The sequence below is a fragment of the Hyphomonas sp. genome (assembly GCF_018402285.1).
Taxonomy (GTDB): Bacteria; Pseudomonadota; Alphaproteobacteria; order Caulobacterales; family Hyphomonadaceae; genus Hyphomonas.
Window position 1 is genome coordinate 55,505 of sequence record NZ_JAGYJH010000006.1, and the last position, 56,072, is coordinate 111,576.

Annotated in this window: 54 protein-coding genes and 1 pseudogene (2 of these 55 running past the window's edge); 33 read left to right on the forward strand and 22 right to left on the reverse strand. The window is 63.9% G+C overall.

Annotation, left to right across the window (positions count from 1 at the left end; translation table 11 throughout):
* Positions 1-562 carry the start of an NADP-dependent malic enzyme gene (locus KG722_RS12015; RefSeq protein ID WP_213272024.1) on the reverse strand. 1,706 nt of this gene lie to the left of the window's left edge, so only the first 562 of its 2,268 coding nucleotides appear in the window; the start codon lies at positions 560-562; its stop codon lies beyond the left edge, outside the window.
* A gap of 147 nt (positions 563-709) precedes the next feature.
* Here KG722_RS12015 and mutS point away from each other — a divergent pair, with 147 nt between their 5' ends.
* A complete protein-coding gene (gene mutS / locus KG722_RS12020; RefSeq protein WP_213272025.1) occupies positions 710-3,382 on the forward strand; it encodes a DNA mismatch repair protein MutS in 2,673 nt (890 codons plus the stop codon).
* Here the strand turns inward: mutS and KG722_RS12025 are convergent.
* Positions 3,379-4,065, reverse strand: coding sequence for a VOC family protein (locus KG722_RS12025; protein ID WP_213272026.1), 687 nt, complete (start codon positions 4,063-4,065; stop codon positions 3,379-3,381). The two genes, mutS and KG722_RS12025, sit on opposite strands and share 4 nt — an antisense overlap.
* Before the next feature lie 107 nt (positions 4,066-4,172).
* On the opposite strand from KG722_RS12025, the gene KG722_RS12030 reads away from it, so the two are divergent.
* The gene (locus tag KG722_RS12030; protein ID WP_213272027.1) at positions 4,173-5,342 is read left to right on the forward strand and encodes an alpha/beta hydrolase; all 1,170 of its coding nucleotides are present in this window, start codon (positions 4,173-4,175) and stop codon (positions 5,340-5,342) included.
* 5 nt (positions 5,343-5,347) lie between these two features.
* Here the strand turns inward: KG722_RS12030 and KG722_RS12035 are convergent, their stop codons facing one another.
* From KG722_RS12035 to KG722_RS12045, 3 genes are all read right to left on the reverse strand, one after another.
* Positions 5,348-5,755, reverse strand: coding sequence for a hypothetical protein (locus KG722_RS12035; protein ID WP_213272028.1), 408 nt, complete (start codon positions 5,753-5,755; stop codon positions 5,348-5,350).
* Between the two features lie 27 nt (positions 5,756-5,782).
* Positions 5,783-6,733: a glutathione synthase gene (gshB, locus tag KG722_RS12040; RefSeq protein WP_213272029.1), complete on the reverse strand. Its 951-nt coding sequence runs from the start codon at positions 6,731-6,733 to the stop codon at positions 5,783-5,785.
* 68 nt (positions 6,734-6,801) lie between these two features.
* Positions 6,802-7,497, reverse strand: a complete 696-nt coding sequence (locus tag KG722_RS12045; protein WP_213272030.1) for a BON domain-containing protein — start codon at positions 7,495-7,497, stop codon at positions 6,802-6,804.
* Positions 7,498-7,778: 281 nt separating this feature from the next.
* Between KG722_RS12045 and rsfS the strand changes: the two genes are divergently transcribed.
* The 3 genes from rsfS to KG722_RS12060 all read left to right on the forward strand — a co-directional run bounded on the left by rsfS (position 7,779) and on the right by KG722_RS12060 (position 9,989).
* Positions 7,779-8,132 (forward strand): ribosome silencing factor, encoded by a 354-nt coding sequence (rsfS, locus tag KG722_RS12050; RefSeq protein WP_366910249.1) that lies wholly within the window; start codon positions 7,779-7,781, stop codon positions 8,130-8,132.
* A 3-nt stretch (positions 8,133-8,135) separates the two neighbouring features.
* Positions 8,136-8,600, forward strand: a complete 465-nt coding sequence (rlmH, locus tag KG722_RS12055) for a 23S rRNA (pseudouridine(1915)-N(3))-methyltransferase RlmH (RefSeq protein ID WP_213272031.1) — start codon at positions 8,136-8,138, stop codon at positions 8,598-8,600.
* Positions 8,601-8,693: 93 nt separating this feature from the next.
* On the forward strand, positions 8,694-9,989 hold the full coding sequence (locus tag KG722_RS12060; protein WP_213272032.1) for a TAXI family TRAP transporter solute-binding subunit: 1,296 nt from the start codon (positions 8,694-8,696) through the stop codon (positions 9,987-9,989).
* Positions 9,990-9,991: 2 nt separating this feature from the next.
* On the opposite strand, the gene KG722_RS12065 is transcribed toward KG722_RS12060, so the two are convergent.
* A complete protein-coding gene (locus tag KG722_RS12065; protein WP_213272033.1) occupies positions 9,992-10,747 on the reverse strand; it encodes a LytTR family DNA-binding domain-containing protein in 756 nt (251 codons plus the stop codon).
* Positions 10,748-10,900: 153 nt separating this feature from the next.
* Between KG722_RS12065 and KG722_RS12070 the strand changes: the two genes are divergently transcribed.
* The 7 genes from KG722_RS12070 (at position 10,901) to odhB (ending at position 20,994) form a co-directional block, all read left to right on the forward strand.
* Positions 10,901-11,464 (forward strand): DUF2306 domain-containing protein, encoded by a 564-nt coding sequence (locus KG722_RS12070; RefSeq protein ID WP_300998482.1) that lies wholly within the window; start codon positions 10,901-10,903, stop codon positions 11,462-11,464.
* Between the two features lie 69 nt (positions 11,465-11,533).
* Positions 11,534-12,748: an alkaline phosphatase D family protein gene (locus KG722_RS12075; RefSeq protein WP_213272034.1), complete on the forward strand. Its 1,215-nt coding sequence runs from the start codon at positions 11,534-11,536 to the stop codon at positions 12,746-12,748.
* Between the two features lie 36 nt (positions 12,749-12,784).
* Positions 12,785-14,035, forward strand: coding sequence for an MFS transporter (locus KG722_RS12080; protein ID WP_213272035.1), 1,251 nt, complete (start codon positions 12,785-12,787; stop codon positions 14,033-14,035).
* A 131-nt stretch (positions 14,036-14,166) separates the two neighbouring features.
* On the forward strand, positions 14,167-15,360 hold the full coding sequence (gene sucC, locus KG722_RS12085; protein ID WP_213272036.1) for an ADP-forming succinate--CoA ligase subunit beta: 1,194 nt from the start codon (positions 14,167-14,169) through the stop codon (positions 15,358-15,360).
* Between the two features lie 5 nt (positions 15,361-15,365).
* On the forward strand, positions 15,366-16,268 hold the full coding sequence (sucD, locus tag KG722_RS12090) for a succinate--CoA ligase subunit alpha (RefSeq protein ID WP_213272037.1): 903 nt from the start codon (positions 15,366-15,368) through the stop codon (positions 16,266-16,268).
* Between the two features lie 149 nt (positions 16,269-16,417).
* Positions 16,418-19,426 carry a 2-oxoglutarate dehydrogenase E1 component gene (locus tag KG722_RS12095; protein WP_300998483.1) on the forward strand — a complete coding sequence of 1,003 codons (3,009 nt, stop codon included), beginning with the start codon at positions 16,418-16,420 and terminating at the stop codon, positions 19,424-19,426.
* Positions 19,427-19,455: 29 nt separating this feature from the next.
* A complete protein-coding gene (gene odhB / locus KG722_RS12100) occupies positions 19,456-20,994 on the forward strand; it encodes a 2-oxoglutarate dehydrogenase complex dihydrolipoyllysine-residue succinyltransferase (protein WP_213272038.1) in 1,539 nt (512 codons plus the stop codon).
* Here the strand turns inward: odhB and KG722_RS12105 are convergent.
* On the reverse strand, positions 20,991-21,380 hold the full coding sequence (locus tag KG722_RS12105; RefSeq protein WP_213272039.1) for a hypothetical protein: 390 nt from the start codon (positions 21,378-21,380) through the stop codon (positions 20,991-20,993). The genes odhB and KG722_RS12105 overlap by 4 nt on opposite strands.
* A 269-nt stretch (positions 21,381-21,649) precedes the next feature.
* Here KG722_RS12105 and yghU point away from each other — a divergent pair, with 269 nt between their 5' ends.
* From yghU to KG722_RS12120, 3 genes are all read left to right on the forward strand, one after another.
* On the forward strand, positions 21,650-22,522 hold the full coding sequence (gene yghU, locus KG722_RS12110; protein ID WP_213272040.1) for a glutathione-dependent disulfide-bond oxidoreductase: 873 nt from the start codon (positions 21,650-21,652) through the stop codon (positions 22,520-22,522).
* A 3-nt stretch (positions 22,523-22,525) separates the two neighbouring features.
* Entirely contained in the window at positions 22,526-23,503 is a 978-nt protein-coding gene (locus tag KG722_RS12115; protein ID WP_213272041.1) for a hypothetical protein, read from the forward strand.
* 89 nt (positions 23,504-23,592) lie between these two features.
* Entirely contained in the window at positions 23,593-23,937 is a 345-nt protein-coding gene (locus KG722_RS12120; protein WP_213272042.1) for a chorismate mutase, read from the forward strand.
* Here the strand turns inward: KG722_RS12120 and KG722_RS12125 are convergent.
* Complete coding sequence (locus tag KG722_RS12125; RefSeq protein ID WP_213272043.1) at positions 23,898-24,284, reverse strand: Hpt domain-containing protein; 387 nt, start codon at positions 24,282-24,284, stop codon at positions 23,898-23,900. The two genes, KG722_RS12120 and KG722_RS12125, sit on opposite strands and share 40 nt — an antisense overlap.
* Positions 24,285-24,454: 170 nt before the next feature.
* Here KG722_RS12125 and KG722_RS12130 point away from each other — a divergent pair, with 170 nt between their 5' ends.
* The 3 genes from KG722_RS12130 to KG722_RS12140 all read left to right on the forward strand — a co-directional run bounded on the left by KG722_RS12130 (position 24,455) and on the right by KG722_RS12140 (position 27,027).
* Positions 24,455-24,598 (forward strand): hypothetical protein, encoded by a 144-nt coding sequence (locus KG722_RS12130; protein WP_213272044.1) that lies wholly within the window; start codon positions 24,455-24,457, stop codon positions 24,596-24,598.
* Positions 24,599-24,679: 81 nt separating this feature from the next.
* Positions 24,680-26,644 carry a hypothetical protein gene (locus tag KG722_RS12135; protein WP_213272045.1) on the forward strand — a complete coding sequence of 655 codons (1,965 nt, stop codon included), beginning with the start codon at positions 24,680-24,682 and terminating at the stop codon, positions 26,642-26,644.
* Positions 26,645-26,652: 8 nt separating this feature from the next.
* On the forward strand, positions 26,653-27,027 hold the full coding sequence (locus KG722_RS12140; protein ID WP_213272046.1) for a bleomycin resistance protein: 375 nt from the start codon (positions 26,653-26,655) through the stop codon (positions 27,025-27,027).
* On the opposite strand, the gene gcvA is transcribed toward KG722_RS12140, so the two are convergent.
* Positions 27,024-27,956, reverse strand: a complete 933-nt coding sequence (gene gcvA / locus KG722_RS12145; protein WP_213272047.1) for a transcriptional regulator GcvA — start codon at positions 27,954-27,956, stop codon at positions 27,024-27,026. The genes KG722_RS12140 and gcvA overlap by 4 nt on opposite strands.
* Before the next feature lie 108 nt (positions 27,957-28,064).
* On the opposite strand from gcvA, the gene cysG reads away from it, so the two are divergent.
* From cysG to KG722_RS12175, 6 genes are read left to right on the forward strand one after another with little or no spacing between them, the layout of a single operon-like run.
* Positions 28,065-29,516, forward strand: a complete 1,452-nt coding sequence (cysG, locus tag KG722_RS12150) for a siroheme synthase CysG (protein WP_213272048.1) — start codon at positions 28,065-28,067, stop codon at positions 29,514-29,516.
* Positions 29,513-29,836 (forward strand): DUF2849 domain-containing protein, encoded by a 324-nt coding sequence (locus tag KG722_RS12155; protein WP_213272049.1) that lies wholly within the window; start codon positions 29,513-29,515, stop codon positions 29,834-29,836. The genes cysG and KG722_RS12155 overlap by 4 nt, the downstream gene beginning before the upstream one ends.
* On the forward strand, positions 29,836-30,471 hold the full coding sequence (locus tag KG722_RS12160) for a glutathione S-transferase family protein (protein WP_213272050.1): 636 nt from the start codon (positions 29,836-29,838) through the stop codon (positions 30,469-30,471). Before KG722_RS12155 ends, KG722_RS12160 begins: the two co-directional genes overlap by 1 nt.
* Positions 30,471-32,129 (forward strand): nitrite/sulfite reductase, encoded by a 1,659-nt coding sequence (locus tag KG722_RS12165; protein ID WP_213272051.1) that lies wholly within the window; start codon positions 30,471-30,473, stop codon positions 32,127-32,129. Before KG722_RS12160 ends, KG722_RS12165 begins: the two co-directional genes overlap by 1 nt.
* Positions 32,116-32,610, forward strand: coding sequence for a DUF934 domain-containing protein (locus KG722_RS12170; protein ID WP_213272052.1), 495 nt, complete (start codon positions 32,116-32,118; stop codon positions 32,608-32,610). The genes KG722_RS12165 and KG722_RS12170 overlap by 14 nt, the downstream gene beginning before the upstream one ends.
* Positions 32,611-32,631: 21 nt before the next feature.
* On the forward strand, positions 32,632-33,366 hold the full coding sequence (locus tag KG722_RS12175; RefSeq protein WP_213272053.1) for a phosphoadenylyl-sulfate reductase: 735 nt from the start codon (positions 32,632-32,634) through the stop codon (positions 33,364-33,366).
* A gap of 122 nt (positions 33,367-33,488) precedes the next feature.
* Here KG722_RS12175 and KG722_RS12180 read toward each other — a convergent pair whose 3' ends face one another.
* From KG722_RS12180 to KG722_RS12205, 6 genes are all read right to left on the reverse strand, one after another.
* A complete protein-coding gene (locus KG722_RS12180) occupies positions 33,489-34,298 on the reverse strand; it encodes an RNA methyltransferase (RefSeq protein ID WP_213272054.1) in 810 nt (269 codons plus the stop codon).
* A gap of 30 nt (positions 34,299-34,328) precedes the next feature.
* On the reverse strand, positions 34,329-34,661 hold the full coding sequence (locus KG722_RS12185) for an RcnB family protein (protein WP_213272055.1): 333 nt from the start codon (positions 34,659-34,661) through the stop codon (positions 34,329-34,331).
* 59 nt (positions 34,662-34,720) lie between these two features.
* Positions 34,721-35,617 (reverse strand): RNA polymerase sigma factor RpoH, encoded by an 897-nt coding sequence (gene rpoH / locus KG722_RS12190; RefSeq protein ID WP_213272056.1) that lies wholly within the window; start codon positions 35,615-35,617, stop codon positions 34,721-34,723.
* A 295-nt stretch (positions 35,618-35,912) separates the two neighbouring features.
* Positions 35,913-37,055, reverse strand: coding sequence for a cell division protein ZapE (gene zapE, locus KG722_RS12195; RefSeq protein ID WP_213272057.1), 1,143 nt, complete (start codon positions 37,053-37,055; stop codon positions 35,913-35,915).
* A gap of 14 nt (positions 37,056-37,069) precedes the next feature.
* Positions 37,070-37,684 carry a rhomboid family intramembrane serine protease gene (locus tag KG722_RS12200; RefSeq protein ID WP_213272058.1) on the reverse strand — a complete coding sequence of 205 codons (615 nt, stop codon included), beginning with the start codon at positions 37,682-37,684 and terminating at the stop codon, positions 37,070-37,072.
* 97 nt (positions 37,685-37,781) lie between these two features.
* Positions 37,782-38,222 carry a response regulator gene (locus tag KG722_RS12205; RefSeq protein WP_300998487.1) on the reverse strand — a complete coding sequence of 147 codons (441 nt, stop codon included), beginning with the start codon at positions 38,220-38,222 and terminating at the stop codon, positions 37,782-37,784.
* A gap of 241 nt (positions 38,223-38,463) precedes the next feature.
* Here KG722_RS12205 and KG722_RS12210 point away from each other — a divergent pair, with 241 nt between their 5' ends.
* From KG722_RS12210 to KG722_RS12220, 3 genes are all read left to right on the forward strand, one after another.
* Positions 38,464-39,369 (forward strand): 1-acyl-sn-glycerol-3-phosphate acyltransferase, encoded by a 906-nt coding sequence (locus tag KG722_RS12210; protein ID WP_213272060.1) that lies wholly within the window; start codon positions 38,464-38,466, stop codon positions 39,367-39,369.
* A gap of 69 nt (positions 39,370-39,438) precedes the next feature.
* Complete coding sequence (locus KG722_RS12215) at positions 39,439-39,930, forward strand: N-acetyltransferase (protein WP_213272061.1); 492 nt, start codon at positions 39,439-39,441, stop codon at positions 39,928-39,930.
* 117 nt (positions 39,931-40,047) lie between these two features.
* Positions 40,048-41,394: an MFS transporter gene (locus KG722_RS12220; RefSeq protein ID WP_213272062.1), complete on the forward strand. Its 1,347-nt coding sequence runs from the start codon at positions 40,048-40,050 to the stop codon at positions 41,392-41,394.
* A 24-nt stretch (positions 41,395-41,418) separates the two neighbouring features.
* Here KG722_RS12220 and KG722_RS12225 read toward each other — a convergent pair whose 3' ends face one another.
* The 6 genes from KG722_RS12225 to KG722_RS12250 form a co-directional block, all read right to left on the reverse strand.
* Positions 41,419-42,993 (reverse strand): alkaline phosphatase D family protein, encoded by a 1,575-nt coding sequence (locus KG722_RS12225; RefSeq protein ID WP_213272063.1) that lies wholly within the window; start codon positions 42,991-42,993, stop codon positions 41,419-41,421.
* Between the two features lie 100 nt (positions 42,994-43,093).
* On the reverse strand, positions 43,094-45,133 hold the full coding sequence (locus tag KG722_RS12230) for a hypothetical protein (RefSeq protein ID WP_213272064.1): 2,040 nt from the start codon (positions 45,131-45,133) through the stop codon (positions 43,094-43,096).
* Positions 45,130-47,976 carry a DUF4159 domain-containing protein gene (locus KG722_RS12235; RefSeq protein ID WP_213272065.1) on the reverse strand — a complete coding sequence of 949 codons (2,847 nt, stop codon included), beginning with the start codon at positions 47,974-47,976 and terminating at the stop codon, positions 45,130-45,132. Before KG722_RS12235 ends, KG722_RS12230 begins: the two co-directional genes overlap by 4 nt.
* Positions 47,973-48,839, reverse strand: a complete 867-nt coding sequence (locus tag KG722_RS12240) for a DUF58 domain-containing protein (RefSeq protein ID WP_213272066.1) — start codon at positions 48,837-48,839, stop codon at positions 47,973-47,975. The genes KG722_RS12235 and KG722_RS12240 overlap by 4 nt, the downstream gene beginning before the upstream one ends.
* On the reverse strand, positions 48,836-49,240 hold the full coding sequence (locus KG722_RS12245) for a hypothetical protein (RefSeq protein ID WP_213272067.1): 405 nt from the start codon (positions 49,238-49,240) through the stop codon (positions 48,836-48,838). Before KG722_RS12245 ends, KG722_RS12240 begins: the two co-directional genes overlap by 4 nt.
* Positions 49,237-50,235 carry a MoxR family ATPase gene (locus KG722_RS12250; protein ID WP_213272068.1) on the reverse strand — a complete coding sequence of 333 codons (999 nt, stop codon included), beginning with the start codon at positions 50,233-50,235 and terminating at the stop codon, positions 49,237-49,239. The genes KG722_RS12245 and KG722_RS12250 overlap by 4 nt, the downstream gene beginning before the upstream one ends.
* Before the next feature lie 75 nt (positions 50,236-50,310).
* On the opposite strand from KG722_RS12250, the gene KG722_RS12255 reads away from it, so the two are divergent.
* The 4 genes from KG722_RS12255 (at position 50,311) to KG722_RS12270 (ending at position 53,156) form a co-directional block, all read left to right on the forward strand.
* The gene (locus KG722_RS12255) at positions 50,311-50,898 is read left to right on the forward strand and encodes a DUF1285 domain-containing protein (protein WP_213272069.1); all 588 of its coding nucleotides are present in this window, start codon (positions 50,311-50,313) and stop codon (positions 50,896-50,898) included.
* Positions 50,899-50,905: 7 nt separating this feature from the next.
* Positions 50,906-51,529 (forward strand): CoA pyrophosphatase, encoded by a 624-nt coding sequence (locus tag KG722_RS12260; protein WP_213272070.1) that lies wholly within the window; start codon positions 50,906-50,908, stop codon positions 51,527-51,529.
* Between the two features lie 84 nt (positions 51,530-51,613).
* Positions 51,614-51,964: a DUF6111 family protein gene (locus tag KG722_RS12265; RefSeq protein WP_213272071.1), complete on the forward strand. Its 351-nt coding sequence runs from the start codon at positions 51,614-51,616 to the stop codon at positions 51,962-51,964.
* Entirely contained in the window at positions 51,951-53,156 is a 1,206-nt protein-coding gene (locus KG722_RS12270; protein WP_300998489.1) for a CCA tRNA nucleotidyltransferase, read from the forward strand. Before KG722_RS12265 ends, KG722_RS12270 begins: the two co-directional genes overlap by 14 nt.
* A 106-nt stretch (positions 53,157-53,262) precedes the next feature.
* On the opposite strand, the pseudogene hemF reads toward KG722_RS12270, so the two are convergent.
* Positions 53,263-54,155: pseudogene (gene hemF / locus KG722_RS12275) on the reverse strand (oxygen-dependent coproporphyrinogen oxidase).
* A 202-nt stretch (positions 54,156-54,357) separates the two neighbouring features.
* Between hemF and petA the strand changes: the two are divergent.
* The gene (gene petA, locus KG722_RS12280; protein WP_213272072.1) at positions 54,358-54,921 is read left to right on the forward strand and encodes a ubiquinol-cytochrome c reductase iron-sulfur subunit; all 564 of its coding nucleotides are present in this window, start codon (positions 54,358-54,360) and stop codon (positions 54,919-54,921) included.
* 15 nt (positions 54,922-54,936) lie between these two features.
* A protein-coding gene (locus KG722_RS12285; protein WP_213272073.1) for a cytochrome b N-terminal domain-containing protein crosses the window boundary here: on the forward strand, positions 54,937-56,072 show its 5' portion. Its footprint extends 325 nt past the window's final position; 1,136 of the gene's 1,461 nt are visible here — the first part of the coding sequence; it begins with the start codon at positions 54,937-54,939; the stop codon falls past the right edge of the window.

A 56,072-nucleotide genomic window follows, 5' to 3' on the forward strand; every position in this document is an offset into this window, starting at 1 on the left:
GGCGGCCGGTGATGTGGCAGGCATTGATCAGGCCGGCGGCGGCGATGATGGCGGTGCCGTGCTGATCATCATGGAAAACAGGAATGTCGAGCTCGTCGCGCAGGCGGCTCTCGATGATGAAACAGGCAGGGGAGGAGATGTCCTCCAGGTTTATGCCGCCCCATGTGGCGCCGATGTTGCGCACGGTGCGGATGAAATCTTCGACATCGGTCGTGTCAACTTCGACATCGAAACTGTCGATGTCGGCAAAGCGTTTGAAGAGGACCGACTTGCCCTCCATTACGGGCTTGGACGCCATCGGGCCGAGATTGCCAAGGCCGAGGATGGCCGTGCCATTGGAGATGACCGCTACGAGGTTTCCCTTGGAGGTGTAGTCATAGGCTTTGTCGGGGTTCTCCGAGATGGCCAGAACCGGGATGGCGACGCCGGGGCTGTAAGCCAGCGACAGGTCACGCTGCGTCCCCATCGGCTTGGTCGGGATCATGGAGATCTTGCCAGCGGTCGGGTGGGAGTGGAAATCTAGGGCTTCCTGGTCGGTGAAGCTTGGACGCTGCGTGGTCATTTCAGGTTCGCTCGGACGGTTGTTCTGTTGCGGGTGTCTGTCTCTGTCCCGTCTAGGCCGCGCCGGAGGCCCTGCCAACAGTGAAATGGGGGCGCTGGTGCCGCATGGCTTTGCGAATCTGCGCGGACCCGGCTAGCTTGCCGCCCCATGCCCGACACAGCCCGCCCTTCCGCCACAACAGAACCGACGCCCTTCATGGCGCAGTATCTGTCGATCAAGGCAGAGCATCCGGGCGCTCTGCTGTTCTTCCGCATGGGCGATTTCTATGAGCTGTTCTTCGAAGATGCCGTTGAGGCAGCCGGGATTCTCGACATCACGCTGACGGCGCGGGGCGAACATGACGGCAAGCCCATTCCGATGGCAGGGGTGCCGTATCATGCAGCAGAGGGCTATCTGGCGCGGCTGATCAAGGCCGGGTGCCGGGTCGCGGTCTGCGAGCAATTGGAGTCTCCAGCCGAGGCGCGCAAACGCGGGTCGAAGTCAATCGTCCAGCGCGGTGTCGTGCGGATCGTGACACCGGGGACATTGACCGAGGACGCCCTGCTGCCCGCCCGGCAGGGGCAGGCCCTCGCAGCCCTCGCCTTTGCGGGAACAGGCGAGGCGGCGCTTGCGGTCTGCGATGTCTCGACCGGCGCATTTGACCTGACCGCCATTCCGGCCGCGCGTCTCGGCGAGGCGCTGCTCGCCTGGCCGCTGAGCGAACTGGTAATTTCGCAGGAGGACGCAGACCGCCGCCTTATCCGGGAGGCGCGCGGTTTCCTAAGCGCCCCGGTCACCGAGCGCCCGGGCCGCGCCGCAACCGCCAAAGTGGGCGAAACCCTGCTGAAGGAAGTGTTTGGCCTTGCCGCGCTTGATGCGCTGGGCGATTTCAGCCGGGTGGAGCTGGCCGCGGCCGGCTTGCTGCTCGACTATGTGAAGCTGACCCAGGCAGGTGCCCCGATCCGGCTGCGCGCGCCAAGGCGTCCGGAAGCGGGCGGGCTTCTGCTTATTGATCCGGCAACGCGCGCCAGTCTGGAAATCGACCGCAGCATCAGCGGGGGCCGGGACGGGACGCTGCTTGCCGTGATTGACCGGACGGTGACGGCGCCCGGCGCGCGCCTTCTGGCAGCGCGGCTGGCGCGGCCTTCGCGCAGCATCGCCGAGATCACGTCCCGGCAGGACGCGGTCTCGCATCTGATGTCGGGAGGCGGCCTGCTCGAGGATGTGCGCGCGCGGCTGAAATCGGCGCCCGACCTAGAGCGCGCGGTGATGCGGCTCAACCTTGGGCGTGGTGGCCCGCGGGATCTTCAGGCACTCTCAAAGGCGGTGCTCTCGGGCGCAGACGCGGCCGCCTTGCTGGGGCAGGATTTGCCCGAGCGCCTTGCCGATGTTGCCGGAACCCTGGGCCTTTCCGGCGCGCCTTCCGTGCGGGCTTTTGCCGAAGATATCGCCCGCGCCCTGGTGGAAGCCCCGCCCATGCTCGCCCGCGAAGGCGGTTTCGTGGCGCAGGGATGGGACGCAGGCCTCGATGAAGTCCGTGCCCTGAGGGACGGCAGCCGCCGCGTGATTGCTGAGCTGCAGGCAAAGTATGCCGATCAGACCGGAATTTCGGCCCTGAAGGTCAAGTTCAACAATGTGCTGGGCTATTTTATCGAAGTGCCCGCCGCCAAGGCAGACCCGATGCTGCGCGCGCCGCTATCGGCCGATTTCATTCACCGCCAGACGATGGCCGGGGCGGTCCGCTTCTCCACGCATGAGCTGGCCGATCTTGCCGGGCGCATCGGCCGGGCAGAAGACGAGGCCAAAGCGCGCGAGATCGCCATATTTGACGGCCTCTGCGCCAGGGCCGACCAGCTTGCCGGGCCGCTGGCCCTCATTGCGGCGGCTCTGGCAGAACTTGACGCCGCCGCCAGCCATGCGGTCTGGGCCGGCGAAGTGGGCGCCGTGCGCCCGCAATTTGATCACCGCCCGGTCTTTGAGGCAAGGGGCCTGCGCCACCCAGTTGTCGAAGCCGCCCTCAAACGGGACGGGAAGGGCTTTACCGCAAACGATCTTCTTCTGGATGCGGACGGCACGGACGGCGCGCGCTTCCTGCTGGTCACCGGCCCCAACATGGCGGGTAAATCCACATACCTGCGCCAGTCGGCCCTTGCCGTGATCCTGGCTCAGGCGGGCGGTTTTGTTCCGGCAACCTCGCTGAGGCTGGGCCTTGCAGACCGTGTCTTCTCACGCGTCGGCGCCTCGGACGATCTGGCGCGCGGCCGCTCGACCTTCATGGTCGAGATGGTGGAAACCGCCGCGATCCTCAATCAGGCAACGCCGGAAAGTTTTGTCATTCTTGATGAAGTCGGTCGGGGCACAGCAACCTGGGACGGCCTTGCCATCGCCTGGGCAGCGGCCGAGCATCTTCACGATACGAACAGATGCCGCGCCATCTTCGCCACGCATTATCATGAGCTGACAGACCTTGCCGCGCGCCTCCCGGCTGCGGCCAATGCCTCGCTGAAGGCGCGCGAATGGAAGCAGGACCTGATCTTCCTGCATGAGGTCCAGCCTGGCCCGGCGGACCGCTCCTATGGCGTGCAGGTGGCAAAGCTCGCCGGCCTTCCGCGCTCGGCGGTCGCCCGCGCCGGGCAGATCCTCAAGAAGCTGGAAGCAGGCCCATCGGCGGCTGAAAGCCTGCCTCTGTTCGCGATGGTGGCCGAGGACCCGGCCCCGGAATGTCCTGCCGAGAGCTCTGCCCTGATCGAAGCGCTTGAGGCGGCAGATCCCGACAGCCTCACCCCGCGCGAGGCGCTTGACCTGATCTATCGCCTGAAAGCGCTCAGCCAGCGACCCTAGCTCGCAATCTTCACCGGAGGCTCGAACTTCGCTGACCTGGTAATGACGTCATCAGGCGCTGCGATCATCGCCTTGTACATCGGCTCGGGATAGGCTTGGTGCGGCTTGGCGGGATCATAAGGCGGCTGGGCGACCTTGCCGCCTTCGCCTGAATACGGATCCGGGCTCTTGTACCGGGCAAGGTCCTCGTCCGAAATCCCAAGCCGCGCGATCACGGCCGGATCTATCCAGGCGTCTGGATTGATTGCTTCCTCCGAACACGCCACTTCCAGGGTGAGCTGGTCGGGCCCGGCAAAGTAGATCGACTGGCACATCGCATGATCGAGCGGTCCGATGACATTGATACCCTTCTTGCGGATGCGGTCCCGGATGGCGAGAAGCTCTGCGGGCGTATCGACCCGAAAGGCGAGGTGCTGCATTGTTCCGGGGGCGGACGGGTCTGCGCCGGTGCCGGCATGGGTCACGCCGAGCTCGATCGGGATATTCTTGACCGCAGGCAATTCCACGACCGAGAAATAGGAATGGTCATCCATGTGCAGGAAGGCATGAACGCCGCCGGGCACGCCGTGCATGTCGAAGATCGCCGAGAGCTTGCAGCCCAGAACATCTGAAAAGAACGCGATATGTTCGCGGATGTCCGCCGCCATGATGGCGATGTGATGAATGCCGTTCACCTTGATCATGGCTCAATTCTCCCTTGCCCCTCGGGCTTGACCCTGCGGCGCCGTTGCTCCGGCGCGCTGACGCTATAATGTGCTGCAAGTTCAATCGGGGCAAGGAGGAAGACGCGATGTCAAGCCAGCAGAGACTGGTTCGCGAGCCATATCTGGTCCTGCACACAGAGACATCCGCCTTCAAGGATGTCTATGGCGGGGCAGGGGAGAAGGTGGTTGTCGAATGCATGCGGATATTCCGCGAGGGAACGTCAGCGCGTAGTGTGGTAATCTTTTCCCACCCCATTGGCGGCGGAGCGTTCCTGCCACTGGTCAACGCGCTCGCCCATGCCGGCCACCATGTCATCTATTGCAACACGCGCTACCGGGGCAATGACACCGCCCTCATAATGGAAAAGTGCCTGGCCGATCTTGGCGCCTGCATCGCCCATGCCCGCACGAAGCTTGGCTATGGCCGCGTGATCCTCGGCGGCTGGTCGGGTGGCGGCTCGCTCTCCCTGTTTTATCAGGATCAGGCCGAGAAAACGACGATCACCGAGACACCGGCCGGTGAGCCGTATGACCTGACAAAGAAAGACCTGCCGCCCGCCGATGGCATCATGCTGCTGGCCGCTCATGTCAGCCGCGCGGTGACGCTGACCGAATGGATGGATCCGTCGATCCATGACGAGGCCCGCCCGTTCGAGCGGGATCCATCGCTCAACATCTATGATCCGGCCAATCCTGATCAGCCGCCCTACACGCCTGCTTTCGTGGCCCGCTTCCGTGCGGCGCAGCTTGATCGCAACCGCCGGATCACGTCCTGGGTGCGTGAGACGCTCGACGATCTGCGCCGAAAGGGCGAGCCCAATATGGAACGCGCCTTCACCGTTCACGGCACGATGGCCAATGTCTGCTGGACCGACCCCATGCAGGAGCCGTCAGACCGGCGCCCCTATACCTGCTACCTGGGAGAGCCGCGCATCGCCAATGACGGACCGGTCGGCCTTGCGCGGTTCACGACGCTGCGATCCTGGCTGTCCCAATGGGGCTATGATACGACGAATGCGGATGGTCTTGGCAATGCGGCGCGCATTTCCTGCCCGGTGCTGGTGATCAACAATACCGCAGACCTTGCCTGCACGCCCAGCCATGCAGCGCGCCTCTATAAAGCCGTCTCCCATGACCGGAAGACCTACCAGGATATACAAGGGGCCGATCATTACTACATAGAACGCCCGGATCTTCTGCCGGAAGCGGTCAGGGCGTGTTCGGAATGGATGGAAGCTGAAGAACTGGCCGGCTAGCCCGTTTAGTCGGGCAGGCGGATGAGATCGTCTTCTGCGGCACCAGGCTCCGAAGGCGCTTCCAGCAGCGAAGCCGCGTCTTCCATCTCGTCCAGATCGATGCCGAGATCGATGCTTTCACCAAACCTGGCGCCGCTGAGGACGCCCGCGCCAAGAACGGTATTGCTTTCGCCCGAACCGCCAAGGCTGTCTGAGCCGAGCAGGCGTGTGGAGCTTTCCTGCGGCGCGCCGATATTCAGGTTCAGCGTACCGCTGAGCTCTGTCTCGGAGGTTGCCGTCGACATATCGACCGACAGCGGGTCACCTTCGGCGGGCGCTGCGGCAACTGCTTCGGCGCTCGGCTCGACAGCATCGGAGCAGGCTGCGCCGGTGGCAGCGAGGGACAAGAGAAGCGCGACAGTAATCGGTTTCATGAGCATTCCCCGAAATTGGCCCAAGCGTCAGCCTGCGGCAAGCTTTGCCTGCACAACGTCCCAGAATTTTGCAGCCGCATCAATGCCTGACAGACGCTTAAGGGCCTGAAGGCCGGTCGGTGAGGTGACATTGACCTCGGTGAGGCGTCCGCCGATCACGTCAATACCGGTCAGGGTGAGCCCCCGGCGCCGCAGTTCCGGCCCGATGGCCTCACAAATGTTGCGGTCCGCGGCGGAGAGGTCTGTGGCCTCGGCTGTCCCGCCAACGACCAGGTTTGACCGGACCTGGCCGGCTTTTGGCCGCCGGTTGATGGCGCCGACCGGTTCGCCATCGATCAGGATGACGCGCTTGTCGCCTTCAGAAACGGCCGGCAGGAAAGCCTGCACCATCAGCGGCTCAGGCGCCCGGGCAAAGAAAAGCTCCAGCAGCGAGTCGAGATTGGGGTCGTCGTACTTCAGTCGGAACACGCCCGCCCCGCCATGCCCGTGCAGCGGCTTGACGATGATATCGCGGTATTCATCGCGGAAGGCGTCAATCTCCCGGCGGTCGCGCGTCACAAGGGTTGGCGGCATAAGTTCGGGAAACATCAGCGGGAAAATCTTCTCCGGGCTGGAACGCACACCGGCCGGATCATTGACCACAAGGGTCTGGCCCGTCACCGCTTCGAGTAAGTGGCAGGCGGTGATGTAGGCCATGTCGAATGGCGGATCCTGGCGCATCAGGACCACATCGACATCGCGCGCGATGTCCAGCGTCTGGTGTGGGCCGAAGAGACCGGGGGTTTCGCGGACACGCTGAACCTTTGCCGGACGAGCCCAGGCGGTCACGCGGCCCTCCCGGAAGGAAAGGTCGGCCGGGCCATAGATGAAAATCTCGGCGCCGCGGGACTGCGCCACTTCGGTGAGCGCAAAGGTGGTGTCCCCGTCGATGTTGACCTGCTCCAGCGGGTCCATCTGGATGGCAATACGAAGCGTCACGCTGTTCTTCCTTCCCGCGTTCCCGGAAGGCAGGTGAAGGGCTCAAGCCTCCCCCAAAAGCTTCCGGTTCAGTAACTGACGCCGCGAAGTTCGGGCAGCGCCTGGCTGTCATATGACGTGTCAGGCTGCGATTGGTAAGAGGGGGAGGGCGAAACGGGTATTTGTGTTGTCGGGGCCGCAGGGCGCACCACCTCGTCCACCACCCGGACATAGGAGACGACCTGCTTCACGCCGCCCACAACGCTCGCTTCTTCGGCGGCCCGGCGTAGTTCCTCCGGTGTGCGCGCGATGCCCATCAGGTAGACCACGCCATTATACGTCTCGACATTGAAGTTGATGCTCTTGACCGTGCCCGAGCCGATCAGACGGGAGCGGACCCGGCCGCTGATTATCTCGTCAGATACATTGGCAAAGAAGCCGCCCGGTTGCTCGATCTTGAGCTCATTGGCCACATCCTGGGTGTACATCGACGTCCAGGCGACGCCTTCGGCGCGGGTGCGGTCTTCGGCCGAATAGACCCGGCCGGTCAGCAGGACGAGCCCGCCGGCGACCTCCACGTCCACTTCGCCAAACCGGCTGGAGCTTTCCGAAATAAGGCGTCCCTTGATCTCGTTGGAGGCGGCGGTGTCGTCGATCGACTGGCCGATCGTCTGGTCCTTTGAGGCGGCGAGACCTGCGGCGCCGACCGCGCCAACGGCGGCGACAGCGCAATTTGTAAGCGGCAGCAGGGCAATCAAAGACAGGAGGACGAGGGGCGCACGCATGAGACTGTTCCTGAGGTCTGGCCGGGAGGGGCCCGGTTACAAAGCCGATAGATACGGCGATTTTCTGGCAAACTAAATTTAATTCCCTGTATCCCAGCTGAACAGTGCTGCCTGATAGCGATCAAAGGCGGCTGGCATCGGGCACCTGCCCGGATTCTGTCCAGATGGGCTTTTTGCTGGTTGAAACCGCCCATACATGGTAATTTCAGGTTCAAACAGTCAAAGGAACCCACGTCCTGTCATCCGCCACTTCCCGGGCCCAGCCCCCCAAAAGCGTCACGATCGAAGAGATCAGAACGGTCGCCGATGCGCTCTGCAACGTTCTCGAAGACGATAAAGCCGAGGACCTGGTCCTTGTCGAACTGCAGGGAAAGTCCTCCCTGGCAGACTTCATGATCATCGCGTCCGGACGTTCGAGCCGCCATGTTGCGGCGCTCGCGAGTAATGTGGCCGAGGAAGTGAAGAAGATGACCGGCCGCAAGCCCAGCGTCGAAGGCATGCCGAATGCCGACTGGGTCCTGATCGATACCGGCGATGTGATTGTTCACCTCTTCCGCCCGGAAGTGCGTGAGTTTTACAATCTCGAGAAGATCTGGGTTTCCGACAAGTCTGCCCACCGCGCCAACGCGACCTGAGGCATGCGCCTTCAGATACTCGCTGTCGGCCGTCTCAAGGACGGGCCAGAGCGCGACCTTACCGATGATTACCTGCGCCGGGCCGGGGCCATGGCCCGCGCTTTGGGCTTCAGGGGTCCCGACGAAGCCGAAGTCGCGAGCGGCGGGGGCGTGGATGGTGAAGGCGCGCGGCTGCTGGCGAAACTTCCCGAAGGCGCCCGTATCATCCGTCTGGATGAAGGCGGAGAAAACCTCTCCTCCGATATGTTCGCGTCCCGGCTCTCGCGCTGGCGCGACGATGGCGTGCGCGACGCCTGTTTCCTGATCGGCGGGGCGGAGGGCTATTCGCCTGAAGTGCGCGCCGCAGCGCCCCAGACGCTCGCTTACGGCGTGCAGACCTGGCCTCACCGGCTGGTGCGCGCGATGCTGGCCGAGCAGCTTTATCGCGCGATGACCATCCTGGCAGGCACGCCCTACCACAAGGCCTGACGGAGGGCGTGACGCCCCCGGTGCTTGCGCTTGGGGCCTGCGCAGGTCAAATGCCCTGGCAGGGAACGGGGCAGCAGGAGCGGGACAGGACGAATGCCGGGCAGGGACTTCTGGAAAATCTACGGCCCCTTGCTGGCCGTGGCACTCATCGGCTTTGTCTGGGCGCTTGCTGCGATGGACCCGGCACCACCCAAATCCATCCGCTTTGCCGCGGGCTCGCCCGGGGGCGCCTACCATGCCTATGCCGAGCGCTATGAGCGCCTGCTCGAGGAGCAGGGGATCGAGGTCGAACTTGTCGACACGGCCGGCTCGATCGACAATCTTCGCCTGCTGGAAGCCGGTGAGGTCGATGTTGCCATTGTCCAGGGCGGACTGGCGACGGCCCGGGACGCGGAAATTCTCCGGTCGGCCGGCGGGATTTTTGAAGAACCCTTCTGGGTGTTCGTGCGCGCCGGTCATCCGGCGGAAAGTTTCGGCGATCTGCGCAGCGCGCGCCTCTCCATCGGTGTGGAAGGGTCGGGCACCCGCGCGCTCGCCCTCGGCCTTCAGCAGCAATATGGCGGCGCCTGGCCCGAAGCTTCCCGCCAGGCGCTTGGCAGCACGGAGTCTCAGGCCGCGCTTTTATCGGGCGAGATCGACGCTGTTGCTTTCGCCGCCTCCCCTGGCGCCGCCTACATTCAGGCCCTCATGCGCTCGGATGAGGTGAGGCTATTGCCCTTCGATCGCGCTGAAGCGCTTGGGCGGCGTGAGGAGGCCCTTTCTGCCGTCACCTTGATCCGGGGCGTGATCGATGTCGGCGCGGATGTGCCTTCCCGCGATGTGCCCCTCGTGGCGGCCATCGCCCAGCTTACCGTGCATAGCGACATCCATCCGGCCATCGAGGCGCTGCTGCTTGATACAGCCGTGCTCATTCATGCCGAGCCCAGCGTCTTCACCAAAGGCGGCCAGTTTCCCAGCATGACGCATGTCGAGCTTCCGGTCAGCAAGCAGGTCGCCCGCTACTATCAGGACGGGCCATCCTTCCTGCGGCGCTATTTTCCGTTCAGCGTGGCGAACTTTCTCGACAGGGCCTGGGTGCTTGCCATCCCGCTCCTGACGCTCGCTTTCCCGCTGGTGCGGGCGGCCCCGCCGCTCTACCGGTGGCGCGTGCGCCGCAAGATCTATGTCTGGTACAAGGATCTGCGGGAGCTTGAGGCACAGGGCAGGGCGCTCCCAACCGGAGCTGCCCGGATCGGCGTGGAGAAACAGCTCGAGCGCTTGCAGGTCGAAGTGGGCAAGCTGGACGTGCCGCTGTCCTATACGGACGATCTCTACCGGCTGCGCAGCCATATCGAGTTCGTCAAGCAGCTGCTGGTCTCAACAGATCCGGTCACCGGCGTCACGATGTAGGCTCAGGCTGCGAGCCCGGCCGCCTTCACTTCCGGCAGGAAGGTCCGGGATACGGGAACCTGCGCGCCCGACACCAGCACAAGGCTGAGCTTGCCGCCCTGACGGTTTGTGTCGCGCACCGCCGGCTTTGCCACCCACCAGGACCGGTGCACTTGCAACCCGTCTGCCATGGCAAGTTCGCGCATGGCATCGGCCAGCCGCATCAGGATCAGCTCCTCGCCATAGCTGGTGTGGATGCGCAGGTAGTGGTCCTCCGAGGAGATCGCATAGAGCTGGGCAGTGCGGTATTTCACCGGCAACCGCGACAGGAATGTTGCCTCCGGGTTTGCGCCCTCTACTGGCTCCGGCGGCGGCGCGAGCACGGATCGTTCCAGCAGGTAGCCGACAGCCGTCATGGCTGCCGCAATGACCCAGACGAGCCCGAACAGGCGCGGCATATAGCTCAGGGTCAGGACCCGGTCGAACAGGAGCCTTTCGAGGATCATGATGGTCATGGTGATCACCAGCGCAGTCGACACGCTGACGATCAGCAGCGTCAGGGGCGTGGGCAGCGGCGGCTGGCGTTTGCGGAGCGCGAAGTGTGTCGCCTCCCCGGTCAGGCTTCCGAGGATGATCAGCCCGGTCCAGTAAAGGAAGGTTGCCCAAAGCGGCAGGTCTCCTGTCGCGTTGTAGGGGCGGATGACCGTCAGGAAGGCGCCGATCGCGCAATAGATCGCGAGTTCCTTGCCGCGCTGTTTCCAGTCAATGGCGATACGCAAACGAAAGCCCCCTCGAATTTCGTGCTTCGTCAGCCGTTCTGACGGGATTTCGCGAAGGATTCCACCCTCCACACGCACTCTGGGTTTCAGGGGGCCGGGCTGAGCGCAAATTGGGCATACGCTTCCCCCAAACCGCTTCCGGAGATCTTCCTGATGACCGTCCTTGCCACGCCTTCCACCACCAAGCCTGCCTTGCACGAGCGCCGCATCGAGCGTCTCTGGCGCCTGTATCCCAATCGGATGATGGCGGCGGTCGCGCTGCTTGTTTACGCGGTCATCAGCTATCTGACGCTGGCCGGAGCCGGCCCGGTGCGGTTCCGGGTGGATTTCACATTGCTCCTGCAATCACCGCTCGTATTGCAGGCGCATGTCGCCGCGGCCGTGATCACGTTCGCCGCCGGCTGCGTCCTGCTGGCAGGCGTGAAGGGCCGGGCAACGCACAAGGCGCTGGGTTATGTCTGGGTCGTCAGCATGGCTGTCACGGCGGTCAGCTCTTTCTTCCTGCAAAGCCTCAACCCGGGAAGTTTCAGCTTCATTCATGCGCTCTCGGCATGGACCATGATCATCCTGCCGATGGGGCTGGCAGCCGCCCGGCGGAAGAATATCGCAGCTCACCGCAAGCACATGACGGGCATGTTCATGGGCGGATTGGTAATTGCCGGATTGTTCAGCTTCCTGCCCGGAAGGCTGATGTGGCACCTCTTCTTTGCGGTCTGAGCCGATTGGCCCTTTAAACCTGTCACAAAGCGCCCCTACAGTTCCTCCACGGGTCAACAGGAGGACAACATGGGACGCTTTCGGGCACTTTCGGCAAATCTCGCGCTGATGCTGGCGCTCGCTTCGTGCCAGACCCCTGCCGCGCCGCCTTCCGGAACGGTGGCTTTCCTCCCCGATGATCTGCTCGCGCCGGTGAGCGCGGAGGCCGCGCTCGAATTCTACTACCGGACCCTGCCGGAGGACTTCTTCCCGCGCGCGCCGAGCGGGGTCTCCCTGCCGGGGGATCAGGACGTGCTGACCCGCATACTCGTCGGCTCCTGCTTCAATGAGGAGACAGAAGACGGCACCGCTATGTCGACCGTGGCGGCGCAGGAGGCAGACCTCTTCCTGATGATCGGGGACAATGTCTACGGAGACATGGACGGGCGCAGCTATATCAGCAACGAGGCCACCCTCGACGAGCTGCGCGAGAGCTTTGCCGAGCTTGCCGCGCGCGCCGACTTTCAGGCCGTGCGGGCAAAGCATCCGATGATGGTGGCGTGGGATGACCATGACTACGGCGCCAATGATGCGGGCCGCGAGTTTCCCTTCCGCCGCCTTGCCGAGCGGATACATGAGCGGTTCTGGGGCCTGGAGAACGAAGATGTCGGCGCCTGGCCCGGCACCTATTACGCCCGAAGCTTCGGCCCTGAGGGCCGGCGCGTGCAGGTCATCATGCTCGACACCCGTTTCTTCCGCTCCGGCCTGACTCCCACCGATGAGTGGGGCGCCAAAGGCAAGGAGCGCTATATTGCGTCTGCGTCCGAGGGGCAGGACATGCTGGGCAATGACCAGTGGACCTGGCTGGAGAACCAGCTTCAGGAACAGGCTGACCTGCGCCTGATCGTGTCGTCCATCCAGATCATGACCACGGACGGCCATGGCTATGAAGCGTGGTCGCGCCTGCCCGCCGAGCAGGAACGCCTCTACAGCCTCATCACCGAGACGCAGGCCGAGGGTGTGGTCTTTGTATCCGGCGACCGGCACACAGCTTTCCTGTACAAGGATGACGCCGTGCTGCCTTATCCTGCCCATGAGATCACGGCATCCTCGATGAATGTCTCGATGCGCGATACGTCTTCGGAAGTTGACCGCGCGCAGATCGGGGCGGGCTATGCGCCGAACAATTTCGGGGCCATCGAAATTGACTGGGAGACCGGTACGGTCCGTCTTGCCATCAAGAGCGACACCGGCGACACCGTCAATGAAGTGGCAGCCCCGTTCCGGGCGCCAGTGGGCAATTAAGGGCGCGCCACCCGGCCGGCGCGCCGGAACGAGGCCATGACCGACACACGCTCCGTCCTTGCGCTAATCCTGTCGGTGATGATCCTGCAGCTGGCGGGCGGGCTGACCGGCATCCTCACCCCGCTCGGACTTGAGCGGCTGGGCGTGGATGCTTCGCTGATCGGTTTTGTCGCGGCGATGAATGCGGCCGGCTTCATGCTGGGGGCGTGGACCTCGCCGCGCGCGCTTGCCCTTGTTGGCAATATCCGCCTGTTCGCGGCCGGGGCAGGGGTCAGCGCGGCAGGCATCCTGTCCCTGGCCCTGATCCAGGAAGCGCCCTTCTGGGCGCTGATCCGTGTCCTCCAGGGCATCTCGTTTGCCTACATGTTCACCAGCATCGAAAGCTGGCTGGGCGAGGCAGTGCCGGCCCGTTCTCGCGGCAATGTGATGGGCGTCTATCATACGGCCGCCAAACTCTCGCTGATCGTCGGGCCGTTCTTCCTGGCCGGGCTCTCGCCGCTCGACAGCCGGTCCTATATCTGGGCGGGCCTCTTCCTCGCCCTCGCCCTGGTTCCAACCTGCCTGACCAAGCTGAAGGAGCCGCCCCCGCCAGACAGAAAGGCCATGCCGCTCGGCCAGCTCTTCGCGATTGCGCCGGCGGCCGTGGTGGGCGTGGTCGGCGCCGGACTTGTCAATACCGGGACGCTGGCACTTCTGCCGGTCTATTTCGAGAAATTCGAACTGGCGGGCGGGGGCACAGCGGCAGCCGCTATCGCCATCGCCATCGCCTGGATCGGCGGGCTGATCGTGCAATGGCCGGCCGGGCGGCTGTCCGACCTGATCGACCGGCGCCTGGTGATTGCCGGGCTCGCGGCTGTATCTGGCGCGGCGGCCATCCTGATCGCGCTCTTTGGCAGCGTCATCGGCGAAACCGGCATCCTTTTCCTGATCGGCCTCTGGGGGGCAGGAGCGCTCTGTTTTTACGGGGTGTGCGTCTCACATGCGATTGACCGCACGCCCCAGGGTCAGGTGCCGCAGGTGATGTCAGGCCTCCTCTTTGTCTGGGCGGCGGGATCGATTGCCGGGCCGCTGATTTCCGGTATGGCGATGCGGATTGGGGGCGCGGTAGGCCTCTTCGGCTTTGCCGGGGTGATGCTCGGCCTGCTCGCGGTCTACATGATCGTGCGGGTTCGCCAGCGCAGCGCGGCTGAACCTCCCCCGCCCGGCGAGCGTGCCGCGATCCTCCCCAGCCCGCTGGCGAGCGTTGAAATCATGCCGCGTGACCCAGCGGAAGGCGATCAAAGCTAAGTACTCGGAATTGTACTCAGCCTGTTGCAGGCTCCCTTGAGGCGTGTATATAGCGCCCCGTCAAAGAGGAACGGAAACGGTAACCGGCAGGGATGCTGGCGGGCCGTGAGGCCGGACAGGGAAACCACTCCATGAACATCCATGAATACCAGGCCAAGGCGCTGCTCAAATCCTTCGGGGCGCCTGTGGCAGAAGGCGTGCCTGTGCTCTCGCTCGCCGATGTGCAGAAGGCAATCGACACCCTCCCGGGCCCGCTCTGGGTCGTGAAAAGCCAGATCCACGCAGGTGGCCGCGGCAAGGGCAAATTCATCGAGCCGGAAGCCGGTGAAAAAGGCGGCGTTCGCCTCGCTTTCAACAAGGAAGACGTGAAGAAGCATGCCGAAGCGATGCTCGGCAAGCACCTCGTCACTGCCCAGACCTCTGCCGCCGGCAAACAGGTCAACCGCCTCTACATCGAAGACGGCGCCGACATCGAGAAGGAGCTTTACCTCTCTATCCTCGTCGACCGCGCCACCTCGAACGTGGCCTTCGTGGTCTCCACCGAAGGCGGCATGGACATCGAAGCGGTCGCCCATGACACGCCCGAGAAGATTCTCACCGTCCAGATCGACCCGATGGCCGGCGTGACGCCTGCTGACGCCGCCAGGATCAACACGGCCCTGAACCTTTCCGGTTCGGCCGCTGAAGACGGCCTCAAGCTCTACCCGATCCTCTACAAAGCCTTTGTCGAGAAAGACATGGCGATGCTGGAAGTGAACCCGCTGATCGTTATGAAGGACGGCCATCTGCGCGTCCTTGACGCGAAAGTGTCGTTCGATGGCAACGCGCTGTTCCGTCATCCCGACGTTCAGGCGCTCAAGGACGAGACCGAACAGGACGCCAAGGAACTCGAAGCGGCCGAATGGGACCTCGCCTACATCGCCCTCGACGGCACCATCGGCTGCATGGTCAACGGCGCAGGCCTGGCCATGGCCACCATGGACATCATCAAGCTCTATGGCGAAGAGCCCGCCAACTTCTGCGACGTTGGCGGCGGCGCCGGCAAGGAGAAGGTGGCAGCTGCCTTCAAAATCATCATGAAGGACCCCAACGTGAAGGGCATCCTCGTGAACATCTTCGGCGGCATCATGAAATGCGATGTCATCGCCGAAGGCGTGATCGCAGCCGTAAAGGAAACCAATCTCGCCGTTCCGCTCGTTGTGCGCCTTGAAGGCACCAACGTCGATCTCGGCAAGAAGATCATCCGCGAGAGCGGCCTGAACGTCATTCCGGCCGACGATCTCGACGATGCAGCCCAGAAAATTGTCAAAGCGGTGCGGGGTTAAGTTCCATGTCCATTCTGATCGACAAGAACACGAAAGTCCTGACGCAAGGCATGACCGGCAACACCGGCTCGTTCCACACCAATCAGGCGCTCGGCTATTACGGCACCCAGATGGTGGGCGGCATTCACCCCAAGAAGGGGGGCGAGATGTGGAAGGCCGATAACGGCCAGGAACTCCCCATCTTTGCGTCGGTCGCCGAAGGCAAGGCAAAGACGGGCGCCACCGCGTCTGTGGTCTATGTCCCGCCCGCTGGCGCCGCCGCGGCCATCGAGGAAGCCATCGACGCTGAAATCCCGCTGATCGTCTGCATCACCGAAGGCGTGCCCGTGATGGACATGGTTCGCGTAAAGGCAAAGCTCGCGAAATCCAAGTCGCGCCTCATCGGTCCCAACTGCCCGGGCATCATAACCGCCAACGAATGCAAGATCGGAATCATGCCGGGCTCCATCTTCAAAAAGGGCTCGGTGGGTATCGTTTCGCGTTCGGGCACGCTGACCTATGAAGCCGTGTTCCAGACCACCAATGCGGGCCTCGGCCAGACCACCGCTGTCGGTATAGGCGGCGACCCGGTCAAGGGCACCGAGTTCATCGACATCCTGGAAATGTTCCTGGCTGACGATGAAACCAAATCCATCATCATGATCGGCGAAATCGGCGGCTCTGCCGAAGAAGAAGCCGCCCAGTTCCTGATGGACGAAGCCAAGAAGGGCCGCAAGAAACCGATGGCCGGTTTCATTGCCGGCCGCACAGCGCCTCCCGGCCGCACGATGGGCCATGCCGGCGCGATCGTTTCCGGTGGCAAGGGTGACGCAGAATCGAAGATTGCCGCCATGGAGGCCGCGGGCATCCGCGTCAGCCCCAGCCCGGCACGTCTCGGCACCACACTTGTCGAGGTGCTAAAGGGTTAGAAAGACCCTATAGTTGAGATATGCGGCGCCCGCTCCCGGCGATTCGGGGGCGGGCGTTGTAACATAACCTGCTTCACGTAGGGGCAGGGGGTATCGTCCGTCCCTATATCAGTCGCCGGGGGCGGCAACTCTGGAAGGATGACCTTTATATGGCCGACGATGGCAGCCCGGTGAATGGCCCCCGCAGCACGGGCAATGCGGCAATGCTGGATACTGCGTTCCTGTATGGGGGCTCTGCCCACTGGCTGGAACAGATGCAGGCGGCTTACGCCAAGAACCCCCATTCCGTGCCCGAGAGCTGGCGCGCCTTCTTCGCCGAGCTTGGCGATGAACCGGCGAGCGCCGCTCAGAACGCGGAAGGCGCCAGCTGGAAGCGCAAGGACTGGCCGCGCCCGGCCGCCAGCGAACAGATCGCCGCTTTTGATGGCGACTGGGCCCTCATCGAGCCAAAGATCGAGAAGAAGATAAAATCCGCCAGCCCCGGCATGGCGGCCGAGGATCTCGGCCGCGCGGTCACCGACTCGATCCGCGCGCTGATGATGATCCGTGCCTACCGGATGCGCGGGCACCTCGCCGCCCAGCTCGACCCGCTCGGCCTGTCCGGCTTTGGCGAGCAGCCCGAGCTTGACCCGGCGAGCTATGGCTTCGGCCCTGCCGACATGGACCGCAGCATCTATATCGACGGCTATCTCGGCCTCGAGCGCGCCACCCCGGCGCAGATGCTCGATATCCTGCGGCGCACCTACTGCTCGACGCTCGGCATCGAGTTCATGCACATTTCCGATCCGGAAGAAAAATCCTGGCTTCAGGAGCGGATCGAGGGCCCTGACAAGGGCGTCGCCTTCACCCGTGAAGGCAAGCTGGCGATCCTGCGCAAGCTGATCGAAGCGGAAGCCTTCGAGCGCTTCCTGCACAAGCGTTATCCTGGCACGAAGCGTTTCGGCCTGGATGGCGGCGAAGCGGCCGTTCCGGCGCTGGAGCAGATCATCAAGCGCGGCGGCGCCCTCGGCGTGAACGAGATCGTGGTCGGAATGCCTCACCGGGGCCGCCTCAACATGCTCGCCGCAGTCATGGGCAAGGGCTACGAGAAGATCTTCCACGAGTTCCAGGGCGGCTCCACGCAGGGCGCGGGCGAGTTTGGCTCGGGCGACGTGAAATACCACCTCGGCGCCTCGTCGGACCGTGAGTTTGACGGCAATGTGGTCCACCTCACAATGAACCCGAACCCGTCACACCTTGAGGCGGTGAACCCGGTTGTCCTCGGCCGCACGCGCGCCAAGCAGTTCATGGAATCGCGCCAGACCGGAAAGCTCGACCGCTCGCACAAGATGCCCCTGCTGCTGCACGGGGACGCCGCTTTTGCAGGGCAGGGCGTCGTGGCCGAATGCTTCGCGCTGTCGGGCCTTCAAGGCTACCGCACAGGCGGCACGATCCACTTCATCGTCAACAACCAGATCGGCTTCACCACGAGCCCGATGTATTCGCGCTCCTCGCCCTATCCTTCGGATGTAGCGCTGATGGTGCAGGCGCCGATCTTCCATGTGAACGGCGACGACCCCGAGGCTGTTGTCTACGCCGCGAAAGTGGCCACCGAATACCGGCAGAAGTTTGCAAAGGATGTCGTCATCGACATGTTCTGCTACCGCCGCTTCGGCCACAATGAGGGCGATGATCCGACGATGACGCAGCCGGTCATGTACCGCGTCATCAAGGATCGTCCGTCCACGCGTGAAATCTATGGCCAGCGCCTCGTCTCCGAGGGCCTTCTGACGGCCGCCGAAGTCGACACGCAGGTCAAGGAGTTCGAGGATTTCCTCGACCGCGCCTTCGAGGCTGGCAAGACGCTGAAAACCAACAAGGCTGACTGGCTGGAAGGTCAGTGGTCGGGCTTCGGCCTGCCGTTGGACGATGACCGTCGCGGCAAGACAGGCGTGTCCAAGGCGCGCCTGAAAGAGCTTGGCGACGCAATCACGAAGATCCCGGACAGCGTGGACGCGCACAAGACGGTGGAGCGGGTCATCGCCCGCCGCCGCGAAAGCTACGAGACCGGCAAGGAAATCGACTGGGGCGGCGCAGAGCATCTCGCCTTTGCCAGCCTGCTGGACGAAGGCTTCCCGGTGCGCCTCTCCGGCCAGGATTGCGGCCGCGGCACCTTCGTGCAGCGCCACAGCCATATCGTTGACCAGACGAGCGGCGACCGGGTGACTCTGCTCAACCAGATCCGTGAAGGCCAGGCGCCGTATGAAGTGATCGACTCGCTCCTCTCCGAGGAAGCCGTGCTCGGCTATGAATATGGCTACTCGCTGACCGATCCGAACACGCTTACCTGCTGGGAAGCCCAGTTCGGCGACTTCGCCAACGGCGCGCAGGTCTACTACGACCAGTTCATCTCCTCGGCAGAGCGCAAATGGCTGCGCATGTCAGGCCTCGTGATGCTCCTGCCGCATGGTTATGAAGGTCAGGGCCCGGAGCATTCCTCCGCCCGTCTCGAGCGCTTCCTGCAAATGTGCGCGGAAGACAACATGCAGGTGTGCAACCTGACGACGCCGGCAAACTACTTCCACGCCCTGCGCCGCCAGATCCACCGCGAGTTCCGCAAGCCACTCGTCATCATGACGCCCAAATCGCTGCTGCGCCACAAGCTGGCCACCTCGACACTGGACGACATGAACACCAAGTCGACCTTCCACCGCATCCTCTGGGATGACGCCGAAACGCCGGGCCGCGAAGGCAAGGTGAAACTGGCGAAGGATAACAAGGTGCGCCGCGTCGTGCTCTGCTCGGGCAAAGTCTATTATGACCTGTTCGAAGCGCGTGAAGCTTCTGGCCAGGACGACGTCTACCTCCTGCGGATCGAGCAGTTCTACCCGGTGCCGCGCAAGTCGCTGATCACCGAGCTGAAACGCTTCCCGCAGGCAGAGCTCGTCTGGTGCCAGGAAGAGCCCCGCAACATGGGTGGCTGGACGTTCATCCGTGACGAGATCGAATGGTGCGCCGCGCAAGCTGGCTACAAACAGCCGCGTCCGAAATATGCCGGCCGTCCGCCTTCGGCGGCGACCGCAACGGGCCTCCTGTCCAAGCACCAGGCCGAGCAGGCCAACCTTCTCAAGACAGCCCTCTCGCCCGATCCGGTCGATGACCGGATCGTTTCTCCCTGATACTCCAAAAGAAGAGACGGACACGACACATGACAGACATTGTTGTTCCCACACTCGGCGAAAGCGTTACCGAAGCCACCGTTGGCCAATGGCTGAAATCGGCAGGCGACGCGGTGAAGAAGGACGAAGTCCTCGTCGAACTTGAAACCGACAAGGTTTCCGTTGAGGTTTCGGCCTCTGAAGACGGCGTCCTGTCGGAGATCGTGGCCAAGGAAGGCGACACTGTGGACATCGGCGCGCTGCTCGGCCGCCTGAGCGCCAATGGCGCGGCCAAGCCTGCACCTGCCAGGGAAGCGCCCAAAGCCGAAGCCAAGGCGGAGTCCAAGGCCGCCGAAGCCAAGCCGGCCGCCGCTGCTTCGGGTGGCGCCTCCACGGACGTCAAGGTCCCGGTGATGGGCGAGAGCGTTGCCGAAGGCACGATCGCCAACTTCGCCAAGAGGGTCGGCGAGAGCGTCAAGAAGGACGAGACCATTGCCGAGATCGAAACCGACAAGGTGGCGCTGGAAGTTCCCGCTCCCGCTGACGGGGTGATCCTCGAATGGCTGGTCAAGGAAGGCGACTCCGTCACGCCCGGTTCCGTCATTGCACGGATCGGCGCCTCGGGCCCAGCCTCTGCCAAGGCCACCGAAGCCGTCGCAAAGACCGAAGCGCCAAAGGCGGCTGCCCAGCCGGCGGCCACAGGCGATCGCCCTGTGTCGCCGTCAGTCCGCCGCATTTCCACAGAAGCCGGCGTCAGCGCGTCTGACATCCCCGGCACTGGCCGCGATGGCCGCGCCACCAAGGCTGATGCCCTGGCTTACGTCAATCAACCGAAAGCAAGCTCCTCGACCATGCCTGACACCGCTGCAAAACCACCGCGCGAAACCGGCCCCCGTGAAGAACGTGTGCGGATGACGCGCCTGCGTCAGACCATCGCTCGCCGCCTGAAGGAAGCTCAGGACACGGCTGCGATGCTGACGACGTTTAACGATGTCGACATGTCGGCCATCATGGACCTGCGCAAGAAACATCAGGACTCCTTCGTCGCCAAGCACGGCATCAAGCTCGGCTTCATGAGCTTCTTCGTGAAAGCCTGCGTCAACGCGCTCAAAGAGGTCCCGGCCGTCAATGCCGAGATCGATGGCCAGGACATCATCTACAAGAACTATTATGATGTCGGCGTAGCCGTCGGGACCGAAAAGGGTCTCGTGGTTCCTGTTGTGCGCGGCGCAGATGATATGTCGCTGGCCGGCATCGAGAAGGCAATTGCCGAACTCGGCAAGAAAGCCCGCGACGGCAACCTCACCATCGGCGACCTGCAGGGCGGCACCTTCACCATCTCGAACGGCGGCATCTACGGCTCGCTGATGTCGACCCCGATCCTGAACCCGCCACAGTCGGGCGTTCTGGGTATGCACCGCATCGAGGACAAGCCGATCGTCCGCAATGGCCAGATCGTCATCCGCCCGATGATGTATCTTGCGTTGAGCTATGACCACCGCATCGTAGACGGCAAGGAAGCGGTGACGTTCCTCGTCCGCGTGAAAGAAGCGCTGGAAGATCCCGAGCGGATGCTGCTGGAAGTCTAACGCTGCTTCCGGGTGAACCATCCCCGGATCATCAGGGACTGAAAGAACGGAACGGGCTGATCGAAGTGGGCTGCTTTGATCAGCTCTTCGGCTTTCTGGGGCGGGCGGGCGGCCACATCGCGCCCGAACATTTCCGGAAATGCCGTGCGGCCTTCCTCGGGCAATCCTGACAGCACATAAAAGCCAAGCCGGGTTTCCATCAGTTCTGGGAAGGTTTGCGACGTCCGATCGGCGGCAATATCGGCGTTGACTAAGACCGCGCCCGGTTTCACGCACACTGAAATTTCGTTGAAGTAACGCAGGCATTCGTCCGTATCCGTATTGAAGTGCGACGCCAGGAATGAAATGGCTGCATCAAACGGGGCAGGGGCGTTCAGGCTCTCCATATAGCCCGCGTGAAAGGCGCACCGGTTTGTGACGCGCGCCGCGCCCGTCCGCCGCCGCGCGCTTCATCCAAGGCGATCAGACAAGAGGAAGCGGCGCTGGAATCAGATATCAAGAAACTCCGATAGTTGCGATAAAGGCTGGCCGGATAATCCAGCCGCGCCCAGCAGGCAAGGCCTGTGTCCGGCCGGAACGCTTTGCGCCTTGTAAAATGCGGTTTAAGTCAAACCTTAAGACAGCAAGATGGCTCTCACTCCGAAGGAAACGCTCCATGTCAGCCTCCGAATATAACCCCCCGAAAGTCTGGACCTGGAACAAGGATGCGGGCGGGCGCTTTGCCAACATCAACCGCCCCATCGCCGGCCCGACGCAGGAAAAAGCCCTGCCTGTGGGCAAGCATCCGCTGCAGCTCTATTCGCTCGGAACGCCCAACGGGGTCAAAGTCACAGTGATGCTAGAAGAGCTGCTGGCGCTGGGCTATTCGGGCGCCGAATATGACGCCTGGTTGATCAATATAGGCAATGGCGACCAGTTCACGTCCGGCTTTGTGGACATCAACCCCAATTCCAAGATCCCGGCGCTGTTTGATCGCTCGGTCGATTCCGGTGTCCGCGTGTTCGAATCCGGCGCCATTCTGATGTATCTCGCCGAGAAGTTCGGCGCCTTCCTGCCCAAGTCCTATCCCAAACGCGCCGAAGCGCTTAGCTGGCTGTTCTGGCAGATGGGCTCGGCGCCCTTTCTCGGCGGCGGCTTTGGCCATTTCTACGCCTACGCCCCGGTGAAAATCCAGTACGCCATCGACCGCTATGCCATGGAGACCAAGCGCCAGATGGATGTGCTCGACCGTCACCTCGCTGAACATGAGTATATGGCAGGCGACGAGTACACGATCGCCGACATGGCGATCTGGCCCTGGTATGGGGCCCTGGCGCAGGGCGTCCTCTATGAGGCGGGCGAGTTCCTGGAGGTCGAAGGCTACAGTCATGTCCAGCGTTGGACAAAGCAGATCGCCGAGCGCCCGGCTGTCAAGCGCGGCCGCATGGTCAACCGCACCTTTGGCAAACCGGAAAGCCAGCTCTGGGAGCGCCATGACGCCAGCGACTTCGACATGAAAACGCAGGACAAGCTCCAGGCCGGCAGCTGACCCGTGTTCGGATTGTTCGGAAGGAAGAAAGCTGCCTTTGATTTAACGGAAGGCAACCGGCATGTCCTGCCGGGGCTCGCCCTGCTCGAGGCCGGGCAGGGCGAGCCGCTCGGCGGCCTCTATGCCGGTCTTGCGCCTGCCGACCGGCTTCACTTCCTGGACGGGCTCGGCCAGGTCTCGGAGATCGGGTCGCCCTTGCCGGATCTGACGGTTCACCCCGCCATGTATGCCATTGCCGGCGGCCTGCATTATGTCTGGGCGCACCGGCTTCGGGGCTTTGCCACTGCCGACAGAACCAGCGATGCGCAGGTTATGGACATGGCTGATATGGCCGCCGTCGCCGAGGATCTTCTCGCGGCTGCCGCCGAAACAACGCCTGGCGACAGCGTGCTGCACGGGTTCAGGTTCCGCGCCATGATGCTCACCGGCGCCCCGCAAGGCGGCTTTCAGGCGGTCACGGCCGATCTGCGCCGCTGCGGGGAGGTCAATGTCCTCTCGGAGCTCGCGCGGATGAACTACCTTGCCCCCAAATGGCATGGTAGCGTGGGTGAAATGCATGCGGCCGCCGAAGCGGCAATGGACGGCGCCCCGAACGCCGCGTTCCTCGCCCTCAAGGCCCGCGCCTTGATCGAGGAATGGCTTTACCAGACCGCCATGAATGATGATGAGGCCGAGATCGCCGCCTTCCGCGAAAAGGTGAAATCCGAGGCGCTCCGCGCCGAGGTCGCTGCGCTCGATGACCGGTTCCGGGAAGCGTTCAGGGCAGGGCCTGAGCTTTCCTTCGCCGAGGCAGGCTTCGCCCACAACAATTTCGGCGTGCTGATGACCCTCTTCAAGGACGTGGCGCGCCTGAAACCGCACCTGTCTGCCATCGCGGGAACGCCCTTCCAGACACCCTGGGGCTATATCGCGGGCCGCAATGTGGCGGGCATGATTGCAAAGCTGCGCGCAGACGCCGGTCTGCCAAGACTGAAAGTCTGAACGGTTTTAAAGGCTGCGGCGGTGCGCCCTGTTCCCTTGCGGCGGGGCCAAGGCCCATATAGGGCAGGGCGAAAGAGCTGAGAGGCCGCATGACGACCTATACTTCCGACGCGCGCAAGCACACGTCAGACACTGCCGAGACAATGGCGGATGTCCGCTATGAGATCGACCGGATCGACCGCCTGCTGGTGGAGATACTGGCTGAGCGCCAGTCCTTCATGGATGCCGCGGCCCGCATCAAGGGCCCCCGCGCCGCCGTGCATGACCGCCCGCGGATCGAGGATGTGGTGGCCAAGGTAAAGGCCGAATGCCTGAAGCACGGCCTCTCGCCCGCCATCGCCGAGCCAGTCTGGCGCACGCTGATCGATCGCTGCATCGCCTATGAGTTTGAAAGCTACGACGCGCTGCGCTTGGCGGCTGAGGCCAAATCGTAAACCGCGCGGGCGGCTGCTTCGAGCGTCTCGCCCAGCGCGTCCTTCACGTCTCCCAGCAGCACCGAGGCATGGGCCGGGCTCGGCGCCGTGTGCGACCGTCCGGCCTTTTCCGCCCGCTCACATGCAGCGGCAAGCTTGAGAGCGCCGATCCCGAGGCTCGCGCCTTTCAGCGTGTGGGCCGCATCGGCCCATTGGCGGGCCTCGGCACGCGGGTCGAGCAGGCGCGACCAGAGCTGGGCCTGCTCGCGAAAGATGCCGATCACTTCCAGGGAAAGTTCTGTATCGCCGCCGGTCATCGCTGCGAGATGGTCAAGGTCAAGCACGGGAAGGGACGTTTCGGCAGGCATCTCGCGCTCCTCTTGGCCAACAGAGCCTGATCTGGCCCGGTTAGCGGCGCGTTAACTGGTGGCTCCCGGTAAGATCTTTCAATCCGGACAGATTGCCCCAAGGGTCCATTTCTGGTAAGGGCCTCCCCGAGGGTCAAAAAGGCCCGGAATTCCAGTCTGGAAACATGATCATGACCGAATTTCTGATTTTCGTCCGCAATCTCGTGCTGGCCGCAATCTTCGCTCTGATCGGGCTGGAGTTTGCGCCCAAGGCTCCGGATCAGACCCCGGACGACCAGCGTGACTCAAAGGTAACCCTTTCGCTCCTGCGCTGACTCGAAAAAACAGGGCACTAGCCCTCTGTCGCCGTGCAATCAGCACTCGCAGGAAACTGCAAGGCAGGTTATACACATACCATGACGGAAGCCCCTTCTGCGCGCCGGTCCGGCCGGGATGACCTCGTCCGCTACGAGGCCTCGCAGAATTTTGAGGCAGCCCAACATGGCGGAGGCTGGATGGTCACGCTCGCTTATGTCGCCGCTTGTCTCTGGCTTGCCGGTTTGGGCGCGGCCCTTGTCGGGCTCGGCGGCGTCCGCCTTCTGGAACAGTTTCATCCCGCGCTGCTGATTGCCGGTGGCATCGGCGCGCTTATCCCGGCGATCCTGATGGTCTCTTCGGGCTATATGGCACGCGCCAGCCGCCGCGCGGCTGCGGCCAACGCCCTCGTCCTCGAAGCTGCCGCCCGCCTCATGGCCCCGGCCCGCGAAGCAGGCGCCGAAGGCATCACCTTTGCCGAGCAGATGAAACAGTCCGCCTCGGAAATCGACCACGCCATGGCTCACGCGCTGTCTGCCATGAAGGCAATGGCCGGCGAGATCGGCGACGAGCGCCTGCGCCTTGAATCGGTCTCCTACGCAGCCGCCGACAATGCCCGCGACCTCGCAGAGCGTTTGGGGGAGGAGCGTCACGCCCTCGAAACCCTCGCCCGCGACCTGCGGTCTCAGGTCACCGCGATGAACGACGCGATCCCGCGCCAGGCGCAGCTGATGATCTCTGCCGCCCGCACGGCCAGCGAAGAGGTTGAACGCGCCGACGCCGCGCTCGAGCAACGCCTGATCGCCATGCACCATGCCGGCGAGGAACTCAGCCGCCGGATGGAATCCCTCGACGACCTCGCCAAGGATGCCTCCGGGCGTACCGAAGCGCTGACCTTCTCCATCGGCCGGGTCGAGGACAAGCTGGAACATTCCCGCCGCACGGTGGACGCAGCTGTCCGCGCCAGCGAAGTCGCCGCCGCTGCGGCTGCCACCACGGGCGACGCCCTCACGAATGCCGTGGCCTCGGCCATTGATGGCGCGCGTCAGGCGAATGCAGAAATCAACGCCGCCACCCGCGCGGCTGCCGAGGAAGCCGCCCGCTCGCTCGGCAAGCTGCGCGAGACAGGCGAGCAGGCCGCCTATGCCCTGCGCGCGGCCGGCCTTGCTGCCCGGCTTGAAAGCGAAGCGCTTGACCGTCTTGCCGGGCCCTACATGCCGGCCGGCTCTGCCGCTGCATCTGCCCCGCTGACCCCGCCTGCGGCCCGCACGCCCATCTCGGCGCCCCACCAGTCCCAGCCCTATCAGAACGGCCACAGCGCCGGGCACGCGCCCGCCGCGCCGCGCCCTTCATCCTATGGCAATGGCTCAGCGCCCGCGCCGTCTGCGCCCGCCCGCCCCAGCATGGACGATGATCTCTTCGAGGCCAGCGCCGAAGCAATGATTGCGGCTGCCCGGAGCAACGAAGATCACGGCATTCTCGATCAGAGCCCGGTCGTCTATGGCCGCGCGCCGTCTGCGCCTGCGCCGCGCGAGCCCGACCATCCTCTGCCCAGCATGCGCCGCCGCCATGATGACGCCGCCCCCGAACTGCCCCGCCGGCGCGCATCGGACTATGCCGCGCCCTCTAATGGCAGCCTCAACGGATCCCACGGCGCCAATGGCACCGGCCCGGCCCCCTGGCGCGAGATCATCTCCGATATCAGCAAGGATCAGGCCCCGCCCCAGGCAGACCGCGAGACGGTTGCTGAGGCCGTGGTAGAGCGGCTGCAGAATTCCGGCATCCCGCTGTCAGACGCCTTCAAGCCAAAAGCCAAGCGCCGCATCGCCGAAGCCGCCCAGCGCGGCGAGAAGGATCGCCACGCCGCCACCATAGAGCAGGGCGGCAAACAGTTTGACCGCGTCGTCCAGCGCCTGCGCGGGGACCCGCGCCTGATGGACATGGCCAAGCAGTTCGTCCGCTTCGAACGCACAGACGCCCTCGCAGCCCTCGAGCAGACCCAGAGCACAAGTCGTAATGCAAGCCCGCGCCTGGCCGCTTTCCTGCTGCTTGACGCCGCGATCTAACTCCCCCCATGGCCGCTCCGCCATTAGACCGTATTACCGCGAACCTGCCCGCGATCGATCTTGCTGCGACCGAACGGTTTTACGCAAAGCTCGGTTTCGAAACCGAGTTCAGGGATTCCAGCTGGATGATCCTCTCGCGCGGCATTCTGGAGATCGAGTTCTTTCCGTACCCTGATCTTGATCCCTTCCAATCGTCTTTCAGTGCCTGCGTTCGTGTGGCTCGTCTGGATGATCTCTACCGGGACTGGCAGCGTGCGGGTTTGCCTGTGCAGGGCATTCCTCGGCTCACCCCGCCGAAGCTCGAACCGTTCGGCCTGAGGATGTTTGCACTCCTCGATCCGAACGGCAGCCTGCTGCGTTGCCTTGAAGACCCGGCAGACTAAACGCCGACGACTTCGCTGCTGGTCGCTTCGTCCTTGATCCATTTGATGAAGGCCCGCACTTCCGGCGAAAGATGGCGTCCCTTCGGCCAGACCAGCCAATAGCCAAAATCGATTGGGGTCGAGCCACTGGCAAAGGGCGCCACCAGCCGCCCGGCTTCCAGGTCCGCCGCCGCAATCGCCTGCTTGGCCAGCGCCACGCCCCGTCCGGCGGCGGCCGACTCGATCACGAGGATGCCCTGATTGAAGCGCGGCCCGCGCGTCCCGTCCACGCCCGTCACGCCATGCGCGCGCAGCCAACTCGTCCAGTCGGGGCAGGAGGGGTCGTTCTCCGAGCTTTCGTCATGCAGCAGCGTATGATGGCGCAGGTCTTCAGGCTTCAGGATGGCGTTGGGACCCTCCAAAAGGCGCGGCGCGCAGACCGGAAGTACGGTCTCATCCATCAGCTTTTCTGATTTCAGCCCGTCATAACTGCCCCGCCCATAGCGGATCGCGATGTCAGCGTCCGCCGTGTTGAAATCGGTCAGCGACATGTCGGCCGAGATCCAGGCTTCGATGCCTTCATTGGCCAGCTGGAAGCGTTCGAGGCGCGGCGCGAGCCATTTGGCAGCAAAGGAGGGCGCCGACGACACCATCACGCGCCCCTTGCGGGCCGGGGCCTGCATTACGCGGCCAGCCTCTGCAATCCGATCGAAAGCCTCGCGTACCAGGGGCAGGCTGGCCTGCGCCGCGTCGGTCAGAAGAACTGAACGCCCCGTACGCTTGAACAACGGCGTCCCGGCGAAGTCTTCCAGCTGGCGGATCTGCTGCGAAATCGCGCCCGGCGTCACGTTCAGCTCTTCAGCCGCCTGCGTGAAGGAGAGGCGCCGTGCTGCGGCTTCAAAGGCACGCAGGGCATTGAGCGGGGGCAGGCGGTCGGAAGGATCGGACATCGATAGTTTCTCTAAATGATCGCTGTAGGGGTTGCCCGTTGCGTCTGAGGCGTCAAGGAGGTTTTGTATATTCGTCCCTGTAGTGTCTCTAATGAGAAAGTTGCGCCCATGCGCCAGTTCCCGGCCTTCTTTAACCTCGAAGGCGCCCGGATCGTCGTCTTTGGTGGCGGCGAGGAAGCGGCGCGCAAGCTGCGTCTGTTCACGGGGTCCGGCGCAGAGGTCGTGCTCGTGGGCGGCTTTGATGACCTGGCCCTGGCAGCGGAGTTCACTCGAGGCGTCAAAACGCTCTCGCGCGAAGAAATCCCTGCCGCGCTGGAAGGCGCGCGCCTTGTCATCATCGCCGAGGAAAACCAGGGTCATCGCGCCGCTGCCCTCGCCGCCGTCCGCGCCCGGGGCGTTCCGGTCAACGTCGTCGACCAGCCTGAAGATTGCGATTTCACCGTTCCCTCCATTCTGGACCGGGGCGAGATCGTCGCCGCCATCGGTTCGGGCGGCGCCGCGCCCGTGCTCGCCAAATCCATCCGCGCAAAGCTTGAGGCCCTGCTGCCCCAGCGGATCGGCGATCTGGCCGAACTCGCCCGCTCGCTGCGCGGCTTTGTGGCCGAAGCGATCCCGGACAAAACCGCCCGCCGCCGCTATTGGGAGCGCGCCTTTGCCGGCCCCGCCGCCGAGGCCGCCTATGCCGGAGACCTTGAACGCGCCGAAGCCCTCCTGCGCCAGCAGGCCCGCGTCACCGGCCGCGCCTGCGGTGTCGTCCACATCGTTGGCGCCGGACCCGGCGATCCGGAACTTCTGACGCTGAAAGCCCTCCGCCTCATCCAGGAAGCCGATGTGGTCTATTACGACCGCCTCGTCAGCCCGCAGATAATCTCCCTCATCCGCCGCGATGCGTCGCGCATTCCTGTCGGCAAGTCGAAGGGCGATCATTCCGTGCCGCAGACCGAGATCCATGCCCGCCTCGTCGCCTCGGCCCAGGAAGGGCTGCGCGTCGTGCGCCTCAAAGGGGGCGACCCGTTCATCTTCGGCCGGGGCGGTGAAGAGCTTGAAGCCGTCCGCGCTGAAGGCATCGAAGTTCATGTCGTGCCCGGAATTTCCTCGGCGCTCGGCTGCGCCGCTGCTGCCGGTGTTCCGCTCACCCACCGCGACCATGCCCAGACGCTCACTTTCGTTACCGGCCATGCCAAAGAAGGCGGCGTGCCTGATCTTGACTGGCCCGCGCTTGCGCGCCCGGCGCAGACGGTCGTCGTCTTCATGGGTGTCGATACCGCGCCGGTGATCGCCGAGAAGCTCGTCGCTGCCGGCCGCGCCCCCGAAACGCCTGTCGCCATTATCGAGAACGGCACGCGCGCCGAGGAGCTGCGCGTCTTCGGCACGCTCGCCGAGCTGCCATTCCTCGTGGAAGAAGAAGGCATCCGCGGCCCCGCGCTCCTGATCATCGGTGAGGTCGCTGGCCTTCCGGCAGAGCAGGGCCGTATTGCTTCGATCCTGACTGAAGCTTCCGGATATGCCTGGTTCGGGGCCGGTGCCCGCCAACAGGTCCTCAAGGAAACTGCTGCATGACCTCCGTTCGCCCTAAGCTCAAGCCCGAGACGCCCAAATCCGTCACCGCCTGGGAAACTGCCACCGGCCGCACGGTCTGGATGAAAGCCGATGGATCGTGGACGGAAGATATCACCCGGCTCGGTGTGTTCACGGGTGAGCAGGCCGAGGAGCGCCTTGCCGCGGCCGCCCGCGAGGAAGGTCACGTGACCGATCCCTATTTCATGGAAGTCACGGAAGACGGCCAGATCACCGGGCGCGAAACCCTGCGGGAATCCCTGCGCGCACAATTCTCCGCTGGCGGCTTTGCCGGCGCGGTGAGCGAGCAGGAAATCGCCTGATGTCTTCGCCTGAAGCTGGCCCCGAGCCTGGCGGCCTTACCCTCTACGGAGACCCCGTCTCCGGCAATTGCCTTAAGCCCAAATGGACCGCCGACCTGCTCGGTATCCCTTACACATGGGTGGATGTGGACATGGTGAAGGGCGAGACCCGCACGCCCGACTTCCTCGCCATGAACCCTGCCGGGCAGGTGCCTGTCGCGCGCTGGGCCGACGGCCGCACGCTGCCCCAGTCGAACGCCATCATGCTTTATCTGGCAGAAGGCTCGTGCCTCATTCCGGGCGATGCTTTCGCGCGCGCTGAAGCGATGAGCTGGCTTTTCTGGGAACAGTATTCCCATGAAACCGCCATCGCCGTGCGCCGTTTCCAGAAACACTACCTGAGGAAATCCGACACCGAGATCGATCCCGCCTTGCTCGTACGCGGCAATAACGCCCTGGGCGTCATGGAGCAGCGCCTTACTGCCCGTGACTGGTTTGCCGGCAATGCGCTTTGCGTCGCCGATATCGCCCTTGTCGCCTATACGCGCGTGGCGCATGAGGGCGGCTTCGATCTGCGCCTTTATCCGTCTGTCGCAAACTGGGTGCAGAGAACAGAAGATGCGCTGGGCATTCCCCACGCGCAGGAGCTTGTCTGATGTATCGTTATGACCAATTCGACGCCCGCATTGTAGCAGAGCGTGTTGCCCAGTTCCGGGGACAGGTAGCCCGCCGCCTGTCCGGTGAGCTGCTGGAAGACGAATTCAAGCCGCTGCGTCTGCAGAACGGCGTCTATCTCCAGCTTCACGCCTACATGCTGCGTATCGCCATCCCCTATGGCCAGCTCAGCCCCGTCCAGCTGCGCTGCCTCGCCGAGGTCGCGCGCGACTATGACCGGGGCTTTGGCCACTTCACCACGCGTCAGAACATCCAGTTCAACTGGGTCGCTCTTAAGGACATCCCGGACGTTCTGGAAAAGCTCGCCGAAGTCGAGATGCACGCCATCCAGACTTCCGGAAACTGTATCCGCAATACGACCACGGATCATTTCGCCGGCGCCGCGCAGGACGAAGTTCTCGACCCGCGCCCCTGGTGCGAGATCATCCGCCAATGGAGCACCTTCCATCCCGAATTCGCGTTCCTGCCGCGCAAGTTCAAGATCGCGGTTACCGCCGCCGAGCATGACCGCGCTGCCATCCGCGTCCACGATGTGGGCCTCCATATCCGCCAGCGCGACGGCGTCACCGGCTTTGAAGTCTGGGTTGGCGGCGGGCAGGGGCGCACGCCTGTCATCGCCACACTGGTTAATCCCTTCGTGCCCGAAAACCAGATCCTCGATTATCTGGAAGCCATCATGCGCGTCTACAACCGCTACGGCCGGCGCGACAACAAATACAAGGCCCGCATCAAGATCCTCGTCACCGAGCTTGGCGATGCTGAATACATTCGCCAGGTCGAAGAAGAATTCGCCGCCCAGCGCGCGCATGAAAAGATCGACATGCCCGCCGAGGAAATCGCGCGCATCCACGCCTATTTCTCCCCGCCGGGGCTGGCGGAGAAACCCGCCGTCTCCAAACATCTGGAATCGGCCAAGGCCGCCGACCCCGCCTTCGCCCGCTGGACGAGGGTAAATCTCCATCCCCATAAAGCCCAAGGCTACGCCTCCGTCACCGTCAGCCTGAAGCCGATCGGTATCGCGCCGGGCGATGCAACCGACACCCAGATGGAGCTCGTCGCAGACCTCGCCGAAAAGTACGGCCACGGAGATATCCGCGTCAGCCATGCGCAAAATCTGATCCTCCCGCATGTCGCCCTCGACGACCTTCCGGAAATATACGCAGCCCTCGACGCGGCCGGCCTCGGCGCGGCGAACGAAAGCCGCATCACAGATATGATCGTCTGTCCGGGTCTTGATTATTGCAACCTGGCGAACGCCCGCTCGATTCCGGTCTCGCTGGAAGTGCAGAAGCTCTTTGCAGACCCCGCCTATGAGGAAGACATCGGCCGCCTCCACATCAACGTCTCGGGCTGCATCAATGCCTGCGGCCACCACCATGTCGGCCATATCGGCATCCTCGGCGTCGACAAGAAGGGCGAGGAATTCTACCAGATCCTCCTCGGCGGCCGCGCCGACGAGAAAGCCGCCCTCGGCACCATCGTCGGCCCCGGCCTGAAAGCAGACGAGGTTCCCGGCGCCATCCACCGCGTGGTTGAGTTCTACCGGACCCAGCGCACATCCAAGGACGAAAAGTTCATCGACACGCTGGAACGCCTCGGCCACCAGCCCTTCCAGGAGGCCCTCTATGCCGCTGATTAAGAACGGCGCCGAGATCGCCAATGAGTGGACCTTCGTGCCCGATGGCGCGGTGCTGCGCGAGGGCGGCCCAGAAAAAGGGAAGGTTTCCGTGTCCCTTGCGCGTTTCCTCGGCCTCAAGCAGGGCCAGGAAAACGGCCCGCTGCCAGATGGCGTGCGTCTTGGCCCGGCTGACACGGCCGAAGATCTCGAGCCTTACCTCTCCGAACTTTCGCTCATCGAGGTCGATTTCCCCCGCTACACCGACGGGCGTGGCTACAGCCAGGCCCAGCTACTGCGCCGGCGCTACCAGTATACCGGCGAGCTTCGCGCGGTCGGCCACGTGTTAAGGGATCAGATATTCTACATGCACCGTTCAGGGTTCGATGCTTACGTGACCCGCCGCGCTGGCTTATCTGAGATAGTGGAAGCCCTGAAAGAATACAGCGTGGTTTATCAGCCCGCTGCTGATACCTCGCCCCCGGCCTTCCGCAGACGTAGCTGACTTCAGGAAGCACCCTGGCCCATGGCCTTTGAAACCGAGACGCCCGAAAAGCCGCAGGACCGGCTGGCCCGCCTGAACAGCGAGTTGCGCCAGGCGTCCGCGCAGGAAATCCTCCGTGCGGCGATCACGCGCGAATGGCCGGGCGGGGTCACCTATGTTTCCAGCTTCGGCGCCGAAAGCGTCGTCATGCTCGCCCTCATTGCCGAGGTAGATCCCTCCCTGCCGATCGTCTTCATCGACACCGGCATGCATTTCCCGCAGACGCTCGACTATAAGGACGAGGTGATCGCCCGCCTTGGCCTGTCCGGCGTGCGCAACATCATGCCGAACGAGACCGAGCGCAAAGTGCTCGACCCCAGGAACATGCTCTGGAAAACCAATGCCGACGCCTGCTGCGCCCTGCGCAAGGTGCGCCCGCTCGAGCCAGCGCTGGAAGGCTTCGGCGCCTGGATCACGGGCCGCAAGCGCTTCCATGGCGGCGCCCGCATCAGCCTGCCGGTGTTTGAACATGGCGATGACCGCTACAAGGTGAACCCGCTCGCCAACTGGACGCAGACGGATGTTGACGCATACCTTGAAGAAGAAAACCTGCCCCGCCACCCGCTGGTCCCACAGGGCTACCCCTCAATCGGCTGCTGGCCCTGCACCCAGCCCGCCGCAGACCCGAGCGATCCACGTTCCGGCCGCTGGGCAGGCCAGAACAAGACCGAATGCGGCCTCCATGTCGAGCGCAACGAGCGGCCAAGAGTCTTTTGATTATTGCTCGCGGCTGTTGCTGAGCCCTTTGGGCTGAGCGCCGCTGCGTCTGCAGTTTGCCTGTGGGGCGCTCTGCATTTGTGCTGATCCTGCAAGAAGCCTAAGGATAGATCGGGCGTGCTTTACCCCCGCGCCGCAAACACATGCGCCAGCGCAATCGCCGCCGCTGTCGCCACGTTCACGCTGTCAAACCCCTCCGTCATCGGAATACGCACGGGCCGCGCCCGCCCGATCATGTCCGCCGGCAGGCCCGGCCCCTCTGCCCCCATCAGCAGCGCCACCCGCTCGGGAATTTTCAGCGAGGGCAGCGGCTCGGCGTCCCTGCGCGGCGTCAACGCCCACACTTCATGGCCCGCCGTCTCTGCCGCTGCAATCAGATCGTCGCCAGTGCCCCCCTGGCTGAAAGGCAGCCACAGCGCTGCCCCAGAAGAAACCCGGATCGACTTGCGGTAAAGTGGATCGCAGGAGGCCGCGTCGAGCAACACAGCGCCCGCCCCGAACGCCGCCGCATTGCGGAAACACGCCCCCACATTATCATGGTTGGATAGCTCCGACAGAAGCAGGGCCGTCGAGGGGCCATCCCTGGAAAGAACATCCGCCGGCAGAGCAGCTTCGCCCTTGCGTCCGCACGCCAGCACGCCCCGGTGCATCGCAAACCCCGCCACCGCGTCCATCACGCCTTGCGGCGCCACATAAACCGGAACCCCATGCGGCACCTCCGTCAGCCGATCGCGGAGCGGGCCCAGCCGCGTCTGGCAAAGGAACAGGCTCTCGACAGGAAACCGACTGCGCCTCAGCAGCGTTTCCAGCGTCACCTTGCCTTCCACGATAAAGCGCCCGCCATGACCGCCCGTCAGGTCGCGCTCACGGATGGCAACATACGCCTCCACGCGAGGATCATCGGCAGATTGTATCGGGATAAAATCGGGCATGGCCTCCCATGCCCTGCCTTGCCGGCCGCATCAATCCAGCAGCACGCCAATCATGGCCTGCGCGATCAGCCCGCTTGGCACTTCGACAAGATAGGCGTCGCGGTCCACGCGCACCCAGCGATGCCCGGCCGGAGCCGCGCCGAGATCGTAGCGCTCCCAGTCCTGGAAATGGACGTCGCGATATTCCGGTGGAAGATGCTGTCCCTTGCCCCAGATCTTCCTGGTGTGACCGGGGGGTATCTTGCCCTGCTTGGCGAGGCCCGGCGGCAGCTCATTCCCGCGCGGATGCGGGGGATCAGCAAATGCAAAGGTTCCTGCGCCCAGTACGGCGGCCAGAACCGGAATGACTGTTTTGAACGACATGGCGGAACCTCGTTTCCCTGCCTCGACCAACGCCGAAGCAGGGGAGAGGTTCCAAGGCGTCAGGTGCCGACCGGCAGGCCCTGTTCCTTGGCCATGCGCTTCATCGCCTTCTGGAGCTTCTCGAACGCGCGCACTTCGATCTGCCGGATACGCTCGCGGCTGACATTGTACTGCTCGGAAAGTTCTTCCAGCGTCTTGGGCTCGTCGATCAGGCGGCGCTCGGTCAGGATATGGCGTTCTCGCTCGGAGAGGTCTTCCATGGCCTGCGTCAGCAGGGTCATGCGCGCGTCCAGTTCCTGGCGGTTGGCAAAGGTCTCCGCCGTGCCCGGCTCGTCATCGGCCAGCCAGTCCTGCCATTCCATGTCGCCGTCAGTGCCCATCGGCACGTTGAGCGAGGCGTCAGAGCCGCTCATCCGGCCGTTCATCGAATAGACTTCGGTTTCGGTAACGTTCAGCTTCTCGGCAATCAGGCGTGCCTGTTCGGGTTTCAGGTCGCCTTCTTCCAGCGCCTGCATCTCGCCCTTCAGGCGGCGCAGGTTGAAGAACAGCTTCTTCTGAGCGGCCGTGGTGCCAAGTTTCACAAGGCTCCAGCTGCGCAGGATGTATTCCTGGATCGCGGCGCGGATCCACCACATCGCATAGGTCGCGAGGCGGAAGCCCTTGTCCGGATCGAATTTCTTAACCGCCTGCATCAGGCCGACATTGCCTTCGGAAATCACCTCTGCCATCGGCAGGCCATAGCCGCGATAGCCCATTGCGATCTTCGCCACGAGGCGCAGGTGGGAGGTCACCATCTTCTCGGCCGCTTCGGTGTCTTCGTGTTCGCGCCACCGGCGCGCCAGCATGAATTCCTCATTCTTCTCGAGCATCGGGAATTTGCGGATTTCGCTCAGATACCGGCTCATGCCCTGTTCGGGGCTGAGGGCGACCGAGCCTTTGACGTTTGCATTCGCCATGTTCATTCCTCCTTATCGGGGCTGGCTCCGTCTTTCGGCTGCCTGTCCCAGTCTTTACGGCTCACCCTGATCCTAGCCCCGCTCAGCGGCGGCGTCGTCACCGGGCGTGCGCAATTCACTCATCGCGCAGATGCATAAATAGGAATTGAGGCATGCGTGTGGAAGAGGGCCGGGCACGGGTTTCCGGCCGGGATCACGTCTCCGTGTCAGGCAGCGGCGAGGTGTGCTTTCCGTGCCGCTATGGAGGAGATGTAAGAACGCCCTCAGCGCGTACAAGCGGTGTCTGGAATTGTCTCTATCTTTCAGGGCTATCGCTGAGATCGATGTCTTCCCGCGCCGCCGACAGATAATCCTTCGATCTCATTTCAAACAGCCGGCTCGCCGTCCGCTCGAACTCGAAAGACCCGTCTCCTGCGGGGTAAAGCGCGTCCGGTTCTGCCGCCGCGCTCGCCACCAGCTTCACCTTGGCTTCGTAGAGCGCATCGATCAGCCCCGTAAACCGCATCGCCTCATTGCGCTTGACGGGAGAGAGAAGGGGGATGCCCTCCAGGATCACCGTGTGAAAAGTCCCTGCAATTACAAGGTAGTCGATGGGCCCCAGTGGCCGCGCGCACAGCTCCTCGAAGGTAAACCGAGCCACCCCGGCCGCCTCCCGGTTGACCATCACCTTGCGGCCCTTGACCGTCAGCACGCAGTGCTGGGGCTCGGCTCCCAGTGTCAGCCGGTCCCAGGCATTGTCCAGCGCGGCATCGCTCGCTGCGTCCAGCGGGGCATACCAGACGGGCGCCTCCACCAGCCGGTCCAGCCGGTAATCACGCGCCGAGGTCAGCTCATGGACTTCGCAACGCTCCTTCAACTCCTTGATAAAAGGTAGGAAAAGCTGGCGGTTGATGCCGTCCCGGTAGAGGTCGTCAGGGTGGCGGTTGGAGGTTGCCACCACCGTCACCCCCCGCTGGAACAGCTGATCAAACAGCCGCCCGAGGATCATCGCGTCGGCAATCTGGGTCACCTGAAACTCGTCAAAGCAGAGCAGCTTCGCCTCTGCCGCAATCTGCCTGGCCACTGGCGGGATCGGGTCATCTCCGGCCGATTTCACCCGCCAGGGCGAGCGTTTGCGCTCCCGGTCGCCCATCTTCCGCCAGACGCCGAGGCGCTCATGCACCTCGCCCATGAACTCATGGAAGTGTACGCGCCGTTTCGGTTTGGTCACGGCCTGCGCAAAGAACAGGTCCATCAGCATCGACTTGCCCCGGCCCACCCCGCCCCAGAGATAGACGCCGCGTACGGGCTCGGGCTTTGAAAACCAGCCAGGTTCTGGCTGATCGGCGAGGCGCTGCGCCAGATCGTCCAGCAGCCCGGCGGCCTTCGCCTGAACCGGATCTTCCGTCAGTGCGCCGCTCGCCACCTTCACTTCATACTTTGCGCGCACCCCGCCCATGGCCTGATCTGCCCTCACCCGAACTTTTCGGCGATCTGCGCCAGGAAGGACGTCCAAACCCGCGGCTCGACCAGCAGCGTTGTTACAATTCCAACCACCGCACCGCCCAGATGTGCCTCATGCCCGATGATCCGGTCAGCCCGCTGTGAAAACACATAGCTGAGCACGACAAAAGCGACGCCAAACACGATGCCCCACATCGGAATGATGAACAGGAACAGCAGCATGGAGAAGGGCGCGATCATGCAGAAGGCGAGGATGATGCCCGACAGAGCCCCCGACGCGCCCGCCGCGCGGTAGTCCGGATTGTCCCGGTTCCACCAATAGGCCCACACGCTGCCCCCGATCAGGGACGCAAGGTAGATGATCAGGAAGTTCACGCCCCCCAGCACATGCTCGATCACCGGGCCGAACATGAAGAGGCCATACATGTTCAGGAAAAGGTGGGGGCCGTTGACATGCAGGAAGCCCGAGCTGATCAGCCGGTGCCATTCGCCCTGGTCCTTCATCGGACCCACCCAAAGGATGTTCTGATTATTGAACGGGGCGTTGCGGAAGGCGATCAGGCTGGCAAACACGTTGAGCACAATCAGGGTCAGTGTTGCCGGATAGGAAAAGATGTCTGCCATGGGTGGGTCGTCTTTCCCTCAGAAATGCAAAAGCCACCCGAAGCGGCTTCGGGCGGCTTAGCAACTGTGATCGGGGGGCGGCAAGCGCCCAGCCGCTTCAGGCGGCGCGAATCGCCGGGCGTGCGCCCGCAGCAGGCATCAGTTCCAGCAGGAAATCCTCGAAGGATTCAGGGCGCTGGATGAAGCGATTGAAGTTTAGGGCGGCCTTGAATACGGCCTGCCCATGAATGTTCGCGCCGCAGCGGACGGCCGAGGCCACCACATCGTCGCGCTCAGGCCGGGAAGAGGCCACCGCAATGCGGTGCTTGCCCATATTGGCGACGCGGGCGACCGCCATGTCGACATCGTCGCCGGTCTCCGGCAGCTGCAGATCGACGATCACCAGGTCAAAGCGCTCAAGGCGCAGGCGGCGCTCAGCCGCCAGCAGGCCCTCGGCCATGACAAGATCTACCGGAATACGAGCGCGCGCAGCCTTGTCGGCTGCATGCGCCAGCATCGTACGTACCGGCTCGTGATCTTCGATCCAGAGAACCTTCATGAAACTCAACCCCGTTGAAAGTTTTGAATGTGGGCGCGGAAAGAGGTCTTAAGCCGCCGCCCGTCTGATGTTCACATTGCCACGGGCGTCTTGCGTCTTGGTAAAGCGAAACTTTCCGAAGTATTGAAATTCCGATGGATTTCAGGGTTTGCCGCAGAAAAGCGGGCTGGCTTCCCGTTTTCCTGCCCAGGCCGTATGCTTGGCCGCGAATCCACAGGGGCGTAGGGAAGCGCGCGAATTCATGACAGACCAGCCTGCAGCACCCCGAGCGGCCTCTGTCGCCCTGTCGGCCTTCCTGCCCGAGGAAGAGCGCCGCGACGAACATATTGTCGACGTGCTGATCGAGGAACGCTGTCCCCGCTTGCGCGCCAGCCCGGCCTGGCCAATCGCCCGGCCGCTGCTTTATTCCATCCTCGGCTATGGCAAGGCCCGCCGTATGGCCGATGAACTCGTCCAGCTGACCGGGCGGGAGAGTTTTGACCAGCTTTCACGACAGCTTGCGTTCGACATCAGTGTCGATGGGATCGACCGCCTGCCGGAAACGGGCCGCTGCATAGTTGCGGCCAACCATCCGACGGGCCTTGCAGACGGGGTCGCCGTCTGGGACCTCCTGAAACAGAAACGGGACGATATAGTCTTTTTCGCCAATGCCGACGCCATCCGCGTCAATCAGCGGTTTGAGGATGTCATCATCCCGGTCGAATGGGTGGCTGAGAAGCGCTCGCCCGCCAAGACGCGCGAAACCCTGAAGCGGGCCGCCGCTGCCTTCGCTGAAGAAAAGTGCGTCGTGATTTTTCCCTCCGGCCGCCTCGCCATGAAGCAGGCAGGGCAGATGATCGAGAAGGACTGGTTCCCCACCGTTGTTGGCCTCGCCCGGAAGCAGAACGCGCCGGTCATTCCGCTCAATCTCGATGCCCGCAACTCGGCGCTTTACTATCTCTTCTGTGATCTCTCCAACGAACTGCGCGACATCACCCTCTTCAACGAGCTTCTCAACAAGCGGGGCTCGAAATTCCGCATGACCTTCGGCGAGGCGATCCCGCCGGAGCATCTGGCCGGAGACCCGGTCCCGCTGACCGAGGCGCTGAAACGCCATGTCTCCTATGCGCTGCTGGAGGACAGGGACGCCCGCTTCCGCCCGGTATGAACCGGGCAGGGCGCGCGTTCAAATATCGATGCTTGCGGGGCCGCCAAATGCGGCCTAGAGCGCCGCGCGATGATCGAGATTGTGCCCGAAACTCCAAGTCTGCATGCCGACGCGATCGAAGCCCTCTTCGACGTGACCTTCGGCCCGGGCCACTTTGCCAAGACGGCCGAGCGCCTGCGCGAATATTCGCGCTCGCTGCCAGAGATCAACCGGGTGGCGCTTGATGACGGCAAGGTGATTGGCGTTTGCCGCGTCTGGCCGCTCGTGGTGGGGCCGGAGCGCATGCAGGCGCTGTTCTATGGACCGGTGGCCGTCGATCCAGCCTATCGCGGCAATTTTCTCAGCCTGAAGATCACCGAAGCCGCGCTTGAGGCCGGTAAGGCTGCGGGCTGGCCCGCCGCCATCCTGATTGGTGCCCACAGTCTCTTTGGAAAGGCGGGCTTTACGATAGTGCCCAGGGGCCGCCTGACCTTCCCGGGCCCGCAAGACCCCGCCCGCATCATGGTGAGGGATCTCGCCGGCGACGCCAGCCTCCTTGAAGGCCTCGTCACCGCGCCCTGATTTTTCTTGCAGGGGGCCGGAGGCGCTGACACACTCTGCCTGAGCACGCAGTTCCGCATCCAAACCTTGCCCGCATCATGAGGCGAGGGAGCGGTCTTCTGCGCCTCGGGAGGAAGTATGGCCGATATTGTCACCGGCCAGGACGAACCGGTCCGGCCACAAGCCGGGCTGCGCGAAGTTCTGGCATCGCTGCGCCAGCCAAAGGTCGCCATCGCGATGGTCTTCGGCATTGCCACAGGCATGCCGCCCGTCATGGTCGGGGTCACGCTCGGCTACTGGCTTCGGCAGGAAGGGGTCGCGCTCACTGCGATCGGATTCATGGGCTGGGTCGGCATCTTCATCGCCACGAAATTCCTCTGGGCGCCGTTCGTTGACTGGATCAGGTTGCCCATCATCGGAAAGCTCCTCGGCCACCGCCGCTCCTGGATGCTCCTTGGGCAGATCTTCGTCACCATCGGTATTCTCGGCATGGCGTTCACCGGGCCCTCGGCGGGGCTCGCGGTGTTTGCGGGCTTTGCCATGCTCACCTCTTTTGCCGCAGCCACGCAGGATATTGCCGTCGATGCCTGGCGCATCGAAAGCGCGCTCGACGAAGAGCAGGACCTGATGGCCTCTGCTTATATCCTGGGCCTTCGCTCAGGATACTTCCTAGGTAATGTGCCGATCCTGTTTGTCTCCGGCATGATTGGCTGGCAGGCGGCATATGGTTTTGCCTCGCTCGGCGGCATCGCCGGTGTCCTGGCGCTTCTGATTGCACGGGAGCCGGACAAGCCGCGTACCTTCGAGGCCCTCACAGGTCTCGGCTCGGTTGGCAGCGCGCTCATCCGCCCCCTGAAGGTATTCTGGCAGGATCACGGAACCGGCGTATTCATCTTCCTGCCGCTGGTAGCTCTGTTTTTCCTGCCCGACAGCCTGGTCGTCCCCATGATCGGGCCACTCTACATCGACCTTGGATTTTCCACCACCGAGATTGCCGGCATGCGGACGGTAATCGGTTTCCCAGCCACATTGGGCGGCGTTGTCGCTGCTGGACTCATCGGCTTGCGTTTTGGAACACTGACGGCCATGGCCATCGGCGTCACGCTGGCGGGCGTCTCCAATTTCGGTTTCTCTGCATTGGCCCTTTCCGGCGGATCGAAACTCCTCTGGGCAGTCGTCACGGTCGTGGAAGGGTTTAGTGGCGGCCTCGCCATGGCCGCCATCGTTGCCTGGGCGAGCCGCCTCACCAACCCGATCGCGACCGCCGCGCAGTTTGCGCTGCTCTCGTCGCTCATGTCATTCCTTGGCGGCTTCCTTGGAGGCTTTGCGGGCCTTGGCGTGGTTGCCCTGCAGGGCGTCACGGGCTCTTCCATGGGCGGCTTTGCGCTTTACTTTTCGCTGAGCCCGCTTGCCATTGTCCCGCCCCTCATCCTCATCTGGAGGGTCCGGCGGCGGATGAAAATCGCCAGCGCCCCTGTGCCCTGAAGGGGAGGGGCGCTGGCATCAGGCTCAGGCTTCAACGAGGCCCGGCTTGCCATGCTCCAGCGCGTAGGTCGCGCGGGTCGATACGCTTCCGCCCGGGGTGGAGATCTGATCAATGACGCGGAAATGCGTCTTCCAGAGATCGGGCGTCACCTGGCAGACGAGATAGCCGCGCTGCGCATTGTTGAATCTGAGCTCCGGATTGACAGCCACTACTTCGGGCATGTCCGGGCGCATGTCTGCGCCGTCGCCTCCCGAGCTGATGGAAGTCGCCACGAACTCCGACGTGATCGGTATCTTGCCGGGGTTCTGCCCATCAAGGTGCACATTTCCGGCATAGTTCTGGTGCTCGTCGCCGGTGAGGATCACCGTATCCTTGATGCGCTGGTCGGTCAGCCCGCGCAGGAGCCGTTCACGCGGGGCGCGGTAGCCGCCCCAGCTGTCGAGGTTGGCGGCATAAGTCTCGCCAGGCTCCCGGTCGAGGTCCATCATCATCACCTGCTGTGCCATCGCCTTCCAGCGTGCCCGGGAGCTGGTAAGGCCTTCCATCAGCCAGGCTTCCTGCGCTGCGCCCAGAACATCCGCCTTCGGATTGCTAAGGTCAGCGCACTCTACCCGCCAGCGGTCATTGCAAGGCTGATCGGTGCGGTACTGCCGCGTATCCAGGAAGTTCATGTCGAGCAGGTTGCCAAAACTTGCCCGGCGATAGAGCGACATGCTGGGGCCGTTGGGAAAGCTCGTCGAGCGAAGCGGCATATTTTCGTAGAAAGCCTGCATTGCGGCCCGCTTGCGCAGGCGGAAAACTTCCGGCGGCGTGCCATCCTGATCGAGATCAGAGACCCAGTTGTTGTCGATCTCGTGATCATCCCAGACCGGGAACCAGGCCGCCGCCGCATGGGCGCCCTGCAGGTCCGGATCCATCTTGTAGATGGCGTAGCGCTGGCGGTAATCTTCGAGCGAATAGACCTCCTGTCCGGGGTGCTGGCGTACGCTGACGACCGGCCAGCCTGACACAGTGCGCATGCGCTGGCTGCGACCTTCATAGATGTAGTCGCCATAGCAGAAGACGAAGTCCACATCCTCTGCCGCCGCGTGGCGCCAGGCGGTGTAGAGGCCTTGTTCGTAGTGCTGGCAGCCGCCCACGGCAAACCGTACCGATTGAACATCCGCCCCCGGAGCAGGCAGCGTGCGGGCGCGGCCCATCATGCTGCGCTCGCGCCCGGCCGTGAAGCGGTAGAAATATGGCCGCCCCGGCTGCAGGCCCGCCACCTCGACATGAACCGAATGGCCAAGCTCTGGCCGCGCGAGCGCTTCGCCGGTCTGCACAACAGTCCGGAAACTTTCATCCTCGGCGACCTGCCACTGCACAGGAACAACTGCTGCGGGCATGCCATGGCCCTGTTCCAGCGGCTGCGGCGCCAGCCGTGTCCAGATAACGAACCCGTCGGCGGACGGCTCGCCCGAAGCGATGCCCAGCTGGAATGGATAATCTGAGAAAACAGGCTGGGGAATGCTTTGACCATAGCCAGGCAAGGCGGCGAGAAGGGCGGCGCCGCCCCCCATCCAAAGAACATGACGGCGGGAAATCTGGGAACGGGTCATGGAGGGCTCCTGCGGCAGATCAGAGATGTCCGCCCTAAGCTCCTTTTGTGACGTGGCTGCGATAACCGCAAGCCTTTGCCACGTCCCGGCGAGTGAGACTTCAGCGCCCCTCGCGCCGCCAGGCCAGCAACAAAAACAACATCAGCAATCCGGCTGCCAGAATACCGGGCAGCAGGCCCTGGCTGGTGGAGGAGCGCACGGCATAGGCCCCGCGTTCGCGAAGGCCCAGCCAGCTGTTTCCGGCGGCATTGTTCTGGTTGCCCACGCGCCGGATATCGGGAATGTTCGCACCCGTATCATTCAGCCGGAATACGCCGCCGCCCGTCGCGTCGGCCACAGGCACCATCAATGCGGTGCTCGATTCCAGATTGGCATACTCCTTCGGGTTTTCCGGCCCGCTCAGCGCGATCGCCTCCAGCCCGCCTGCCCGCGCGCGGTAGATGCCGAGCTCTTCGACGGGCGCTTCGGTGGCGAACGTGCCGGGCCCTGCTGGGCTCCAGGCCGGTGTCAGCAGGCCGCCCTCCGGCGTTTCCAGTTCCAGCGGCGGGGCAGTATCCAGCAAAGTGCGCAGCTCGATCTTCGCCCGGCCTGCTTCGATGGTCAGCGCCAGGCGGCGCTCTTCCAGTTCGGGTTCCTTCATCATCCAGTGGACAACGCGGCGGATCAGCTCGGCAAACGGACCGCCGCCATCATGCCCGCTGGCCCACAGCCAGATCTGGTCGGACATCAGCATGCCCACCCGGCCTTTGGACACCCGGTCAACGATCAGCAGCGGACGCCCGCCCGGCCCGCTGAGCAGGACGTCCCCGCCCAGCGCGTCGGCCTCCACATAGCGCATCCAGCCACCCCAGCTCTGCCCGTCCATCGGCGCGGTCACGGCGTGGCGCTTGCCCGGCCCGGTCAGCTCCGGCACGAACTCTCCGGTGCGGATCACGCCCGTTGGGGAGGCGGGCAGCACAGAAGCGAGCGGTGAGCGCGCGAGGCTCGCCGGGCCGGCGAACTGTTCGCCCGCAACGATTAGCAGCGCCCCACCTTCGGCCACATAGCGGGACATGTTGGCAAGGTAAGCCTGTGTGATGACGCCCTGACGCTCATACTGGTCAAAGATGATAAGGTCGAATTCGGTCAGTTTCTGCTCGAAGAGTTCCTCGGTCGGAAATTCGATCAGGGCGAGTTCATCAGGCCGTGCATAATCCAACTTGAAAGGCGGGCGCAGGATGGTGAAGTGAACGAGGTCCACGGACGGATCGGATTTCAGAAGATCGCGCCACACCCGGCCAGCCTGGTTGGGCTTGCCCGTCACCAGCAGCACGCGCAGCCGGTCGCGCACGCCGGCAATCGAGGTAGCGCTGCGATTGTTGGCGAGGGTGAGCTCTTCCGGGCCGGGAGGCGCTTCGATCACGATCATGTTCTCGCCGCGCCGCTCGATCTCGATCTGTACCGGCGTATCCTTGCCCGCCTCGACGCGCACGCGCTCCGGCGCGCCGCCATTGAGGGATACCGCAAGGTCCATCGTGCCGCCGCGCGGGTCGTCCGCGCGCACCATCAGGGTGGCCGTCTCGCCCACGATGCCGAAATTGGGGGCATTGATGATCTCAATCCGCCGGTCGCCAAGGGCCTCGTCGCCCGCAATCAGCCCGTGCAACGGTCCGATGATCCCGCCGGCGCGGCCTGGATCGGGCAGGTCATGCACCTGGCCATCGGTCACGAAAATCGCGCCCGCAATCCGGTCACGCGGTACATCCGCCATCAGGCCTTCCAGCGCGCCATAGAGATAGGTGCCATCATCGCCGGGGCTGGTTTCCAATGTACGCACTTCCAGGCTCGGGTCTTCGGAAAGCCTCGCCTTCAGCGCTTCGTAGGCTGCGGCCGCGGCCGTATCGCGTTCGCCAAACTGCATGCTCTCGGACTTGTCGAGGATCAGCGCCGCAACTGAGGGCAGGGGCTCACGTTCCTCGTGCACCAGCGTGGGGTTGAGCAACGCTGCGCTGATCACAAGAAGACCCACAGCCCGCGTCAGCCAGGCGCGTCCCCGCAGGAAGAAATACACCGTCCATGCAGCCAGCGTCAGCGTTGCCAGTGCCCAGATGATCGGCCAGCCGAGGAAGGGCTCAAGGCTCAGGCGAACAGCCTCGGTCATTGCGGTCCTCCGTCGAGGATACGGCCGGGAAGCAGGGGCTCAGGCTCGTCCTGTTCGCCAAGTCGCTCGAGCAAGGCCGGGATGTGCACCTGATCATCCTTGTAGCTGCCGGTCAGCACATACATCACGAGGTTGACGCCAAAGCGGCGTGCCGTCTCCCGTTGCAGAGGCCCTCCGTCAACGGAATAAAGGTCACGGCCATCTCCATCCACCGCCCAGGCGGAGACCCAGTCTGCGTCCCCGATGAAAAGGCGGGACACCCCGTCGCCCCGCGCCGTGCCGGGCTCCCCGGTCTGCTCGATCCAGAGGCGCCGCCCGGCAAAGCGCCCGGGAAATTCCTTGATCAGGTAAAAACTGCGCGACAGGACATGATTGTCCGGAACCGGTTGCAGCGGCGGGGCATCGAGCCCCGCCAGCAGCGTCTCCAGCCGGGACACGTCAGTCTGAGTTGCTGCGTCGCCCCCGGCGCGGGTGTCGATGATCAACGCCCCGCCCGAGCGCAGATACGCATTGAGGCGCGCAATGGCAGCGTCCGAAAGCGGCGCGGGAGTCTCCGGGACCACAAAGAAGATCAGCGGATAAAGCTCCAGCGCGTCGGTTTCCAGGTTTAGCCCATGGGGCTCGGCAGGCTCGACTGATGTGCGCATGTTGAGAATGTTGGAGAGGCCCCGCAGGCCTGCTTTCGTAAGCTCGTTCAGGGCGCGGTCACCGGTCTCGACATAGCCAAAGCGCATCATCAGCGCCGCGTCGATTTCCCTCTGGCTGGCCTTGCCGGCCGGCAGCGGCACTATGCGCGTCGAAGGCGAAGGGATCGCGCGATAGCTTCCATCAGGCAGCAATTCATATCCCTGCGCTGCCGCGCCGTCTGGTGGCAGGAAGGCAAAGGCCAGGATCAGCGCACCGAGCGCGCCGCCGGCGGATTTCCCCCGCCGGGTCAGCCCGCGCAGCCGTCCGGCCACGAACAGGGCGATGAAAAGGTCGAGCGCCAGAAGGCCGGCCGCCAGCGCCAGCATCGGCCCGGCAAGCCTCAAGGAGCGCGCCTCGGCGTCCCCCAGCAGGCGGGCGGACGCGGGCCAGCCGGCAATCAGGCTGGGTGCAGCGCCGTCGCCGGTATTGAGCGCGCGGCTGCCCGAAGGTCCCTGGTAGAGGCCTGGCGGGCGCGTTTCAGAAGGTTTGATGCTGCCGAACTCTGCGGCCTTGATGGGCGCGGCATTCTGGCTTGCCCGTTCCAGCCGGCCAAAGCCGTCCAGCGAGAGCTGCGGCATGTAGGTGCCGTCGCCATCTTCCACTGCTTCGCCCTGCCCCGCGGCAATCGCCCGGCGCAGCATCTGTTCGAAAAGGCCCGAATAGGCGAGGTCGCCCCAGTCTGGTCCGGCCGTGATGTGAAAGAGGACCAGCGTGCCATCCCCGCGCGCGTCAGCGCTTACCAGCGGGGAGCCATCCGTCAGCCTTGCCCATGTCTTGCGGGCAAGCTCGGGCTCGGGCCGGGCCAGAACCTGCTGGCGCACGCGCACATCGGCAGGCACGTCCAGCCCGGCAAAGGGCGATGTCTCGGGGAAGGGGGCGAGCCCCTGCGGCTCTTCCCAGGCGAGGGCGCCGCCGATAGCGCGGGAAGATCGGCGCAGCACCACGGGCAGCAGCTCATCGCCCTGCGCCGCAAGGCGTGGCCCGGCAAACCGGATCAGCGCGCCGCCATTTTCCACCCACTCTGTCAGGCGATCGGTATCGGCGGCCGGAATTTGTCCGACATCGGAGAGAATGATCGCGTCCGGCCCGGTCGCCACCAGCGTCTCGATGTCCCCGGTCGTGATTGAGGCGAAGGGCTCCAGCGCCTTGCGGATATAGTGCATGTCAGAGAGGAGCGGCTGCGCCTCCGCGCCTGCATCGACAAGACCCACGCGCCGTGTCCGGTCAGCCGAATCCCAGAGCCACACCGTGCCCGCGCCAGGGCGCCCGGTCACATTGAACCGCGCGATCCGGGCGAGGGCGGCTGCGGGAATTTCAAACTGCGCCTCGGCCTCACGCGCGCCTTGAGCAAACACCGCTTCGGCTGAGGCGAGTGCAGAGCCGTCCTGCGTCAGCGCCGAAACGAAAGCTTGCGACGTCCCGCGCGGATCGGCGCGCGCCAGGCGCACTGTCACTCCGTTGGCCTGCGCCGAAATGCCGTTGATGACGGCCGGGCCTTCGGGCGGGGCAGCAAACACGGTCAGCGGCGCACGCGCGGCCAGAGCGGCGGCAAAAGCTGCACCGCCTTCGGTTTCCAGCCCATCGCTGGCATAAAAGATGCGCGCAGGCACCAGCTTCGATGCGTCCAGCCTCGCGAGCGCGTCGGTCCTGTCGGTTGCCCAGGGTTGGGGCTCAAGGCTGGCAAGACGCTTGGCCATGTCGGCGCGCGAGAGGCGCTCTGCCGGGTCAGCGTTCAACTGGCGCGGCGCGGTCAGCAGCAGATGCACCGCCCCGTCGCGGTCACCCGCGTCCAGCGTCGCGCTCGCTGCATTGGTCAGCTCGCTCCAGCGCGGGGCAGCGGCCCAGCCATTGTCCATCACGATCAGTAGCGGCCCGCCGGCCGCCTGCGTGCTCTGCGCGCCCGGTGCCCAGACAGGCTGTGAAAGCCCGAGGATCGCGGCAATGACAGCCAGTGTGCGGATCAGCCACACCCACCAGGGCGTGCGCGCGGGCGTCTCTTCTTCCGGCCGCGCGCCTTCCAGAAGGCGCAGCGAAGGCAGCTCTGCGTCCTTCGGCGCAGGCGGGGTCGCGCGCAGCACCCACCAGATCACCGGCAGCGCCAGCAGCGCAAACAGCGCCAGCGGCGCCCCCATCAGGAAAGGTCCGATTGCCGTCACCGCGCGACCCCGAAGCGTTCGATTTCCGCCTTCAGCCGCGCGGCAGCTGACAGCGCCGGGCTGCCCGTCACATGCGTCACCAGCGCCCAGCCCATCCGCCCGGCAAGTGCGGCAAGCGCCTCGCGCTGCTCTGTAAACCGGCGCATGTACTCTTCGCGCATTGTCTCGGCCCGTCCCAGAATGCGCTGGTCACCCGTGCCAGGGCGTGAGAGTTTCGTTCGTCCCTCAAAGGGAAACGCAATCTCCACCGGCGCCGACACCGCCAGCAATATCCCCTCCGGGCAGCGCCCCGCCAGCGGCCCCAGCCGCGCCTGCCATTCCGATGGCGGATCATAGAAATCAGACGCCACCACCATCGTCGCGCTCGCTTTGGGCGGAGGCGGAAACTGTCTCTTTGTGCCGCGGGAGAGATCATCCAGCAGCCGGTCCACCGCCCGCTTGCCAAAGCTCGGATTACGGCCAGAGCCCAGCGCGCCGACCCGCTCGCCATCCTTCGACATCAATATCGCCATCGTCAGCATCAGGAGGGTTGCTTCCTCCGCCTTTGTGCGCAGGTCGCCCGCGCCCTTCCAGCGAAAGCCCGGCGCATCATCTGCCCAGAACAACACAGTGCGCGCGGTCTCCAGCTCGCTTTCACGAACGAACAGGTCATTGCCCTTGGCCGAGCGGCGCCAGTGAATGCGCCCCGGCGAATCCTCCTGCATGAAGCGGCGATACTGCCAGAAATTTTCGCCCGTTCCTGCGCGCCGCCGTCCGGCAGAGCCTATATGGGCCGCCTCAGAGGCTTCCGCCCTGAAGTTCAGCCCCGGCAATTGCCGGGCCAGGCTCTCGGCCTCTGCGCGAAGGTCGGCGGTGGGGGTCATTTCAAAAGCTCTGACGCGCAATCATCGCCTGCTTTGATCCAGCTCCACACACTTTCTTCATTCGTCGCAGGGGCGAGATCATAGTGATAATCCGGCTCTATTCCTGCAGCATTGGAAATGTCCACCAGCGCGGCCCCCATGCGCAGCGCAGCAAGGCGAAGGCGGCGTGTCTCGCCCTCATGGGCCTGCATGGATTCAGGCGATGCAAGCCGCATCACCATCATGCGCTCCACTCGGCGCTCGGCCAGGGCGTCAGCTTCATTGGCCGCCATTAGGAGCACAGCGTTGCAGGCAACGGCGTCAGCATCGCTCACTGCGGACGCTGCCGCAGAGAGTGTTGGCGCCGCGCTGCAGGATGCCGCCAGGACCGCGATGACCCCCGCGGCAAAACGAAAGCTCATGCAGCTTTCCTCACAAGATCATTGATCAGCTCGCTGAGCTTCGGCGCGTCCCCGGTCGGGTCGTACCGCATGGCCATCCGGTGCCCGAGGCAAGGGTCCGCCAGCGCTTCAATATCCTCCATCGAGGGGGCGAGCCGCCCGCGCAGCAGCGCCCGCGCCCTTGCTGCCAGCATCAGCGCCTGTCCGGCACGTGGGCTTGGTCCCCAATCGACCAGCCGCTTCACGCGCGCGTCCGAGGTCTGCTCGGGCCGTGCCTCGCGGATGAGGTTCAGGATCGTCGCTACCAGCTTCTCGCCCACCGGCATCTGGCGCACCAACGCCTGGATCTTCAGGAGCTCGGTCGCGTTCAGCGCCGGCTTCACCGGCGCCTCGCCCCCGCGCGTCGTCTCGATCAGGATGCGCCGCTCGGTGTCGAGGTCTGGATAGGACACGTCCACTTTCAAGAGGAACCGGTCAAGCTGGGCTTCAGGCAGGGGATAGGTGCCCTCCTGCTCGATCGGGTTCTGGGTGGCCAGCACATGGAAGGGCGCGGGCAGGTCATGGCGCGCGCCGGCCACGGTCACGTGCTTCTCCTGCATGGCTTGAAGAAGCGCAGACTGGGTGCGCGGCGAGGCGCGGTTGATCTCGTCGGCCATCAGAAGCTGGGTGAACACCGGCCCCTTGATGAAGCGGAAGCTGCGCTCCCCTGTCGGGCTTTCGTCCAGCACTTCGGAGCCGAGGATGTCCGACGGCATCAGGTCTGGCGTGAACTGGATGCGCTGGTTGGCAAGGCCAAGGGCGGTGCCCATCGCCTCCACCAGCCGCGTCTTGGCAAGGCCCGGCGCGCCGATCAGCAGCGCATGCCCGCCGGCCAGGACAGCGGCGAGTGAAAGCTCCACCACCTTCTCCTGGCCAAACACGGCCTTGCCGATCTCGGCCTTCACCCGGGCGAGCGCTTCGGCGGCGGCTTCTGCGTCGGCTACGGGGTTTTCAGGGTTCACTGTGGTATCGGCCATATGTTCAGGCGCCTCCGGCTTCACGTCTCTGGCTATCAGCCCTATGTCTAAGGCGTCATTTTGGCGGAGAAAGATGTGACATCCAGTCCCGGCACAATTCTGAGCGTTGAGGAAACGCTTAAGGCCATCCTGCCCGAAGGCAAGTTTGGTGCTGTGTTGCCGCCTCTGGAGACATGGAATCCGCCCAATGAGAAGGATATCGGCATGGAAATCCGCGCCGATGGCAGCTGGTGGCATGAAGGCGGCGAGATAAAGCGCCCCGCAATGGTCAAACTCTTCGCCCGTATCCTCCGCAAGGATGCCGACGGGCGCACATTTCTCGTCACGCCTTACGAGAAAGTGATCGTGCATGTGGAGGATGCGCCCTTCCTGGCGGGCCGTCTCGATGTTTTGGGCGCGCCGGGCAGGGATCAGGAAATTGGCTTCGTCACCACCTTGGGCGATGTCACCCTCGCCGGGCCAGACCGCCCGATCCGCGTCGAAACAGACCTTGAGACGGGCGAGCCCTCGCCCTATGTGCGGGTGCGCGGCCGCCTAGAGGCGAAGATCGCCCGTCCGGTCTTTTATGAACTTGTCGATCTGGCCGAACCTTCGCCGGAGGACGAGAACCTGCTTGGCGTCTGGAGCAAAGGGGTTTTCTTTCCGCTCGGACCTGCGGCATAGGCCCCCGATGTCCTTTCGCAACCTTGATGACTTCGTAGAGCGCGTCACCGCGAAGCTCGACCCGCCCGCCGGACAGGCGCGGCTTACCGAAATGGGCGACATGGACTTCCTCTCGCCCGAAGAAGTCGCCATCATCCGCCCGGCGGCGGTCCTTTTCGGTGTCATCCCCCGCAGGGAAGGGCCCACCGCGCTGCTCACACTGCGCCCCACTACGATGGCAGACCATGCCGGCCAGGTTGCGCTGCCCGGCGGCAAGGTCGACCCCATTGATCTTGATGAAGTCGCCGCCGCCCTGCGCGAAGCCCATGAAGAGGTCGGCGCCCGTCCCGATGATGTCGATGTGTTGGGCAAGGGCTCGCCCTACATCACTGGCACGCGCTACCGCATCACGCCGGTGGTCGGCCTCCTGCCGCATGATTTCCAGCCCGTTCCCGAGCCCGGCGAGGTTGCCGCCGTCTTCGAGACACCGCTGGAGCTGCTGATGAACCCGCAAAGCTACATAACCGGCCAGGCCTTCTACAAAGGCGCCCACCGCGAATACTATGAAATGCCCTACAATGGCTATCGCATCTGGGGTGTCACCGCCGGCATCATCCGCCGCCTCTACCAGACCCTTTACGAAAGCGATTGAGGGTACGCGGCCCCAGCAGGGTTTCTGAAACCCTTTCAGGGCCCTATGTAGACTGTAGTGTTTCCAGCGTGAGGAAGAAACAACATGGCCGGACGGCTCCTGTTTGAAGTCTTCGTGTTCTCGCTGCCGTTCCTTGTGTTCGGCATCTACACGCTTGCGACCCGGTCTGCCGAGGAGGCCGGTCGGCGCAAATGGCCTATCCAGATGCTGTTCATCATCGGCCTTGGCCTTGCCACGGCTGCCTGGTTCCTCCTGATCCTGCTGGAGCCGCGCGAGCGCAACATGTGCGTGGAGCCTGCCCGCTATGAGAACGGCCAGCTCATCCCGGCCCGCAAATACCCATGCGAACGCCATCCCGAAGATGTCGGGATCCAGCGCGGACGAACCGAGCCGGCCGAAACGCCCGCTGCTCCCCCTGCCGATGACCCGTCCTGACCGCATAACGGCAGACTGGCTAACCGCGCCCGCCAGCCGGGCGGTCATGGCCGCGCTGGAAGCGGCCCGCAAGGATGCCTCCCGCTATGTCGGCGGCTCAGTGCGCAACACCCTGCAGGGCCTAAAGGTTGAGGATGTCGATATCGCCACTCAGCTGCTGCCCGAAGAAACGGTCGCCGCCCTCGAAGCCGCCAGTATCCGCGTCATCCCCACCGGCATCGACCACGGCACCGTCACTGCCTTCTACAAGGGCGTGCCTATCGAAATCACAACCCTGCGCCGGGATGTCGAAACCGATGGCCGCCGCGCCGTCGTCGCTTTCACGCAGGACTGGGCCGAAGACGCTGCCCGCCGCGATTTCCGCATGAACGCCATCTATGCCGGGCCTGAAGGCGCGCTCTACGAAGTCATCCCCGGCTCGGTCGAGGATGCCATTGCCGGCCGCGTCATCTTCATTGGCGAGGGCGATCAGCGTCTGATCGAGGACTATCTGCGTATCCTGCGCTTCTACCGGTTCAACGCCTGGTATGGCGCCGGCATCGATGAAGCCGGGCAGGGCGCCTGCGCCCGCCAGCGAGCGGGCCTGACGAAGATTGCAGCCGAGCGTATCTGGAAAGAGCTCAAGCGCACGCTTGCCGCGCCCGATCCAGCCCCGGCGATGCTCGCCATGGAAGAGGCCGGCGTCCTCGAAGTCATCCTGCCGGCCGCATCGGCAGCGCTGTTGTCGGCGCTCATCTCGGCCGAAGCGGTCAACGCGCTGAGGCCCGATCCGATGCAGCGACTGATGGCCCTGCTGCCCCGCCGCCAGCGGGAGGTTTCCGAGGCCGCCAACGCTCTGCGCCTTTCCAATCAGGAAGCCGCCCGGCTACAGGCCTGGGCCGACCCGGCGCTCGGCCATGTCCTCGCCCTTGGCCCGGCTGCGCGCCGCGAAGCCTTCTATCGCTACACGCCCCAGGCTGTTCTCGACCGCGCCCTCATCGAAGCGGCCAGCGGGGGTGAGGGCACCCTCGCCCCACTTCTGGAGGACAAGGCTCACTGGATGCGCCCGGTGTTCCCCGTCGGTGGGCAGCACGCGCTCGCTGCCGGCCTCAAGGGCCCGGATATCGGCAAGCGGCTTTACACGCTGGAACAGGCCTGGATCGCCTCCGGCTTCCGCCTGTCCCGGGAAGACCTTATCTCGCGCCTGAAATGACCGCGATTGGACCGGTTTGGCCGGAAATCTCCTCGTAATGACCGGAGATGACCGCGCATGATACGTTTGATTTCGCGAAACAGCGCCTCAAAAAAGCTCCGACCTTTCAGGGCCATTTCACCACGGGCGGCATCGACGAAAGAATGCTCTCGATGTTCCCGCCGGTCTTCAGGCCAAAGGTCGTGCCCCGGTCATACAGGAGGTTATACTCCACATATCGCCCGCGCTGGATCAGCTGGGCCTCGCGCTCGGCTTCGCTCCATGGTTCGATCATGCGCCGCCGCACCAGTTGAGGATAGATGCCGGCAAACTGGCGCCCGACTTCCTGGGTAAACGCGAAATCCGCCTCCCAGTCGCCGGTATTGAACCGGTCATAGAAGATGCCTCCCGTGCCTCGCGGCTCATCGCGGTGGGGCAGGTGGAAGTAAGTCTCGCAATGCGCCTTCATGTGGCCATAGTCGGCGCCGGCATGGGTGTCGCAGGCTGCTTTCATAGCGGCGTGGAAGTCCACCGTATCTTCAAAGTCCTGGTCGCGCTGATAGGCGAGCAATGGGGTCAGGTCGCCGCCCCCGCCAAACCAGCTCTCGCTGGTTACCAGCATCCTGGTATTCATGTGGGCAGCCGGCACGCGCGGATTGCGCGGGTGGGCGATCAGCGAGATGCCGCTGGCCCAGAACTGCCCGCCGGATTTGTCCGCGCCGGGGATCTGGGCGGCGAAGGCTTCAGAAAACGTCCCCTGTACCTCTGAAAAGTGGACGCCGACCTTTTCAAATACCTTGCCGCGCATCAGGCCCATCCGGCCCCCGCCCAGGTCTTCGGAGCCGTCCCCGCGTCGCCATTCCTTGAGCTCGAATCGCCCTGGCGCACCCCGATAGAGTGGGGAGTGCCAGCGTCTTCGATTGCCTCGAACCGGGCAATGATATCTTCCTGGAGGGCCCGGAACCAGGCGCTTGCCCGGACCTTGCGTGCTGTAAAGGCGGCTGTGTCTGCGTCGGTCATCATGCGTAACTGTTGCGCTGTGGGCTTTTGCCTCGCAAGTCCCCTGTTGTCACAGGGGCGGTTGCGCGGTAACGCCCTCATCCAATTGGGGGCAGGGCGCGCAAGTTTCTGCCGCGCCCCGCGCCCACTTGCCGCAATGTGCGGCCCGCGCAGCTTTAGTAAAGAGAGCGGCTAACGCCACGCACCAGGGACGGATAGACACGTGACGACAGAGACCCATGACGAGGCGGTCGATGAAGACCGCCGCAACTTTATTCACATCGCCACAGGCTCCGTCGCGCTCGGCGGCGCCGCCATGTTCGCCTGGACGCTGGTTGACCAGTGGAACCCGGCTGCTGACACGCGCGCGGCATCCGCGCTCGACGTCGACGTATCCAAGGTTCCGCTCGGCGGCGAGATCCGCATCCTGATCGGCGGCAAGCCGTTCTTCGTGCGCCATCGCACCCCGGCTGAAATTTCGGCGGCCGAATCAGTCAACATCTCGATCCTGCCAGATCCGGAGAGCGATGAAGCCCGTCTCCGCCCGAAAGCCGATGGGTCGCTGAACAAGGCAATCCTTGTTACGTCGGGCGCCTGTACGCACCTCGGGTGCGTGCCGGTCGGCCCGTCCCAGGGCAACACGGGTGACTATGGCGGCTGGTACTGCCCCTGCCACGGCTCGCACTACGACACGTCCGGCCGTATCCGCAAAGGTCCTGCCCCGTCGAACCTTCCCGTCCCGAACTATCGCTGGGTCTCTGACTCGGTCGTCAACATCTCCCTCTGAGAAGGACACCTTTAGATGAGCGGACATGAATCCAAGTACACGCCGAACTCAGCCTTTGAGCGCTGGCTAGACACTCGCCTGCCGATCATTCGCTTTGCGAATGATACGATTATCACTTTCCCGACCCCGAAGAACCTCAATTACTGGTACGTCTTTGGCGGTATTCTCGCGGTCTGCCTGGCGATCCAGATCATCACCGGCGTCATCCTGGCAATGCACTATGAAGCCAGCGTCGATGGCGCGTTCGCGTCGGTCGAGCGCATCATGCGCGACGTGCCGTATGGCTGGTTGCTGCGCTACATCCATGCCAACGGCGCGTCGATGTTCTTCCTGGCTGTTTACCTCCACATGTTCCGCGGACTCTATTACGGGTCCTACAAGGCGCCTCGCGAAGTGCTGTGGATCATCGGCTGCGTAATTTATCTTCTGATGATGGCCACCGCCTTTCTCGGCTACATGCTGCCCTGGGGCCAGATGTCCTATCACGGTTCGAACGTGATCACCGGCCTCTTCGGCGCTATCCCGCTCGTAGGTGAAAGCATCCAGATCTGGCTGATGGGCGGCCCTTCGATCGGCAACCAGACGCTCCAGCGTTTCTTCTCGCTGCACTATCTGCTGCCCTTCATGATTGCCGGCGCGGTTATCCTGCACATCTGGGCGCTGCACGTTCCGGGTAATACAAACCCGACCGGCGTCGAAGTGAAAGATGTCGAAAAGGACACCGTTCCCTTCCACCCATATTACACGGTCAAGGATGCGTTCGCGATCGCGATCTTCCTGATCATGTTCGCCGTGTTCGTGTTCTATGCGCCAGGCGTACTTGGCCACGCCGACAATTACATCGAGGCCAACGCCCTGGTGACCCCGGCCCACATCGTTCCGGAATGGTATCTGTTGCCGTTCTACGCGATCCTGCGCGCAATCACCTTCGACCTTGGGCCGATCGATGCAAAACTCCTCGGCGTGATCTTCATGTTCGCCGCCATCGCAGTGCTCTTCCTGCTGCCCTGGCTCGACACGTCGAAGGTCAAATCGATGCGCTACCGTCCGGTCGCCCGCCAGTTCTTCTTCGGCTTCGTGGTGGTCTGCTTCCTCCTTGGCTGGTGCGGTGCTGCCAACCCGGACGCCGCCGTCATCCCGGCTCTGCAGGG

Bases quoted from the DNA above. Each gene is read 5' to 3' on its own strand.
- KG722_RS12245 (WP_213272067.1), bottom strand. From the start codon at position 49,240: ATGAGCTTTCGTTTTGCCGCGGGGGTCATCGCGGTCCTGGCGGCATCC.
- KG722_RS12035 (WP_213272028.1), bottom strand. From the start codon at position 5,755: ATGAAACCGATTACTGTCGCGCTTCTCTTGTCCCTCGCTGCCACCGGC.
- KG722_RS12250 (WP_213272068.1), bottom strand. From the start codon at position 50,235: ATGGCCGATACCACAGTGAACCCTGAAAACCCCGTAGCCGACGCAGAA.
- KG722_RS12185 (WP_213272055.1), bottom strand. From the start codon at position 34,661: ATGTCGTTCAAAACAGTCATTCCGGTTCTGGCCGCCGTACTGGGCGCA.
- KG722_RS12230 (WP_213272064.1), bottom strand. From the start codon at position 45,133: ATGACCGAGGCTGTTCGCCTGAGCCTTGAGCCCTTCCTCGGCTGGCCG.
- rpoH (WP_213272056.1), bottom strand. From the start codon at position 35,617: ATGGCGAATGCAAACGTCAAAGGCTCGGTCGCCCTCAGCCCCGAACAG.
- KG722_RS12070 (WP_300998482.1), top strand. From the start codon at position 10,901: ATGACCGTCCTTGCCACGCCTTCCACCACCAAGCCTGCCTTGCACGAG.
- KG722_RS12270 (WP_300998489.1), top strand. From the start codon at position 51,951: ATGACCCGTCCTGACCGCATAACGGCAGACTGGCTAACCGCGCCCGCC.
- KG722_RS12135 (WP_213272045.1), top strand. From the start codon at position 24,680: ATGACGGAAGCCCCTTCTGCGCGCCGGTCCGGCCGGGATGACCTCGTC.
- KG722_RS12130 (WP_213272044.1), top strand. From the start codon at position 24,455: ATGACCGAATTTCTGATTTTCGTCCGCAATCTCGTGCTGGCCGCAATC.
- zapE (WP_213272057.1), bottom strand. From the start codon at position 37,055: ATGGGCGGGGTGCGCGCAAAGTATGAAGTGAAGGTGGCGAGCGGCGCA.
- rlmH (WP_213272031.1), top strand. From the start codon at position 8,136: ATGCGCCTTCAGATACTCGCTGTCGGCCGTCTCAAGGACGGGCCAGAG.
- KG722_RS12215 (WP_213272061.1), top strand. From the start codon at position 39,439: ATGATCGAGATTGTGCCCGAAACTCCAAGTCTGCATGCCGACGCGATC.
- KG722_RS12025 (WP_213272026.1), bottom strand. From the start codon at position 4,065: ATGATCAAGGTGAACGGCATTCATCACATCGCCATCATGGCGGCGGAC.
- KG722_RS12260 (WP_213272070.1), top strand. From the start codon at position 50,906: ATGTCCTTTCGCAACCTTGATGACTTCGTAGAGCGCGTCACCGCGAAG.
- KG722_RS12175 (WP_213272053.1), top strand. From the start codon at position 32,632: ATGGCCTTTGAAACCGAGACGCCCGAAAAGCCGCAGGACCGGCTGGCC.
- KG722_RS12160 (WP_213272050.1), top strand. From the start codon at position 29,836: ATGTCTTCGCCTGAAGCTGGCCCCGAGCCTGGCGGCCTTACCCTCTAC.
- KG722_RS12155 (WP_213272049.1), top strand. From the start codon at position 29,513: ATGACCTCCGTTCGCCCTAAGCTCAAGCCCGAGACGCCCAAATCCGTC.
- mutS (WP_213272025.1), top strand. From the start codon at position 710: ATGCCCGACACAGCCCGCCCTTCCGCCACAACAGAACCGACGCCCTTC.
- KG722_RS12120 (WP_213272042.1), top strand. From the start codon at position 23,593: ATGACGACCTATACTTCCGACGCGCGCAAGCACACGTCAGACACTGCC.
- KG722_RS12105 (WP_213272039.1), bottom strand. From the start codon at position 21,380: ATGGAGAGCCTGAACGCCCCTGCCCCGTTTGATGCAGCCATTTCATTC.
- KG722_RS12030 (WP_213272027.1), top strand. From the start codon at position 4,173: ATGTCAAGCCAGCAGAGACTGGTTCGCGAGCCATATCTGGTCCTGCAC.
- KG722_RS12210 (WP_213272060.1), top strand. From the start codon at position 38,464: ATGACAGACCAGCCTGCAGCACCCCGAGCGGCCTCTGTCGCCCTGTCG.
- KG722_RS12265 (WP_213272071.1), top strand. From the start codon at position 51,614: ATGGCCGGACGGCTCCTGTTTGAAGTCTTCGTGTTCTCGCTGCCGTTC.
- KG722_RS12095 (WP_300998483.1), top strand. From the start codon at position 16,418: ATGGCCGACGATGGCAGCCCGGTGAATGGCCCCCGCAGCACGGGCAAT.
- sucC (WP_213272036.1), top strand. From the start codon at position 14,167: ATGAACATCCATGAATACCAGGCCAAGGCGCTGCTCAAATCCTTCGGG.
- yghU (WP_213272040.1), top strand. From the start codon at position 21,650: ATGTCAGCCTCCGAATATAACCCCCCGAAAGTCTGGACCTGGAACAAG.
- KG722_RS12205 (WP_300998487.1), bottom strand. From the start codon at position 38,222: ATGAAGGTTCTCTGGATCGAAGATCACGAGCCGGTACGTACGATGCTG.
- odhB (WP_213272038.1), top strand. From the start codon at position 19,456: ATGACAGACATTGTTGTTCCCACACTCGGCGAAAGCGTTACCGAAGCC.
- gcvA (WP_213272047.1), bottom strand. From the start codon at position 27,956: ATGTCCGATCCTTCCGACCGCCTGCCCCCGCTCAATGCCCTGCGTGCC.
- KG722_RS12165 (WP_213272051.1), top strand. From the start codon at position 30,471: ATGTATCGTTATGACCAATTCGACGCCCGCATTGTAGCAGAGCGTGTT.
- cysG (WP_213272048.1), top strand. From the start codon at position 28,065: ATGCGCCAGTTCCCGGCCTTCTTTAACCTCGAAGGCGCCCGGATCGTC.
- sucD (WP_213272037.1), top strand. From the start codon at position 15,366: ATGTCCATTCTGATCGACAAGAACACGAAAGTCCTGACGCAAGGCATG.
- KG722_RS12075 (WP_213272034.1), top strand. From the start codon at position 11,534: ATGGGACGCTTTCGGGCACTTTCGGCAAATCTCGCGCTGATGCTGGCG.
- KG722_RS12225 (WP_213272063.1), bottom strand. From the start codon at position 42,993: ATGACCCGTTCCCAGATTTCCCGCCGTCATGTTCTTTGGATGGGGGGC.
- KG722_RS12240 (WP_213272066.1), bottom strand. From the start codon at position 48,839: ATGACCCCCACCGCCGACCTTCGCGCAGAGGCCGAGAGCCTGGCCCGG.
- KG722_RS12140 (WP_213272046.1), top strand. From the start codon at position 26,653: ATGGCCGCTCCGCCATTAGACCGTATTACCGCGAACCTGCCCGCGATC.
- KG722_RS12180 (WP_213272054.1), bottom strand. From the start codon at position 34,298: ATGCCCGATTTTATCCCGATACAATCTGCCGATGATCCTCGCGTGGAG.
- KG722_RS12125 (WP_213272043.1), bottom strand. From the start codon at position 24,284: ATGCCTGCCGAAACGTCCCTTCCCGTGCTTGACCTTGACCATCTCGCA.
- KG722_RS12045 (WP_213272030.1), bottom strand. From the start codon at position 7,497: ATGCGTGCGCCCCTCGTCCTCCTGTCTTTGATTGCCCTGCTGCCGCTT.
- KG722_RS12220 (WP_213272062.1), top strand. From the start codon at position 40,048: ATGGCCGATATTGTCACCGGCCAGGACGAACCGGTCCGGCCACAAGCC.
- KG722_RS12060 (WP_213272032.1), top strand. From the start codon at position 8,694: ATGCCGGGCAGGGACTTCTGGAAAATCTACGGCCCCTTGCTGGCCGTG.
- KG722_RS12080 (WP_213272035.1), top strand. From the start codon at position 12,785: ATGACCGACACACGCTCCGTCCTTGCGCTAATCCTGTCGGTGATGATC.
- KG722_RS12170 (WP_213272052.1), top strand. From the start codon at position 32,116: ATGCCGCTGATTAAGAACGGCGCCGAGATCGCCAATGAGTGGACCTTC.
- KG722_RS12200 (WP_213272058.1), bottom strand. From the start codon at position 37,684: ATGGCAGACATCTTTTCCTATCCGGCAACACTGACCCTGATTGTGCTC.